Genomic DNA, 57,671 nt, shown 5'->3' with positions numbered 1-57,671 from the left:
TGCGGCCTCTGCGATCAGCGCGACTTCGTCGCCGTCCAAGTCGATCGCGCTGTCATGATAACGGGCGAAGTCCTCTCGGCCCTCGGGCTTTCTCATGCCGACCGGCGTGCCGAAGGATGCTCCCTTCGGATATCCGCCCAGAAAGGCCTCGGGAAATACCATCAGGCGGGCACCGTTCTCCGCAGCTTCGCGGATAAGGCCCGCCGCCTTTTCTGCCGACGCGAGAGCATTTTCGGGAATGGACGCCGCCTGGACGACGGCTGCGCGGTAGGTGCCGGTCATTTCGATCTCCTTTCGGGAGGGCTTGGCTTAGCGGTTTGACGCTAACGGGAATATATTTTAAGTCTATAATAAATTCGGTACGGGGATCATCACCGGGAGTACGTCATGGGAACCGAGAATTTCGATCAATATCGGGAGGATACGCCCGGGCGTGCGAACGTTGCCGACACGCCCGACCGCGTGGCCTATTACCGCCAGTTGCAGGAACTTGGCACCGGGGCGCTCTGGAACGTCGCCAACAAGATCGAACCGTGGGAGCCTGTGTCCTCCTCCGTTCCCATGCTCTGGCGCTACGAGGATTTGCGCGGCCATGTGCTGAAATCGCTCGATCTCGTTACGCCCGAGGAAGCGGGGCGGCGCGTCGTCTATCTCGAGAATAAGGGCCGCGCCGATGTCGTCGCGGCCGTCGGCTGGCTTTATTCGGGCCTTCAGACCATGGCCCCCGGCGAATGCGCATCCAGCCATCGTCACAGTGCCTCGGCGCTCCGGTTCATTATGGAGGGCTCAGGTGCCTTCACCAATGTGGACGGCCAGAAGATGACGCTGGGTGCCAATGATTTCGTGCTGACGCCGAACGGCACCTGGCACGAGCATGGCGTCTCGGAGGATGGCACCATCTGCATCTGGCAGGACGGCCTCGACATCCCGCTGATGAACGCGCTGGAGGCCAATTTCTACGAGGTGCATCCCGATCTTCAGCAGGCCGTGTCCTATCCCGTCGATGCCGCCACCGGGACCTGGGCGGGGGCCGGGCTTCGTCCGGCGGGCGAGCAGTGGACGAAACGCTATTCGCCGCTCCTCAAATATGAGTGGGCACCGACTTACGAGGCGCTGCAGAACTACGCCCGCGTCACCGACGGGTCCCCCTATGACGGGATCATGATGGACTATGTCGACCCCAATACGGGCGGGCCGGTCATGCAGACCATCGGTGCCAGCATGCAGATGCTGCGCCCCGGCGAGAAGACGAAGGCGCACCGCCAGACGGGCAGCTTCGTTTACCAATGCGCCAAGGGCTGCGGTTACTCTGTCATCAACGGACAGCGCTTCGACTGGAAGGAGCGCGATATCTTCGTCGTTCCGGCCTGGATGTATCACGAGCATGCCAATGCGTCCGACACCGAGGACGCCTGCCTGTTCAACTTCAACGACCTGCCCGTCATGCGGGCGCTCGGCCTCTACCGCGAGGAAGCGCTCGGCGAAAATGACGGGCATCAGCCGACCCTTTCCAACTGACTCTTTTTCCCAAGGAACTCTTATGCGTCTTGTCACCTATCGTGCCGATCTTACGGCCAGCGCCCGTCTCGGCGTCGTTGTCGGCGATCTCGTTGTCGACATGGAGGCTCTGGGCCTCGCCAGCGGCCTCGACCTTCCGTCCGACATGCTCGATTTCATCGACATGGGCCCGGCGGTGGTCACCGCCGTCAGCGCCCTCGTTGAGGACTGCGAGGGAGACTTTCCGGTCGGTTGCGCGCTTCCGCTTGCCAATGTGAAGCTGCTGGCACCGATCCCGCGTCCGCGGAAGAACCTCTTCGGTATCGGCCTCAACTATACCGAGCATGTCGCGGAATCGGCGAAGACGCTCGACACCTCTCCCGACCTGCCGCGCGAGCCCGTCATCTTTACGAAGCCCCCGACCTGCGTCATCGGGCCGGGCGACGCTATCGAGCACAATGCCGCGATCACGCAGCAACTCGACTGGGAAGTCGAACTCGGCGCCGTCATAGGTCGCCGTGCGAAGGGCGTTTCGCGTGAGGACGCGCTTTCCTACGTCTTCGGTTACACGCTCGTTCTCGACATGAGCGCCCGCGATTGCCGCCGTGCCGGCCAGTGGGTCTATTCGAAGGGGCAGGACAGCTACGCGCCCATGGGGCCCTGCATCGTCACGGCGGACGAGATCCCCGATCCGCAGACGCTCGACCTGAAGCTGTGGGTGAACGGCGTTGAGAAGCAGAACGGCAATACCGCCTATATGCTGTTCAAGGTCGATGAACTCGTCGCCGACATCAGCAAGGGCATGACCCTCGATCCCGGCGATGTCATCGCCACCGGTACGCCGGCAGGCGTTGGTGCGGGCCGCGATCCGCAGGAATTTCTCTGGCCGGGCGACGTCGTCGAGGCAGAGCTCGAGAAGATCGGCCGCATCCGCCATCCGGTCGTCGCCGTCTGAAACCCGGCATCATCTAGTTTTGATTGAAAGATTCGTGGCGGCCCGTTCCCGCTTGGGCTGCCGGGCGGCTCCCTCCCCTTAAGTCAGCCGCCCCTTTGGCGAAGGGACTGTTCGTCCGCCTCTCCTCAGCAGGCGGCGGACAGTCCCGGCCGGATGTCCTCGGGCCAGGGGATCGGCCGGTGGGTCGTCAGGTCCATGCAGACCAGCGTGCCCGTAGCCGACAGGCGCGCTTCCTCGCCGCAGCTGACATCGTAGCGCACCTGGCAGCTTGTGCGGCCCAGCTTTTCCACCTCGATGGCGATATCCAGCTCGTCGCCCAGGCGGCTGGGCGCGGTAAAGGTAGAGGCGATGGCGACTGTCGGGACGCCCAGCTTCCGGTCCAGATGCAGACTGGCAAAGGTCGCACCCAGCCCGTCGGCGAACCAGGCTTCCACCGCGCGGTTCAGCATTTCGAAGTAACGCGGGTAAAAGACGATACCCGCCGGGTCCACATCACCGAACCCGACCAGGGCCCGCGCTACGAAATTCATTTTTCCAGTCTTTCCCCTATGGACGATTTCAGGTCCGCCAGCAGGTGGAACAGCTCCTCCTGCCGCTCCGGCGCGAAGCCGCTGAACACGGACCCGATCCAGTCATGATGCGCCTTGGCCAGTGTCGCGAAGCGTTTGCGGCCCTCTTCCGTCAGCGCCACGATCGTGGTGCGCCGGTCGTTCTCCGCCGGGCGGGTCGATACCAGGCCCTTGTCGGACAACTGCCTTACGACGGCGGTCACATTGCCGTTCGACACCAGCAGCGCCTTCGACAGCTGCCCCATCGTCTGGCCGTCGGGATGCCGTTCCAGCGATGCCATCACGTCGAAGCGCGGAAGGGTCGTGCCAAACTCCTCCGTGAACATCCGGCGGAGTTCCTTCTCCACCGTCATGGTGCAGCTCAGCATGCGAAGCCAGACGCGGACTTCCATCGGCCCGCGTCCCCGGCCGCCATATTTTTCCTGCATAATCCGTCTCCTCCGGGGAGGAGTTCTACCCGCAGGTGTCACGCGCGGTCAGCCTCTATCTGTTTTTGCGCCAGCCGCGTCTGCTGCTGCTGGCCCAGCCGATAGGCGGGCGGGACATATTGATCGCTGTAGCCCGCCTCTGCTGCGGCGTGCAGCGTCCAGGAGGGAGAAACCAGATGCGGCCGGCCCAGCGCCACCATATCGGCGCGTCCCGCCATCAGGATCGAATTTACCTGATCCGAATCGGTAATATTTCCAACCGCCATGGTCGGAACGTCGGCTTCATTCCTGACCCGGTCCGAAAACGGCGTCTGGAACATGCGGCCGAAGACCGGGCGCGCCTCGGCCGAGGTTTCGCCCGCGGATACGTCGATCAGGTCGGCGCCCGCCGCCTTCATCGCCTTTGCGATCTCGACGGCGTCGGCCGCCTCGATGCCGTCACTGCCCGCCCAGTCGGTGGCGGAGATGCGCGCCGCCAGCGGCATGTCCGATGGAATCGCCTCGCGCACCGCCTCGACGACGCGCAGCGGAAAGCGCAGCCGGTTTCCCAGGCTTCCGCCATACTCGTCGGTCCGCTCATTCATCAGCGGCGTGATGAAGCTCGACAGCAGGAACCCGTGACCCACCTGCAGCTCGATCATGTCGAAGCCGGCGTCCACGGCGCGCTTTGCCGCCGCGACGAAGGCCTCCGTCACCCTGTCCATTCCGGCTTCGTCCAGTTCCTCCGGGACCGTGCCGCCTTCGCGCCATGGCCGGGCGGACGCCGACGTCAGCTGCCAGGGGTCGGCAAGCGGCTCGTCATAGCCTCCGGGTACCGCGCAGGCGCCGCGCGCGCCGGCATGGCCGATCTGCGCGCAGATCTTTGCGGCCGAATTTTCATGCGCGAACTCGTTGATCGTGCGCCATGCCTCGACCTGGTCGTCCGCCCACAGGCCGGGGCAGGCAGGCGTGATGCGGCCTTCCGGTGTGCAGGCGAGCATCTCGGTCAGGACCAGCCCCGCGCCGCCGAGCGCGCGTGCGCCGTAATGGACCTTGTGAAATTCGCCGGCGTGACCGTCGGCGTCCGCGGCATAGGTCAGGACGGGCGACACCGCGATGCGGTTGGGAACGGTCAGCCCGCGCAGGGATAGCGGCGCGAACATGGGCTGCGCGGGCGCACTCTCGTCGCCGGCAGGGCTCGTCTCCCAGAACCAGCGTTCGGCGGTCTTCAGCCAGGCTTCGTCGCGCAGGCGCAGATTCTCGTGGCTCACCCGCTGGCTGCGCGTCAGCAGCGAATAGGTGAACTGCGGCAGGTCGAAGCCGATATAGCGCTCCACGCTTTCGAACCACTCGGTCGAGTTGCGTGCGCTGTTCTGGATTTTCAGCACCTCGACATGCCGCTCTTCCTGATAGTCGGCGAGCGCCTGCTGCATCCGGCCCGTTTCGGCAATGCCCGGTCGGTTCAGCACCTCGGCCAGCTTGATCGCATCCTCCAGCGCCAGCTTCGTGCCCGAGCCGATCGAGAAATGCGCCGTATGCGCGGCGTCGCCCAGCAGCACGACATTGTCGAAATGCCAGGTGCCGCAGAGCACGCGGTTGAAATTGATCCACGCCGCTGAACCGCGCTTGTGCGCCGCGTTGGTCAGCAGCGCTTCGCCGTCCAGGTGCCGCGCGAAGATTCGCTCGCAGGCGGCGATGGCGTCGTTCTGGCTCATCTCGTCGAAGCCGAGGCCGCGCCAGGTCTCCTCCGAACATTCGACGATGAAGGTCGAGTGGGTCTCGTCGAACCGGTAGGCATGCGCCCAGATCCAGCCCGCATCGGTTTCCTCGAAAATGAAGGCAAAGGCGTCGAACAGCTTCTTCGTGCCCAGCCAGATGAACTTGTTCGCGCGGGTTTCGATATCGACGTCGAGCCTTGCCTCGTTGGCGCTGCGAACGCGGCTGTTCACGCCGTCCGCCGCCACGATCAGGTCGAAGTCGGCATAGGCCGAGAGATCCTCGTCGAATTCGGTCTCGAAGTGCATCTCGACGCCCAGCTCGCCCGCGCGCGCCTGCAGGATCTGCAGCAGCTTCTTGCGGCCGATGCCGATGAAGCCGTGCCCGGTCGAGACGATCGAGCGCCCTTCGACGTTCACTTCGATGTCGTCCCAATGGGCGAAGCTCTCGGTGATCGCCGCGGCGCTTTCGGGGTCGTTGGCGGTCAGGTTGCCGAGCGTCTGGTCGGAGAAGACCACGCCCCAGCCGAACGTGTCGCCGGCGCGGTTTCGCTCGAACACGTGCACCTCATGCTCCGGATTGCGGAGCTTCATCGAGATGGCGAAGTAAAATCCGGCGGGGCCGCCCCCCAGACAGGCAATACGCATGCAGGCCTCCTTTTGTTTTATACTTAAAATAATATGGTACGGTCGGCAAGGGGGGGGGCACTGCGCGCTGCCGGACATGTCAGTCCAGATTGTCGTACAGGCGGTTCAGCAGCTTCAGGAGGTTGGTGAAGTCGCGCTTCGAAAAGCCGCGAATGACCTTCTCGTAAAAGGGGGCCGTCAGCCCGCGCGCCTCGCTCAGCTTGCTTTCGCCGAGACGCGTCAGCGCCAAGTCGGTGACGCGCCGGTCGTCGCGGCTCGGCACCGTCGTGATCAGGCCGGCCTTCTTCATGCGCTCGGCGAGGCGGCTGAGCGTCGAGATGTTGATGACCGCCGCGCGCGACACCTCCGCCGTCGGCCGCGGCGACTGCTCGCCCAGCACCATCAGCACGCGCCAGGTGGGGATATCGATGCCGATGCCGCGCAGTTCCGAATCGATGGCCGCATTGTACCGGCCGACCGTGCGGTTCAGCAGGAAGAACGGATAGGCCTCGACCTCGAAGTCCGGCGAGCCGGGGTCCCCGCGTTTCCGCGGATCGTCAGCCATCAGGTCCCTTTCAAGGTTAAAAACAACTTGCAGATGCAAGTTTGATGCTCCACGCTCCTTCCATGTTCGAGGGAATGTGAGGAGGATGCAATGGCCGTTTCCACTACCGATGTCCTGGCGACCTGCGCGCGGCAGATCGCGTCAGGCGAGATCCGGGTCGTCGACCTGACGCAGACCCTGTCGGAGGACACGCCGACACTGGTGCTGCCGCCTGAATTCAACCAGTGCGCCGGCTTCAGCCGCGAGGAACTCTCCCGCTACGACGAGCGCGGCGCGGCCTGGTACTGGAACAACTTCACGGTCAGCGAGCATACCGGCACGCATTTCGACGCGCCCATCCACTGGTTCAGCGGCAAGGACCTCGAGGGCAATGCGGTCGACGAACTGCCGGCACGCGACTTCGTCGCCCCCGCCGTCGTCATCGATTGCTCGAAGGAAAGCGCCGAGGACGAGGATTTCCTTCTAGACCGCGCGCATCTTGAGGCCTGGGAGGCCGAACATGGCCGCATTCCGGAGGGGTGCTGGGTGCTGATGCGGACCGACTGGTCGAAGCGCGATGTCGATTCCTACACCAACCGGCGCGAGGACGGCGCGCATACGCCCGGCCCCAATGTCGCCGCCGTCGAGTTTCTCGTCAACGAGCGCAAGGTTCTCGGCTTCGGGGTCGAAACCATCGGTACCGATGCCGGGCAGGCGCATCTGCTTGATCCGCAATATCCGGCGCACACGCTGTTTCACGGCGCGGGCCGCTACGGGCTCCAGTGCCTCGAAAATCTCGACCAGCTGCCGCCGACGGGTGCGGTCATCATCGCTCCGCCGCTGAAGATCGAGGGCGGCTCGGGCAGCCCCTTGCGGGTGCTGGCGCTGGTCGCGGGCTGATTTCATGGCAGAACGCTCGTTCAAGAAAGAGGTCGAGAAGCTGAAGCTCGGCGCTGGCGAGCGCTTCGAGGGCGAGGGCATTCTCGCCGTCACCAAGGCGCTTCTTCAGTCCGGCGTTGCCTATGTGGGCGGCTATCAGGGCTCGCCCATCAGCCACCTGATGGATGTCTTCGCCGACGCCAACGACCTGCTCGCCGGTCTCGACGTACATTTCGAGGCGAGCGCGTCCGAGGCGACCGCGGCTGCCATGCTCGCCGCCTCGGTGAATTACCCCCTGCGCGGTGCCGTGGCCTGGAAGTCTGTGGTCGGCACCAATGTCGCGTCCGATGCTCTTTCCAACATCGCATCGGGCGGGGTGCGCGGCGGCGCACTCGTCATCGTCGGCGAGGATTATGGCGAGGGTTCCTCGATCATGCAGGAACGCACCCACGCCTTCGCGATGAAGTCGCAGATGTGGCTGCTCGATCCGCGCCCGAACCTTCCCAGCATCGTCGACATGGTCGAACGCGGCTTTCAGCTGTCCGAGGCGTCGAACACGCCCGTCATGCTCGAACTGCGCGTGCGCTCCTGCCATCTGACGGGGGAATTTACCGCGAAGGACAATATCCGCCCGGAATTCACCGTGTCGGACGCCGCCGCCAACCCGCAGCGCGATACCGACCGGATCGTCCTGCCGCCCGCGAATTTCCTGCACGAGGTGGAAAAGGTGGAACGCCGCTGGCCGGCGGCGATCGAGTTCATCCGTGAAAACCGCCTCAACGAGTGGTTCGGGCCGCAAGGCGGCGATGACCGGGGGACCGAAGGCGACGGCGCGATCGGTATCATCGTCCAGGGCGGTCTCTACAATAATCTCAATCGCGCGCTCGAACTGATCGGCCTGTCCGATTCCTTCGGCAACAGCCGCATTCCGATCTACTGCCTCAATGTCACCTATCCGCTGATCCCGGACGAGGTGCGCGACTTCTGCCTGGGGAAAAAGGCCGTCCTCGTGCTCGAGGAGGGGCAGCCCGAATTCATCGAGCATGAGCTGAACACGCTGATGCGTCGCAGCGACATCCAGACTCGGATCGTCGGAAAGGATCCGATGCCGCGCGCAGGCGAATATACCGCGCAGGTCATTCGCGACGGTCTCGGCAGTTTCCTGCGCGACTGGGCACCCGACATCGCCCCGCAGCAGCCCCGCAGCGACCCGCTTCCGGCAGAGGCGGCGGCGCAGATACCCGGCCGCCCGGCCGGCTTCTGCACCGGATGTCCGGAGCGCCCGATCTTTACCGCGATGAAGCTGGTGGAGCGCGAACTCGGTCCTTCGCATGTCTCGGCCGATATCGGCTGCCACCTGTTTTCCATCCTGCCGCCGTTCAACATCGGCAACACGACGATGGGTTACGGGCTCGGGGCCGCCGGTGCGTCTGCGTTCAAGCCGAAGGACAAGCGCGCCATCGCGATCATGGGCGATGGCGGCTTCTGGCATAACGGGCTGACCTCGGGCATCGGCAACGCCGTCTTCAACAAGGACGACACCGTCACGCTGATCGTCGACAATGGCTATTCGGCGGCCACGGGCGGACAGGACATCCTGTCGTCACGCGCGGAAAACAAGGCCAGGACCACCCAGCATCCGATCGAGCGCGCCGTGCGCGGCGTCGGCGGCAAATGGGTGCGCTCGGTGAACCGCACCTATGACGTCGCGCGCATGCGCGACACGCTGCGCGAGGCGCTGACCACTCCCGAAAAGGGGCCGAAAGTGATCGTCGCCAGTTCGGAATGCATGCTGAATCGCCAGCGGCGCGAAAAGCCGCTGAAGAAGAAGGCGTTGAAAGACGGTAAGCGCGTCGTGCGCGAGCGGTTCGGCGTCGATCCCGACACCTGCACGGGCGATCATAGCTGTATCCGTCTGTCGGGCTGCCCGTCCTTGTCGATCCGGCCCAATCCCGATCCGCTGCGTCAGGACCCGGTGGCGCATGTCGACAATAGCTGCGTCGGGTGCGGCCTGTGCGGAGAGGTCAGCCATGCGGCCGTTCTCTGTCCCAGTTTCTACAAGGCGCAGTTGGTCAGCAATCCGGGCCGCTGGGAGCGGCTGGTGCACAAGGTGCGGCAGGCCGTGATTTCCATGTTGCAGGGCTGGGACGGACGTGCCCGTGCCGCGAGGGCGTTCTGATGGCGACTTCCATGACCCCACAATCGACCGCTGCGGCAGGGCCGAAACGGCTCAGCGTCGCCATCCTTGCCCTTGGCGGGCAGGGCGGCGGTGTGCTTGCCGACTGGGTGCAGACCGTGGCCCGGGCGCATGGCTGGACGGCGCAGGGGACCTCGGTCCCGGGCGTGGCCCAGCGCACGGGCTCGACCGTCTACTATGTCGAAATGGTGCAGCAGGGTGAGCGCGCGCAGGCGGGCGACCCTGACGAACCGCCGGTCATGGCGCTGATGCCCGTTCCCGGCGACGTCGATGTCGTGGTTGCATCTGAACTGATGGAGGCGGGACGCGCGGTTCTGCGCGGCTTCTCTTCCGCCGACCGGACGACACTGATCGGCTCCACGCATCGCATCTACGCGATCGGCGAGAAGTCGGGCATGGGCGATGCGCGCGGCAGCGCCGAGCGAATCCTTGAGGCGGCGGCCCAGCGCTCCCGCCGTTTCATCGGCTTCGACATGGAGGCCGTCACCGAGCGGGCGGGCAGCGTCATCAGCGCGATCATGTTCGGAGCGCTCGCAGGCAGCGGCGCCTTGCCGTTCGGCCGCGGATCGTTCGAAGATGCCATCCGAGGCAGCGGCATTGCCGTTGAAAGCAATCTTCGCGGCTTCGACGAGGGGTTTCGCGCCGCTCAGCAGGAGCTGTCGCTGCCCGAAGAGCCTCAATCCGACTTTCCGGCGCCGACCAGCGAAACCGGTCGCCGTCTGACCGCCCGCATCCAGGGGAGCTTGCCTGAACCGGCCCATGAGGCCGCGCTTCACGGCGTCCAGCGCCTGATGGACTATCAGGGCGCCGCTTATGCCGAGGCATATCTGGGGCGTCTCCTCTCGATCGCCGCTCTGGACGCGCCGCCCTACACGCTGACGGCCGAGGCCGCCCGGCACCTCGCGCTCTGGATGTCGTATGAGGATACGATCCGTGTGGCCGACCTGAAGGTTCGCGAGACCCGGATGGACCGTGTCCGCGGCGAAGTGCGCGCGGAGGACGACCAGCTTCTAAAGGTTACCGAATATATGCATCCCCGGCTCAGGGAAGTGTGCGAGACGCTGCCTGCAGGTATGGGCCGCGCCATTCTCGGCAGCCGTGCGCTGACCCGCCTGCTCGATCCGCTGTTCCGCAAGGGGCGGCATGTCGAGACGACCAGCCTGCGCTGGTATGCGATGCTCTTTATCCTGTCGCGGATGCGGCCCCTGCGCCCGCGATCGCTGCGCTATGCAGAGGAACAGGCGCGCATCGACGCCTGGCTCGACGAGGTGCGCGAAACCGCGCTTCGCGACCGCGTGCTCGCAACCGAAATCGTTCGCTGTCAGCGCCTCATCAAGGGCTATGGCGACACCTTCGAGCGCGGCCTGCGCAACTTCGCCGCCGTCATGCAGGGGCTTCGCACGCCCCCGCCGGGCCGGGCCCCCGCAGCCTGGGCGGCCGAGCTTCGCGAGGCGGCCCTTGCCGATGAAGACGGCGAGGCGCTGAAGGAACGCCTCCTCGCCGCCTGAGCGCGGGACGCCCGGCAAAGGCGTTATCCGAACGGCGCCATCAGGAAGGCGGCGAAGCGGTCATCGCCGTAGAGCCGTCCCGCCACGCGCGTGAGGATTTCGGTGCCGTTCGCGCCGTTGGTCAGGACGACCACGCCGCGCTTGTTGGTCAGGTCGTAAAAGGCGAGCGTTCTCTCGCCCACATCGCCCCCGCTATGTTCGACGATGGTCCGGTCGCCATAATCATAGACGAACCAGCCCAGGCCCCAGCCCTGCTGCGCCGGGCAGAAGTCGGCTCGTTCGGCTTCGGCTTCCGGGCAGGCGGACTTCTCGCTTCGGTAATGCTCGATCGCCGTCTGCTCCCGGCGCAGGGCCGCCGGCACGCGGTCTCCTTCCCAGACGTCGATCATGAAGCGGGCATATTCGCGCGCTGTGGTACGCAGGTCGTCGGACGCGGACATTTCGGTTCGCACGACGTTGTAGACGCTTTCGCCCGCCTTGTACGGGTATGCGATGCGGCCGAAGAACTTGCCGGTCTTGGTGAAGGAGCTCAGCGGCATGTTGGCCGGGCCGAACACCAGTTCGCGCGCGGCCTGTTCGAAGTCGCGGCCGCTATGCGCGGCCACCGCCTTCGCCATCCACTCATAGCCCTCGCCCGAATAGCCCGTCTCCGTATCGGGATCGCGCAGAAAGCGCAGCGTCCCCTCCGTCTCGTAGCGCCAGTTCGGAAAGCCGGTCCGGTGGCGCATGACCAGTTCGGGGGTCAGCGCGGCGATGCGCGGGTCGTCGGCCACGTCGGCATCCACATAGGATTCGGCCAGCGGCATATCGAGCGCGGCGTCTCCCGCGGCGATCAGGCGCAAAACGGTCTCGGCGCTCACCGGCTTCGACAGCGAGGCAACATTGTACAGCGTTTCCTCATTTGCCGGTACGCCCCATTCCTGCTCGCCATAGTGGCGTACGAGGCTGATCTCGCCGTCTTCGATCAGCGCGATCCCGGCGGACGGCACGTCGAAACGTTCGAGGAGGGCGGGAACATGCTCGTCGAGCCAGTCGGCTTCTTCGGCGGCGAAGGCCGGGGCAGCGGCCAGGCAGGTGGCGACAAGGGCGCAGAGGCCGCGAAGGGGGGCAGTCATATCAAGGTCTTCCGTTGGTTGCGTCGCGCTCCGGATGCGGTTCCGCGGCGCCTCCTGTCACTTCAAGAAACTTGAAATCGACGTTCATCGGCCTCTTGCGGCGCTGGCCGACCGCTTCCGCCATGCTAGGGTCCGGCCCTATGCGCGTGAGAAGCGGCACCCTCCTCATCGACCTGTCTACCGGGCACGTTCGCCGCGGCGACGACCTGCTCGACGTCTCCGGCCTGACCTGGGAGCTTCTTGCCGCGCTTGCTCGCGCCGCGCCCGAGCCGGTATCCCCTGCCGTGCTGGCCGAGCAGGTCTGGCACCGCAGCCATGTCACCGATCAGACCATCGCGCAGCGCGTTGCCATGCTGCGCCAGGCGCTTGGCGATTCAGGCGACCGGCAGCAGCATGTGCGGACGGTGCGAGGCCGCGGCTATGCCCTCCGCGGATCGACCGAGGCGCAGCCTGTCCGCGCCGCTTCGCCGCCCGTCGCCCCCCCGCCGCTGTGGCGGCGGCGGACCACCTGGGCGCTCATCGCGGCGTTGCTTCTCCTTGTGGCGGCGGCCGGCACCTTCTGGATCAGGCGCGCGCAGGACGTCGTTCTCTATGATGAGCGGCGCGGGTCGCTTTTCGTTGGCGCCGCGCTCGGCGAGCGCTTCGACCGGCCCGTGCGCGGCCGGATCGGCGAGGTCGACGTGATCATGCTCGGCCTGCCCTCGGCGGAGGCGCTGGCGGCTTCGGCTGGCGGGCGCGCGCTTCTCTGCGGTGGCGGGCAGGGGGAGGAGGGTCAGCCGGGACCCGACCTTGCGCCCGTCCTCTCTGGCGAGGCGCTGGCCACGCGCTGCGCGGCAGCCACGCCCGCGCCCTGACGGCGGGAATATCGGCAAAGGGGGAAATGGTGGACGCACTAGGGCTCGAACCTAGGACCCGCTGATTAAGAGTCAGCTGCTCTACCAACTGAGCTATGCGTCCACTGCCGGGCTGGCCGGGATCCGGCCGACGGCTTGCCGCGATATATGGGCGGACCGGGCGGCCCGTTCAAGCGGCGGAGGCGGGCGAATACCGGCCCCGCGCGCGCGTGTCAATCGTCTCCGTGCGGGCCGGCTGCGGCATGCGGCCGCGAAGGGCGGTCGCCGCTTCGGCTACAGCGCCTTGCCGCGCCATTCCAGCGTCGTGCGGTCCTTCTCGGCATGGATCGAAATGAGGATGCCGAGGAGGAGGAGCGCCGTCAGCATGGCCGATCCGCCATAGCTCATCAGCGGCAGCGGAATGCCGACAACGGGCGCAAAGCCCATGACCATGGCGAGGTTGATGAAGACATAGAGGAAAAGCGTCATGGTAAGGCCGAAGGCCGCCAGGCGCGCGAAGATCGACTGTGCCGTCAGCGCCGTGAAAATGCCCCGCGCGATAATGACCATATAGCAGCCGATGACGAAGAATCCGCCGATCAGGCCCCATTCCTCGGTCATGGTCGCGAAGATGAAATCGGTCTGCTGCTCGGGCAGATATTGCAGGTGGCTCTGCGTCCCCGACAGGAAGCCCTTGCCGCCGATCCCGCCCGAACCGATGGCGATCTTCGACTGGGTGATGTGATAGCCGGCGCCCAGCGGATCGGCTTCGGGGTCGAGGAAGATCAGCACGCGCTTCTGCTGATATTCCTTCAGCAGGAACTCGACCGCCAGCGGGATGCCCACGACCGCGCTGACCGCGCCGGTAATGAACAGCCAAAGCGGCGCGCCAGCCAGGAAGACGATGGTGGTGCCGCCCATGACGATGGTGAGCGCCGTGCCCAGATCGGGCTGCATCATCACCAGCGCGGCGGGCAGGCCCATCAGGATGGCGGGCAGGATCAGGGCGCGCAGCGTGCCGGTCTGCGCCCGCGGCAGGAAATGATAATAGCGCGCCAGCGCCAGCACGATGGCGATCTTCATCAGTTCTGAGGGCTGCAGGTTGATGACGCCGAGGTTCAGCCAGCGCTGCGACCCGCCGCCCATCTGGCCGACGATCTCGACCGCGATCAGGAGCACCAGGCAGATGCCGTAAAACCAGTAGGCGCTGCGCAGCCACAGCGTGATGCTGACCTGGGTCAGCACCAGCATCATGCCCAGCAAGGCGGCGAAGCGGATGCCCTGGTTGATCGCCCAAGGGCTGATGTCGCCGCCTGCTGCCGAATAGAGCACCAGGATGCTGAACCCGCCCAGCCCCAGCACTGACAGCAGCGTGGGGACCGGGATGCGGTTAAGCCGGTCGGGTAGAGACGGACCCGCCATCTTCGCTCCTTCGGCCCATCGGCTGGGGCGGTTTGAACAGGTCGGCGGCAACGGGCTCGATGCCCCACATCGTTTCCAGCCGGCGCAGCGACTCCAGCGCCTTGTCGCGGTCGTAGAGGAACGTCATCACATCCTTCGCGATGGGCGCCGCGGCAACGCTGCCGCCGCCGCCATGTTCGATGGTGACGCTGATCGCATAGCGCGGGTTCTCTACCGGGGCGAAGGCGATGAACAGGCCGTGGTCGCGATATTTCCAGGGCACCACGCCGCGGTTCTTCGACAGGGCGCGCACCTGCGCCGTCCCCGTCTTCCCGCCCATACGAACCTCCTCGAGAGGCAGACGAGAGCGGCCCGCCGTACCGGCGGGACCGTTGACGCACAGATCCATGCCGTGGCGCACATCCTCCAGATGGCGGGGGTCGATGTCGAGCAGCGCGCCTTCGCGCCCATCGCCCGCCAGCAGCGTCGGCATGACGGCTCGCCCCGATGCCAGGCGAGAGACCATCACCGCCAGCTGCAGCGGCGACAGCGCGTTATAGCCCTGACCGATCGAACTGTTCAGCGTTTCGCCGACCAGCCAGTCCTGATCGTAGCGCTCGCGCTTCCATTCCGGGTCGGGCAGCACACCGCCATTCTGGTTCGGCACCTGCAACGTGTCGAAGGTCTCGCCCAGGCCCAGCTTCTGGCCCATGTCGTGAATGGCATCGATGCCGATCTGGCGCCCACGCGTGTAGAAATAGACGTTACAGCTCTGGTAGATCGCCTTGTACAGGTCCGTGGCGCCGTGGCCGCCGCGCCGCCAGCAGGCGAAGCGGTGCCGGTCCAGCTGGTAACCGCCGCGGCAGACGACATGTTCGTCCGGGTCGATGCCATGGGCGAGGGCCGCGAGCGCAGTGACCGGCTTGAAGGTCGAGCCGGGCGGATAGAGGCCCTGGACCGACTTGTTGATCAGTGGGCGCATCTCGTCGCCCATCAGCGAATCCCACTCCTTGTGGCTGATGCCGTCGGAAAAGGTATTGGGATCGAAGGCCGGCATCGACACCATGGTCAGGACTTCGCCGGTCGTCACGTCCAGGACGACGACGCTTCCCGATTCGGGACCGATCCGCCGCGCGGAAAAGGCCTGCAGCTCCCTGTCGATCGACAAGCGGACGGTCTCGCCCGGCGTATCGGGCTGGGTCTCCAGGTCGCGAATGATGCGGCCGCGCGCATTCACTTCGACGCGCCGTGCGCCGCGTTCTCCGCGCAGGCGCTCGTCCAGTTCGCGTTCGACGCCGTCCTTGCCCACCTTGAAGGCGGGGTGGAGGAACAGCGGGTCGTCGTCGGCCTCCAGATATTGTTCGCGTGTGGGGGCGCCGACATAACCCATCAGGTGGCCGACCGCCGCCCCGTCGGGATAATAGCGGGTAAAGCCGCGCACGGGCTGCACGCCGCTCAGCTCGGGCAGGCGGACATTGACCGCGCTATACGCCTCCCAGTCGACGTTGGAGGCGACTTCCACGGGCAGGTAGGGGGGCTTTTCTTCGACCTCCTTGCGAATCCGCGCCATTTCCTCGGGCGGCAGGTCCAGGAAGGTCTCCAGCTGTTTCAGCGTGGCGGCCATATCGCGGATCTGTTCGGGCACGATTTCCAGCCTGTATTCGGGCTGGTTGATGGCCATGGGCTGTCCGTTGCGGTCGGTCAGCCAGCCGCGCCGCGGCGGGATCAGCCGGACCGCGACGCGGTTTTCCTCGGCCAAGGTGCGGTATTTTTCGCCCTCGAAGACGCTCAGATAGACCAGACGCCCGCCGATGACGGCGCCCGCAAGCGCCTGCAGCCCGCCCACGACGACGGCGCGGCGGGTGAAGGTCTGGTGTCTTTGCGCGTCTGTCTTCAACTACTTATCCGATCGACGAAGCGCCTCTGCACACTGACGAACAGGAATGCGACAAAGGGAAAGATCGCAATGCTCGTCAGCCCCTGAGTTAGGAACGGAAGTAGGGGCACACTAGGTCCCGCGACGATGCTGAGCAGCCACAGCAGCGCCTGTCCCGCCATGATAAAGGGAATGCTGATCAGCCAGTCGCCGAACCAGTGTAGCCGCCTTGTTTTCGAATCCACCCACTGCACGGCCAGCATGAACAGGGGCAGCGCGACGGCGTGTACACCGAGGGGAAAGCTGTGCAGCAGGTCGACGGCCACGCCCAGCGGTACCGCTGCCCAGACGGGTAGCTGTGACGGCCTGTAAAGGGCGAACAGGAACATCAGCACCAGGCCGACATTCGGAACGAGCGCGATGGGCGGGAATAGCGGGATCGTCCCGATCAGAAATGCCAGCAGCGCTACCAGGAAAGGAACGACGCTGAACAGGCCGCTGACCAGCAGCATGACCTGCTCGCCCGTGGACAGGGAGCGAAAGGGACGGTCGGCCTTTACCATGCGGCCCTCACGGCCTGACGATGCCGTCGCCGGGCAGCGCGGCATCGGGAAGGGCGCGGTCGTCTTCGATGGGCTCGAAGTTCGTGCCCCAGGGTTCTTCGACGATCACATATTGCGCCAGCGACGGAATCGCCGCCGGCCGCGCCAGGATCTGGCCTTCGTCGGTATCGACGATGGTCCCGACCAGGACGCCTGGCGCGAACAGCCCGCCGTCCCCGGACGTGATCAGCCGGTCGCCGATCTGCACCTCGTTCGACGTGGGGCCGGTTAGGTCGACCCGCACCAGCGGGTCGTTCGATCCCGCCACCAGGGCGGGAAGCCCGGTGCGGACGACGCGCACCGGGACCCGGCTTTCCGCATCCGTGACCAGCAGGATCCGTGTGGCGTTCCGGCCCACCTCGACCGTGCGGCCGATCAGGCCGGTCGCGGTCCGGACCGGCTGGCCGTTTCTCAGTCCGTGCTTGTAACCGCCGCCGATCAGCGCCTCGCGGGCATAGGTGCCGCTGGTAGCGCCGGAAATGGCGAAGGTTCCGACGCGGGCCCGGTTGGGATCGACGACGTTCAGCAATTGCCGCAGTTCGCGGTTTTCGCGCACGGCTTCCTCGAATTCGACGCGCCGCTCCTGGTATAGCTGTTCGCGGTTTTGCAGTACGCGCACGCGCTCGGCCGCGTCCCAATAGGCGCTTATATTGCGGCCGGCATTGCTCATTGCGGTGACGGGTACCTGCAGGACACGCCAGATCGGGGCGGTCACGTCCGCAGCGGCGGCGCGCAGGGGTTCGACCCGGTTCGGAAAATAGCGAGAGCCGATCAGCAGCAGCACCGCGATCACCAGAAACATGATGATCAGGCCGCTTGCCACCACGGCCTGGGTTCGTTCGCGGTGGGTGCGCCGCGTTGAAATTCGGCGGGGTGGCCAGGCCAAGGGACCGGCTCTCCTACTGAGTGGTCAGGACGCCGCGATAGATCGGATCCTCAAGTGCCTTTCCGGTTCCGAACGCGACGCAGGTCAGCGGATCGTCCGCCACCGTGACGGGCAGGCCGGTCGCGTCGCGGATCACCTCGTCCAGCTGGCCCAGCAGCGCGCCGCCGCCGGTCATGACAATGCCCTGGTCGACAATGTCGGCGGCCAGTTCGGGGGCGGTATTTTCCAGCGCCGCGCGCACGCCTTCGATGATCTGGCTGACGGGCTCGGACAGCGCTTCGGCTACCTGCGCCTGGTTGATGGTGATTTCTTTCGGCACGCCGTTCATCAGGTCGCGTCCCTTGATGTCTAGCGTCATCCCCACACCCTCGGCTGGCGGTTTCGCCGTGCCGATCTCCGCCTTGATCCGCTCGGCCGTGGCATCGCCGATCAACAGGTTATGATTGCGACGGACATAGTTGACGATGGCGTCGTCCATCTTGTCGCCGCCGGTACGCACGCTGGTGGTATAGGCCAGGCCGCGCAGCGACAGGACGGCCACTTCCGTCGTGCCGCCGCCGATGTCGACCACCATGGACCCAATCGGTTCAGTCACCGGCATGCCGGCTCCGATCGCGGCGGCCATCGGCTCGTCGATCAGATAGACCTGGCTGGCGCCCGCGTTGAGGGCCGCATCGCGGATGGCGCGGCGCTCGACCTTGGTGGAGCCCGACGGCACGCAGATGACGATCTCCGGATAGGAGAGGAAGCTGCGCTTGTGCACCTTGTTGATGAAATGCTCGATCATCTTTTCGGCGATGTCGATATCGGCGATGACGCCCTCCGACAGGGGCCGGATGGCCTCGATCGTACCGGGCGTCTTGCCCATCATCATCTTGGCGTCGTTGCCCACGGCTTTGACGGACCTGCGGCCCTCGACCGTTTCCAGCGCGACGACCGATGGTTCATTCAGGACGATGCCCTCCCCACGCACGTAAACGAGCGTGTTTGCCGTACCGAGGTCGATCGCCATGTCCTGGCTGAAGATTGAGAAAAGCTTGTTCAGCATGGAGGCGCGGCGGTCTTTCCTATTTGCGGGTATGACTTAGATACGCCTCATAACGCTGGAGGGTCCCTGTGCCTACATGTGTTACGGTCCGTTACTGACTTCGGGCAAGATTCCCTGATAGACTGGCTCGACCGATGACCATTCGCCGCCTTCCCGAGACGCTCGTCGATCGTATCGCCGCCGGCGAAGTGGTTGAGCGCCCTGCCTCCGCGGTTAAGGAGCTTGTTGAAAACGCTCTCGATGCAGGCGCGAAACGCATCGAAATCCTTCTCGAGGACGGCGGCGCCTCGCTTATCGAGGTGTCCGACGATGGTTGCGGCATGGGCACGGGCGAACTGCGCCTTGCGGTCCAGCGCCATTGCACGTCGAAGCTCGGGGATGGCGATCTCGAGCGCATCGCGACGCTGGGATTTCGCGGCGAGGCACTTCCCTCCATCGCCAGCGTCAGCCGTTTCACGCTGGCCAGCCGTCCGGCGGAGGGTGAGGGTTGGCAGGTCGAGATCGACCATGGGACACCCGTGTCCGAGGGGCCGGCGGCGCGCCGTCAGGGAACGATGGTCAGGGTGGCGGACTTGTTCGGTAAGGTGCCCGCCCGGCGCAAATTCCTGAAATCCACCCGGTCGGAGCTTGGGGCGATCTCCGACACGGTGCGCCGGCTGGCCATGGCCCGTTCGGACGTGGCCTTTCAGCTGGTGCATGAGGGGCGGCGGCTTCTCGATGCGCCGTCCGCCGGCTCTCTGCTCGAAACGGCGCGCGTCGAGCGGCTCGGTACGATCCTTGGCCATGATTTCGCCGACAACGCCGTCGCGGTCGACCTGGAGCGCGAGGGGCTGCGGATTGGCGGTCTCGCCGGCATCCCGACATTCAATCGCGGCGCGGCGGACCATCAGTATCTCTTCGTAAACGGCCGCCCGGTGAAGGACCGGCTTCTGCTGGGCGCCGTTCGCGGCGCCTATCGCGATCTCCTCGCACGCGACCGCCATCCCGTCCTCGCCCTGTTCCTCGAGGTGCCGCACGAGTTCGTCGACGTGAACGTGCACCCGGCGAAGACGGAAGTGCGCTTCCGCGATCCGGCGAAGGTGCGCGGCCTCGTCGTATCGGGTCTTCGCCGCGCGCTCGACGCCGGCAGCCACCACGCGGCGACCACGGTCTCGGACGCGGCGCTGTCGTCCTTCCGGGCCGAAGAGCCGCGCGCGCCGCTCGCGCCCGAGCAGCGCATGTTCGGCGAAACCCGCCTCGGCTTTTCCGCGCCGCCGTCGGCGCGCACCGGAACGCTGCCGGAACAACCCGGCCCGATCTCTTCCGGGGCAATGGCTCCCGGTCCCGGGTCCGGCGACTCCTTCGACGTGCCGTCCGCGGAGGAGGATCTCCGCCGGTATCCGCTCGGCGCGGCGCGCGGCCAGGTGCACGAAAGCTGGATCGTTGCGGAAACCTCGGATCATCTCATCCTCGTCGACCAGCACGCCGCGCACGAGCGTCTGACGCTCGAGAAGATGAAGGCGGCGGCGTCGAGCGGCGGCGTGAAGGTCCAGCAGCTTCTCATGCCCGAGGTCGTCGAACTCAGCGAGGAAGAGGCCGAGGCGGTCGAGGGCCATGCCGAGGCGCTTGCAGGCTTCGGGCTCGAGGTCGAACGGTTCGGGCCTGCCGCCATCCTCGTGCGCGGCGTGCCGTCCATTCTGGGCCAGCGGCTCGACGTGAAGGGGCTTGTGCGCGACCTTGCCGACGATATCCGCTCGCTCGGCGCAGCGCACAGCCTCAAGGAGCGCATCGACGAGGTGTTCGCCACCATGGCCTGTCATGGCTCGGTCCGCGCCGGTCGCCGGCTCGGTGTTGCAGAGATGAACGCACTGCTCAGGGAGATGGAAATTACTCCCCACAGTGGACAGTGCAATCATGGCCGCCCGACCTATGTGAAGCTGGCCCGCGCCGACATCGAAAAGCTGTTCGGCCGCCGCTGATCCTCAGGCGACTTCGTTGCCCTCGAAGTCGATCAGCCTGGCGCCCAGGCGCTTCGCCTCGCTGCGGTCGTGGGTGACGTAAAGGACCGGCAGCTCATAGTCTTCATGTACCCGCCGGATCAGCGCCGCGATCTCTTCGGCGCGCGGCGGGTCCAGCGAGACCAGCGGCTCGTCGAAGAGCAGGAAGTCGGAATTGGCGAGCAGCGCACGCGCGATCGCGACCCTGCGTGTTTCGCCGCCCGAGAGCGTACGCGGCCAGCGGGCAAGGAGATGCGCGATCCCGAGGCTTTCGGCGATCTCGTTGCGGTCGAACCGCGGCCGCCGGGCGAAGTCGAGATTTTCGCGTACGCGCATGTGGGGGAAGAGGCGGGCGTCCTGAAAGACATAGCCGCAATGGCGCTTTTCGGGGGGGAGGTCGATCCCCGGGGCGAACAGGGTGCGACTTCGAACGACGATATGCCCCCGGCGAGGGCGTGCAAGCCCGGCCACGGCGCTGAGGATCGTCGTCTTGCCTGCGCCGGAGGGGCCGACCAGACATGTGATGCCATCACCAGTCCGGAAGGCGCAGGATATGACGCGCTCCCCGCGAGCCACCTCGATGTCGATGTCAAAGGACATGGACGCCCCTCCCGCTGCGGCGCGCCAGGACTTCGGACGCTACGAGCGCCAGCAGGGCGATACCGACCGAGATGGCCGCCAGCCGGATCACCGCCGCTTCTCCGCCCGGGGTCTGAAGCTGCGTGTAGATCGCCAGGGGCAGGGTGCGGGTTTCGCCGGGGATGTTCGAAACGAAGGTGATGGTCGCCCCGAACTCTCCAAGCGCGCGGGCGAAGCCGAGCATCATGCCGGCAAGGATCCCGGGCAGAGCGAGCGGCAGGGTAATGCGGACAAAGGTTCGCGTCCGTCCCGCCCCCAATGTGCGGGCCGCCTCCTCAAGACGTTTGTCGACTGCCTCCAGACTGAGGCGGATCGCCCGGACCATGAGCGGAAGCGCCATCACGCCGGCCGCGATCGCGGCGCCGGACCAGCGAAACAGAACACTGGCGCCGAACAGATCGTCGACGAGCATACCGACGGGCCCCTCCGGGGCAAAGAGAAGCAGGAGGAGCCAGCCAGTCACGACGGGCGGAAGAACGAGAGGCAGATGGACGAACCCGTCGAGGACAACCTTGCCCGGAAAGCTGGACCTTGCGAGCAGCCAGGCGAGTCCGAATGCGAGGGGAAGGGTAAAGAGTACCGCAATGCCGCCGACTTTCAGCGACAGGACGACGATCGCCCACTCCGTGGCCGTCATCCGGTGACTGCGGGGCCGAAGCCGAACTTCGCGAGCGTGCCTCGACCCGCATTGCTGGTGAGAAAGTCGAGGAATGCGGTCGTTTCGGGATGGGTCGACGCGATGAGTATCGCAGCGGGATAAACGATCGGGGGATGCGCCGTTTCTGCAAACCTGCCGACGACCGCGACATGAGAAGTCGCACGCGCATCGGTCTGGTAGACCACTCCGAGAGGAGCCGCGCCGCGCTCCACGAGCGCGAGTGCCGCGCGCACATTTTCTACTGGGGCCAGCCGGTTCGCAACCGCACCCCAAGCGCCCAGGCGGGATAGCGCCGCATGGGCATAGCGGCCGGCGGGTACGCTTTCCGGTTCCGCCACCGCCAGCCGTCCCTTTCCGAGCGCCTGCAACAGGCCTGCCCGGCTGTCGATCCATTCTCGCTGTTTAGCACTGACGAGGACGAGGCGGTTGCGCGCAATATCGGTTCGGCTGCGCGGGTGCACGAGATCGCGCTGCACGAGCCAGTCCATCCAGGCTTCGTCCGCCGAAATGAACAGATCGGCCCGGGCTCCCGACGCGACCTGGCGGGCGAGGGCAGACGTCGCCGCGGCGGATATGACCGGCCGCTCGTGCCGCGTCGTTCTGACATATTCGTCGGCGGCAGCTTCCGCCGCATCGGTCATGCTTGCCGCCACAAGGACAAGCGGGCCTTTCGCGGCTGCCGGATCGCACAGCGCCAGAAAACTCAGGAGGAAGAGCAGGCAGGATACGGCGGACTTCATACCCGTCTGCCTACCGGTTGCGCCGCGCCTCCGCTACAGCCTGCTTCAGCGCATCGTAGCCTGCTGCACCGTCCACACGCTTGTCGCCGACGATATAGGCCGGTGTTCCGGAGATGCCGAGCTCGCGTGCCAGGGCGAGGTTGGACTCGATCTCTTCGCGGATGTCGGGCTGATTGCCAGCCTGGCGAAGCACTGTGAGGGCAAGGCCGGACTCCGACGCGATGTCCGCGATCTTCCCTTCCGTCAGCCGGCGGCGATCTTCGAACATGCTGTCGTGATATTCCTTGTAGCGGCCGGCCTTCGCCGCGAGCAGCCCGGCCTCGGCCGCCTTTCTGCTTTCTGCGCTGAGGATCGGCATCGACCGCCATACCACCTTCAGCTCGTCGTCTTCAGCCAGCAGCCGCTGGAGGTCGCCATGGGCACGGCGACAATAGGGGCATGCAAAATCAAAGAATTCGACGAGGACGACATCGCCGTTCCGGGCGCCGGCCCAGGCGCCGGCGAAGGGCGTTTCGAGCCGCGTCCTGTTGGCGTCGATCGTTTCGGTGGTCTCCCGCCGCCTGAGTTCGGTCATCCCTTCGGGAATGATGTCCGGATTGGCGAGGATATAGTCGCGGACGATCTGTTCGATCTCCGCGCGGCTTCGCGGGTCTTCGGCCGGCGTCTGGGCGGCAGCGCCTTCGATGCCGAGCGCGCTCAGCAGGAGGATGGCCAGGAAGGCGGCAAGCGGCCCCCTTGCCGGGAAAGTTGCGGCAGTCGTGGTCATCCGAAGTCTATCTCCGCCGCTCATCTTCCATCTGCGCCTGCGCCACGAGCAGGATGTCCTGCGCCCGTAGCCAATCGGGCGTTCCCTTCTCAATGCCGTCCATCGCCATACGCGCACTACGCACGGCGAGTCCGGGCTGGCGCGAAAGCGCCTGCTGTTCGGCAGTCGCAAGCGAGGCACGAGCCTCGTCTCCCTGCCGCGAATAGGCGATGCCGAGCTGATACCAGGCGAAGGGATTGTTTCGATCCTGCCGCACCGCTTCGCGCAGCACGGCAACCGCCCGGTCGACCCGCTCCGGCTCTTCGGTGGACAGCAGCGCATGACCCAGGAGCGTGGCGATCAGAGGCTGGTTCGGGTCGGCGGCAAGCGACCGCTCGAGCGGCTCGATAGCCTCCGCCGGACTTCCGGATTCAAGCAGTACCTGTCCCTTCAACTCCAGCACGAACGGATCGTCGGGGTTCTCCGCCAGCAGCGCGTCGGCTTCGGCCGCGGCCTCCTCCGGATAAGCGCTCTTGTGATAGGCATAAGCGCGGGCGAGATGCGCCTCGGTGCTCCGGTCGCTTGGGGGATAGGTGCGCAGCGTTCGTTCCGGATTTTCGACATATCCGAACAGCTTCGCCTGAACCCGGCGGAAACGGCGCTCGAGCTCGGGGTCGGTGGGCGTATCCCAATAGGGAGATGTCTCGCTGAGTTCCCTCAAGGTGGCGATCCGGTTCGCCGGACTGGGGTGGGTGCGCAGATATTCGGTCTGCTCGTCCTGCGGGACCGCGTAGCGAAACTCCTGATTCTCCAGCTTCTCGTAGAATTGCAGGTAGCCCTTCGCCGAAATCCCCGCCGTTTCGAGGAACTTCGATCCGGCAAGATCGGTCCGCGCTTCCTGTTGACGGCTGAAGGCAAGCACCTTGCCCGTTGCCGCGCGCTGGCCAAGTCCCATCAGCGCCATGCCCGCATCGGGCGCGCCTCCGGCGATCGCCCCAACAGCCGCCACCAGCGACAGGATGCTGATCCCTGTCGCGGTTCCGCCTGCCTCGTCGCCGAAGCGAATGGCATGGCCGCCCGCGACATGCCCGATTTCGTGGGCGAGAATGCCCTGAATCTGGTTCGCGTTGTCCGCCTGCAGAATGGTGCCGGAGTGGATGTAGACGCGCTGGCCGCCGACGACGAACGCGTTGAGGCTATTGTCGTTGACGAGGACGACATCGAAATTTGCCGGGTCGAGCCCGGCGGCCTCCACAAGCGGGGCCGCCAGGTCGTCGAGCCAGGCTTCGGTTTCGGCGTCCCTCAGGATGCTTTGCGCCGCCGCAGGTCTTGCGGGCAGAGCGCAAAGGGCAAGAACGAGAAGGAAGACGCGCGAGAGTTTCATAGCGGGCGACATAGATAGGATACGTGAACCGCCGGTGAAATCCCGTGAGTGTCCTCCCGGGGCGCCGAGTGCCGGTCAGCCGCCGAATGTCCGCTGCCACCAGCCTTTCCGCTTGGGGGGTTCATCCTCGCTATCCGCCTGCGAATCATTGGCAGCAGGCGCGGCGTCATCGGCGGCGTCGCTAGCGGGTGCCGCTGGTGCCGGGGCGGGAACAGGCCGAGGAGCGGCATCCTTCGGCTTCGACCGCGGTTTCGGCGTGTCTTCTTCCGCGGTCGGCGACTGTCCGTCGATCTTATCGGCCTCTGCCTCAGATGCAGCGTCGGCCTTTGGCTTGCGGCGACGTGTCCGTTTCGGCTTGGCCGCAGCCGGTTCGTCGGAATCCGCTTCCTCTACCGGAGCCTTGCTACCCGATGCGGCATCCTCGGCCGTACCATCTTCGGTATCCTCGCTTTTCTTCTTGCGGCGAGCAGGCCTCTTCTTCTTCGGTGCTTCGGAAGCCTGTACGGCGTCCGCGTCCTTCACGGCTTCGGAAACGTCGAGGCTTGCAGCTGCTTCGACCTCGGGAGCGGCCTGGGTGTCCGCAGACGCATCATCGGTCGCATCGGTGACGGCGTCGCCGTCCTGGGACTCCGGCCGGTCATCCTGCCGTTTGCGGCGATTGCGACCGCCGCGCCGGCCACGCCGACGCCGACCCCTCTTGTCGCCGCCTGTATCTTCTGACTTCTGATCGTCTTCGGACTTGTCGCGGCCGCCATCCTGAGCGTTCGCCTCCTCGTCCGGTTCGCGATCGTCGGACTCGCTGTCACCGGAATCCTCGTCCCGGTGGTCGCGGCCCTTGCGCCCCCGACCGCCGCGGCGGCGTCGGCCACGCCCGCGTTCGCGGCGCTCGTCCTCGTCCTCCTCGTCGAAATTGTCGGTGACGTCCTCGGAATCGTCCGGTTCGCTGTCATGACCCTCGGGCATCGAGATATCGACGGTCGGACGGGGCGGGCCGCCGCGCGCGACGACTTCCCGCTCGTTGATATGCATCTCGTCTTCGGGATTGATGCGCACGGCGATGCCGTAGCGTTCCTCCAGATTCGCGAGGCTGCGCCGTTTCTCGTTGACCAGATAGACGGCCACGTCGCTGGGCAGATGGACTGAGAAGTCGTTGTTCTTGCCCTTGAGCGCGAGGGCCTCCACCTCACGCAGCGCACCGAGACCAGCAGATTCCACCGTTCGTACGATGCCGGCACCGTCGCAGACCGGACAGGTGCTGGTCGATGCCTCGAGAACGCCGGTACGAAGACGCTGGCGGCTCATTTCCAGGAGCCCGAACTGGGAGATCCGGCCCACCTGAATGCGCGCGCGGTCGTCCTTCAGGGCATCCTTCAGCGCCCGTTCGACCTTCCGGACATTGCCGCCATGATCCATGTCGATGAAATCGATGACGATCAGGCCAGCCATATCGCGAAGCTTCAGCTGGCGCGCGACTTCACGCGCCGCTTCCACATTGGTCTTGTAGGCGGTTTCCTCGATATTGTGTTCGCGAGTCGACTTGCCCGAGTTGATGTCGATCGCCACCAGCGCTTCGGTCGGGTTGATGACGATGTAGCCGCCCGATTTCAGACGCACGGTCGGCAAATACATCTCAGACAATTGCTCTTCGACGCGGTAGCGCTGGTAGATCGGTACCGGGTCGTCGTAGAGCTTCACCTTGCGCGCATGGCTGGGCATCAACAGCTTCATGAAGCCCTTGGCCGCCTTGTGGCCTTCGGCGCCATCGACGAGCACTTCCTCGATCTCACGCGTGTAGAGGTCGCGGATCGCGCGTTTGATGAGATCGGAATCCTCATGGATGAGCGCAGGCGCGGTCGAGGCAAGCGTCTTCTGCCGGATTTCGTCCCACAGTCGGCTGAGATAGTCGAAGTCGCGCTTGATCTCGGTCTTCGTTCGGCTGGCCCCGGCGGTCCGCACGATCACGCCCATGCCCGACGGAAGGTTCAGCTCGTTGACGATGCTCTTCAGCCGCTTGCGGTCGGAGCCATTGGCGATCTTGCGACTGATGCCTCCGCCATGGCTGGTGTTCGGCATCAGCACCGAATAGCGGCCCGCAAGGCTGAGATAGGTCGACAGCGCGGCGCCCTTATTGCCGCGTTCTTCCTTCACAACCTGCACGAGCAGGACCTGACGGCGCTTGATGACTTCCTGAATCTTGTAGCGCCGACGCAGGTTCTGGCGCTTCTTCCTCAGCGCCTCATTGGCGGCATTGTCGACATGGTCGTCACCTTCCGTGTCGTGGTCGTCATCATCCTCATCGTCGTTCGCGTCGTCTTCTTCGTCGTCGTCCCGGCGCGCCTTCGAGCGCTTGGCCTTCTCGGCTTCCAGTTCGGCGGCGTGCGCTTCGGCAATTTCCCGCTCTTCGGCGAGCAGAGCTTCGCGGTCGGACTTCGGAATCTGGTAGTAGTCGGGATGAATTTCCGAAAAGGCGAGGAAGCCGTGGCGATTGCCGCCATAGTCGACGAACGCAGCCTGAAGGGACGGTTCGACCCTCGTAATCTTCGCTAGGTAGATGTTTCCTTTGATCTGTGCCCGGCGAGCGGACTCAAAATCAAACTCCTCGATCCGGTTTCCCTTGACGACCGCGACCCGGGTTTCCTCCCGGTGGCGCGCATCGATAAGCATGCGGGTTGCCATTTGATGGTCTCCTTGACCCGCGAAGGGTGCCGGGCGGAGCCGGCCTTCTGCGGGCGTGCGTTAACAGACCGACACCGGATGGTAGCGGTCGGAATAGTGAAAATGAGAAGCAGTCGCGGATGTCGGCGCAGGCATACTCACGACCTTGGTCGGAGTAGGAATGCATGCTTGCCGTTATCATACCGCGTGCCAAAACCTTGTTAATCGGTGCCCTTGGGCACGCCGGAATCGCGCAGGAACGCGGCGATCCTGGAAGATCGGGGCCGTTCAAAACGAACGACTCCGCCACCTTCGCTAGCACCAATAGTTCGTGTGAACAACAGATGAAGCAAGCCGGATACTGCCTCGGCGCTTGCCGCAAGGGCCCGGGACTCCTAAGATTCTCGTAAAGTCGGCCGGGTGCGCGCGCAGCGTGCGGACGCGCAGCGGCCGGTTTGTGGTGGGGAGGTACGCAGGAGCCGTGTTGAAGAGGCGAAGCCCATGCCGATGACCGCTGTTCGGGGAAGTCTCGCCGCGCTGCTGGCGGCGTTGTTCCTGCTTGTCGGCGGGCCGGCGCGCGCAGAAACCCTGCTGTCCGCGAAAATCGTTGCCGAGGGCGACGGCGCGGCGGTCCTCCTTACCTTCGATGGCGGTATTCCCGACGCGCGCCGGTTCGCTCTTGATGGGCCTCGCCGTCTTGTTATCGATCTTGCGGATACGGTGAACGAGGCCGCGCCAGCTGACGGAGCAGGGCCGATCGACGGACTGCGTGCCGCTCAGTTCGATCCGCAAACGGCCCGTGTCGTCCTGGACCTGAAGTCACCGGCGCGGATTTCCGATGCGCGGGCGGATGGAGGCATATTGCGGATTGCGGCGACGCCGATTTCCGCTGCTTCCTTCGCGGAAAGTGTGAAGTCCGGTCCGCAGGCGTTGCGGACGGGCGGTACGCGGCTTGCCGCGAAGGCGGATGCTCCTGCCGCGCAGAAAGAACCCGCCAAATCCGCGCGGCGTGCCGGGGCGGCCAGGTCATCCACGGTGGCCGAACTCGCTTCGGTCAACCTGCCGGCGAAGCCGCGCCGCGTTCCCAAACCGCATACCTATACCGGTCGGCCGGTGATCGTCATCGACGCCGGCCATGGCGGTCATGATCCGGGATCACCGAGCGTGACGGGTACCCCGGAAAAGGACGTGGTGCTGGGTGTGGCCAAGGCCATTGCGGCGGAACTGAATGCCACGGGCCGGGTGCGGGCGGTCCTGACGCGCGACGACGATACCTATCTTCTGCATAGGGCGCGGACGGACGTGGCGCGCCGGAGCCGAGCGCAGCTGTTCATTTCCGTTCACGCCGACAGCTTTCCCAAGGACCCCAGCGTCAGCGGCGCGACGATTTACACGCTGTCGGAGACGGCATCGGACAAGGAGGCCGCGCGTCTGGCAGCAAGGGAGAACCGAACCGATATCCTAAGCGGCATCGATCTGGGGGGCGAGGACGAGGAGGTCACCTCTATCCTGATCGACCTTGCCCAGCGCGAGACGATGAACGCTTCCGCGGAATTCGCGGCCGTCCTGCAGCGCGAGATGGTCGGGGCGGGTGTACCCTTTCGCAGTCATTTCCACCGCTTTGCGGGATTTCTCGTGCTGAAGGCCCCCGACGTACCGGCCGTCCTTCTGGAAACCGGCTACATGTCGAACGAGAAGGATGCGCGTTATCTGATGTCGGCGGAAGGGAGGCAGGAGATTGCCGAAGGCGTCAGCCGCGCCGTCGATGCCTACTTGCTTCGCCGTCTGGCGCAGCGCTGATCCACAGAAAGGTGCCGGCATGCGCATCTGCTTCCTAGCCGTCGCGGCGTTGCCGCTTCTTTCCGGCTGTATCGTCGAGCGCGCGGTGGACGTCGTCACCCTGCCGGTAAAGGCGGGCTCAAAGGCCGTGGACCTTGCGACGACGAGCGAGGAAGAGCGCGACGCGAAGTTCATCCGCCAGCTGAGAAAAGCGTGCGAGCAGTGGGAAGATGCTGTCCGCGATGCGCGGCGTGACGACAGGGATCCGCCGCCTCCGCCAAATGGAGCCTGTACCTGACGCGCCGAACGTCTAGGTCAGTTCGCCGAGCATGATCGCGCAGGCAAAACCGACCGTCGTGGCCAGCGCGGTGAGGCTCCCGCCATTCTCAAACGCCTCCGGAAACATCGTGTCGGCAAGCATGGCGAGAATGCCCCCCGCTGCCAGCGCGAGAAGAAAGCTCTTCGCATAGTCGGGTATGCCGGCAAGCAGGGCGTAGCCCCCAACGCAGGAGGCCGTGCACAGGATGGCCACGAGCAGCCACGCGACTGCGATATAGGTGCCCGACCGGCCCGCCTGCTTCATGCCGACCGTGCTCGCAATTGCCCCCGGCAGGTTCGACAGGAAAACGGCGCCGAGCAGGACAAGGCCGAGGCCCACGCTATCCTCTGAAGCGAGGCCCATGCCGATCGCCGCATTTTCGGGAATGCCGTCGAGCACCGTTCCTACCAGCACCGCCATGCCGCTGACGGTTGCCTGTGACTTGGTTTCGGGAATTTCCCGCGCCTCGTCCTTGACGTCCTGGGGGTCGTCTCCTTCCATCCGGGGGCTGGCCTTCGCCAATCGGTCGAGCCCTGCATCGAGGAGGATGTAGATCAGCGATCCGGTGAGGAGGCCGCCCATGGCGGGGAGGACCGAGGCTTCCGCGATCGCCTCCGACATGAGTTCGAAGGTCAGCGCGACAACGAGCGTGCCTGCGCCGAACGCGATAATGCTGGCGAGCAGCTTCTTCGGGAGTTTTACGAACAGACCGACCAGCACGCCAATCGGAAAGGCGGAACTGGCGAGTAGCCCGTACAGAAGAGCGCCGGTCATGGCACAAGGCTTAGGACCGTGCTACTTCACGTGCAATTCGTCTCTAAGTACGGAAATCCGGGCCGCAATGAACAAGATGCCCGAAAGATTGGGAGAGGAAACCTTGGGAGAATCGCTACCGGCCGTGGGTCCGGAATTTCCGGCCTGCTCGCTCGCCGAAGTTCGCAGCGTCCTTTGCGCTTCCGGCGCAAAATTCGAAATGGAGACCGTCGAAATCCGCGGCGTCCCGACGCGCGTCTGGAAGAATGCACCCGCGAACTTCGCCGAGCTGGTTCGGGCGGCGCGTGCGCATGGCGACACCGAATTCATGGTGCTGAACGACGAGCGGGTAACCTACGAAGCCTGGTTTCGCGCCGTTGCGGCGCTGGCGCATGCCCTGCGGGATATGGGGATAGAGAAGGGCGACCGCGTAGCGCTGGTTATGCGCAACCTGCCCGAATGGCCGGTCGTCTACTTTGCGGTCACCAGCATCGGCGCAATCATCGTTCCGCTGAACGCCTGGTGGACGGGCGCCGAACTGTCCTATGGCCTGACCGATTCCGGGGCGAAGCTCCTGGTCGCGGACTGCGAGCGCATGGAGCGGTTCGAGGGATATGACGACGCACTCGCCGACGTGCCGTACCGTTTGTGTTCACGCGGCCAGAGCTCGCTGGCCACGGGCTCGCTCGAAGACCTGATCGGCACCAGCGCAGATTGGGCCGACCTGCCCGACTGGGACCTTCCCGACGTCGACGTCGCTCCGGATGATAGAGCGACGATCCTTTATACCAGCGGGACGACGGGCGCGCCGAAAGGGGCGCTGGGAACGCAGCGGTCGAGCCTCTCCAACATCCTTTCCTCCGGCTATGCTGCCGCCCGCGCAGCGCTTCGGCGCGGCGAGCCGGTCCCCGAACCGCAGAAGCGCACATCGCTGCTGGTCATTCCGCTGTTTCATGCCACGGGCTGCAATGCGTCGATGCTGGGCACCGTCGCGGGCGGCTCCCGGCTGATCTTCATGGACAAATGGGATCCGCTGCAGGCGATGGAGATCATCGAGCGCGAGGGTGTGCATGCCACCGGCGGCGTTCCCACCATTGCGTGGCAATTGCTGGAACATCCCGAACGCGGCCGCTTCGACCTCTCGTCGCTCGAAGCGATCGGCTATGGCGGTGCGCCCTCCGCGCCGGAACTCGTGCAGAAAATCTACGCCGAGTTCGGCGCCCTGCCCGGCAATGGTTGGGGTATGACCGAAACCTGCGCGACGGTGACCACGCATTCGGGCGAGGACTATCTGAACCGTCCGACCAGTTGCGGGCCGCCGGTGGCAACCGCCGACCTGAAGATCATGGATCCGGATGGCAGAGAGGAATTGCCGACGGGCTCGGTTGGCGAGCTTTACGCCAAGGGGCCGATGGTCGTCGAAGGATATTGGAACAAGCCGGAAGCTTCGGCGGAAACATTCATCGATGGATGGGTTCGTACCGGCGACCTTGCCTATCTCGACGAGGAAGGATTCTGCTTCATCGTGGACCGGGCGAAGGACATCGTCATTCGCGGCGGCGAGAATATCTACTCGCTGGAAGTCGAAAACGCGCTTTACGAGCATCCGGCGGTGACCGATGCGGCCGTAGTCGGCATTCCCCATCACACGCTGGGCGAGGAACCCGCCGCCGTCGTTCATCTCGCGCCCGGTATGATGGCGGGAGAAGACGAGCTGCGGGCCTTTGTCCGCGAGCGTCTTGCGGGCTTTAAAGTGCCTGTCCGCATTCTGTTTTCCGAGGATACGCTGCCCCGGAACGCGAATGGCAAGATTCTGAAAAAAGAACTGAAAACAATGTTTGGGGAGTTGGAAGATGCTTGAGACATTGGCCGTTGCGATGCTGATGCAGGGGTCCGCTGCCGCTGCGGCGCCTGCAGACTATACGCTGGAGCAGAACTGGCTGTGCCTGCCGGGGCGGCGCGATCTTTGCAGCAGCGAAGCTTCCGATACCACCATCCTGTCGACGGGCGCCCCGCCGCGCCAGGTCGAGGTGACGCCGCGCGCGGAGAATCCCGCGGTCGACTGCTTTTATGTCTATCCGACCGTGTCCCTCGACGAAGATGCCAACAGCGACCTGGTCGCCAATGAGGAGGAGCGCTACGTCGTTGCCGCCCAGTTCGCGCGCTTTGGCGAGGCCTGCCGGCAGTTCGCGCCGATCTACCGCCAGCGGTCGATCCCAGCGATGCGCAGGATGATCGCGGGGGAAACGTTCGCGCCCGACCCGCACGATCTGGCCTATGCCGACGTGAAGGCCGCTTTTCGCCACTATCTGGCGACCGAGAATGCGGGCCGGCCCTTCGTGCTCTACGGCCATAGCCAGGGCACGCGCATGCTGACCCAGCTGATCCAGGAAGAGATCGACGGTCGGCCCGCCCAGGACCTGATGCTGTCGGCATTGCTTCTCGGTATGAACGTGGAAGTCCCGCAGGGCGCGAAGGTCGGCGGCACGTTCAATGAAGTGTCCCTGTGCGAAAGCAGCGCGGATCGCGGCTGCGCCGTGGCCTTTGTGACCTTCCAGCAATCCTCGCCGCCGCCGGACGGCGCCTTCTTCGGACGCGCCGAAGACGAGGGCATGACGGTCGCGTGCACCAATCCCGCTCGCCTCGCGGCCGGTGACGGCACGACCAGCGCGGTGATCCCGACCGACCGCCGTCCCGACCTGCCGGTGAAGAGCCGCTATATTGTTCTCAGCGACATGATCTCCGCGAACTGCGTGCAGGAGGGCCGGGACGGATACCTCGCCGTCGGACCGGCCGAGGACGTCCCGCCCATGATCGGCGCGATGACGACCAGCCTGATGACCGCCGCGCAGGAGTCCTCGGGGCCGGTGTGGGGGCTGCACCTCCTCGACGGCTCCATCGCGCAGGACGATCTGATCGCCTTCGTCAAAGCACAGGCCGACGCCTACGCAGAGGCTGAGGGCGAGCGGTAGCGCGGCTCCCTCACGGCGAAGAGGAGGACACCGAGCGCTGCGACCAGGCAGGCGATGGTGAGGTAGAACACCGGTTGGTACCCGGCATAAGCGACGATTGCGCCGCCCAGCAGGGGGCCGATCGTCGCCATGCTCGTTTCCACCGTCGTCGAGAGCGCAAGGCGCATCGGCACATCGTCGCGGCTGCCGAATTCCAGCACCATGGTCTGCTGGCTCATCAGATATCCGGACAGCGCCATTCCCAGCCCGGCGAACGCGGTAAAGAAGCCAAGGCTCGATTCCGCGGCAAGCAGCAAAAGCACCGACAGCGCCCACAGCGCGACCGAGATGAGGTAGACGAGCCGGAAGCCAAATCTGTCGCCAAGCGGACCCCAGATGATGTTGGAGACGGTGTCCGCGCCCAGGAAAGCGAGCGAGAGAAGTCCGACTGTGCTGCCGGACAGTCCCAGCGTCTCGCCCGCATATAGGATGCAGAAGGGGATCGAGATGCGCCCCGACATCGTAAGAAGCTGCGCGATCAGGAAATTTCTGTAGTCCCGGTCCTTCATCAGTGCCGGGAATTCGGACAGACGCTCGCGCAGGGACATGTGGGTGCGCACCGTCGGGCTCTCCGGCTCGCGCATGAAGCGGGCGATGACGGCCAGCCCGATCGAGGTGAGCACGAAGGCCAGCGCGAAGGTGGTCGCATAGCCGTTGCCGAGCCAGTCCTCCTCGATCAGCGTCTTGCCGGCCCAGTAGCTGAGGCCCGCCGCCAGCCCGCCGCCGAACAGGTTGCGCCAGGCCTGCAGGCGCCCGCGCCGCCGTATCGGAATGACCTTCGCCAGCACGACCTGAAACGCCACGCGCTGCGAGCCCATGAAGAAGCCGAGAAGGAACAGGAAAATCAGCGTCGCGACGACGAGCGACCTGTCCGCGAGAAACCAGCCCGCGATGGCAAGCCCGAGCAGCTGGATCCGCATGAGGCCGCCAAGCAGGATGGAAATCGGCAGGATGCGCCGGCGATGCTCGATCTGCTGTGCGCCGAGCACGGGCGACAGGATCGCGCCCGCCTGCTGCAGCGACTGGCCGAGGCCGACCATGAAGGGCGAACCCGTCAGCAGGCTGAGATAGGCTGGGACGAAAGTGGGGGCGTACACCAGGCGAAACCCCGTCATGCCCAGCATGCCGTGCGTGAAATGGGCGAGGAAGTTTCGCTTCAGGTTGCGGTCGACGAATTGCTGGAACTCGGCCTCCGGGTCATCCGGGGGGGAGGGCAGGGGTGGCTGTACGGTCACAGTGTCAGTCCGTAACGCCCCCGCGCCGAACGGCAAGGAAGCTGAGCGCCGGCTTGCCGTGCCTCTGAACATGGGAGCTTATGGCCGCCCCGTCTTTATGCTGGTCCCCCTGCCTAGGAGTCCGCTAGACTGGGGACATGATCGTCTATGATGAAACCGGCGCTCTGCGTCCGGCCTCTTTCGGCATGTGGGCCGCCTCTTGAGTAACGCAGCCGATACCCGTCGCCGTCCGAAGTGGCTGCGCTATACGCTGGTGACGTTTGCCGGCCTGGTTGCGCTCGGCCTCGTCACCTTGGTGGGCGGCTATATCTATCTGTCGCAGGATCTGCCCGACGCTGCGCAGCTTGCCGACTATGAGCCGCCGCTTCCCAGTCATCTTCGCGACGTGAACGGAGAGCCTTTCGCGACCTTCGCGCGCGAACGGCGCATCTATACGACCTATGAGGACCTGCCGCCCGAGCTTGTGGAGGCTTTCATTTCGGCAGAGGACAAGACGTTCTTCGAGCATGGCGGCGTCGACGTCACGGGCTTCACCAATGCGGTCTTCGACTATGTGTCGAAACTCGGCAGCGGCGAGCGTGCGGTCGGCGGTTCGACGATCACCCAGCAGGTCGCCAAGAACCTGCTGATCGGCGACGAATATTCTGTGACGCGCAAGCTGAAGGAGATCATCCTCGCCACGCGGATCGAGGATGCGTTCACCAAGCAGCAGATCCTCGAACTTTACCTCAACCAGATTTTCCTCGGCCGGAATGCCTATGGCGTACAGGCAGCGAGCTTTGCCTATTTCGGCAAGCCAGTCACCGAGCTGACCCTGCCCGAAGCCGCCTATCTTGCCGTCCTGCCGAAGGCGCCGGCGAACTATAACCCGGCGAGCGAGGCCGGCCTGCGCCGCGCCACGGTCCGGCGGAACTACGTCCTCAGCGAGATGGAGGACAATGGATATATCACCTCCGGCGAGGCGGCTGCCGCGAAACGGACGCCTATCGAAGCGATCGAGCGCCGCGTGCAGCTCGCGCAGCCGCGCCTCGGCGAATATTATACCGAAGCCGTCCGGCGCGACCTGATCGAGCGCTACGGCGAGGAGGGCGAGCACGGCATCTATACCGGCGGCTTGTGGATCCGCGGGACCATCGACCCGGTCATGCAGGCATCGGCGGAAATGGCCCTGCGCGATGCGCTGGTGCGCTATGACCGCGGGCGCGGCTGGCGGGGTGCGAGCGAAACCATCCAGCTGGGCGGCGGCTGGCCCGAACGCCTGCGCGAGCTCAACCTGCCCGTGGGATATGACGACTGGCGCGCCGCGGTGGCACTGTCCAAGAGCGGCGGCGCGGTCGAGCTGGGCTTTGCCGACGGGTCCACCGGCAGCATGCCGAGCGGACAGGCAAATCTGCCGGTCCGCGGCGGCGGCGGAACCGCCTATGCCGAGATCACGCCCGGCGACGTTTTTCCGGTGAAGGAAACGAGCGAGGGCAGCAATGTCTGGAAGTTGAGGCAGATTCCGGAGGTCGGCGGCGGCATGGTGGTGCAGGAGGTCTCCTCCGGCCGTGTTCTTGCCATGGTCGGCGGCTTCGACGCACGCCGCTCGCAATATAACCGCGCCACTCAGGCGATGCGCCAGCCGGGATCGGCCATCAAGCCATTCGTCTACGCCGCCGCGCTGGAGAACGGCTTCACTCCCGCCTCGATCGTCGTCGACGGTCCCTATTGCGTCTACCAGGGTGCGGCCCTTGGCCAGAAGTGCTTCCGCAACTTCTCCGGCCGTTCAGCCGGTCCGCGCACGATGCGCTGGGGTCTCGAACAGTCGCGCAACCTGATGACGGTGCGTCTCGCCTTTCAGACCGGCATGGAAAACGTCGTCGAGCTGATCGACGACATGGGCATCGGCGACTACCAGCCCTATCTCGCCATGTCTCTCGGCGCGGGCGAGACGACGGTTCTCGATCTCGTCAACGCCTATGCCATGATGGCGAATGGCGGAAAGCGGCAGCGTCCCGTCCTCTACGACCTTATTCAGGATCGTAACGGCAACGCGATCTACCGGTCCGACGACCGCGAATGCTCAGGCTGCAACAAGCCCTCCTATGACGGCCGCGGGATGCCGCTGCCTGCCGACAACCGGCCGCAGGCGATGGATGCGCGCACGGCCTATCAGGTCGTGCACATGCTCGAGGGGGTCGTTCAGCGCGGCACTGCCACGGCGCTTCGCCGCCTCGAACGACCGATGTTCGGCAAGACCGGCACGACGAACGGCCCGACCAACGTCTGGTTCGTCGGCGGAACGCCGGACATCGTCGCGGGCATCTATCTGGGTTTCGACCAGCCGCAGAATATGGGCGGTTACGCCCAGGGAGGCACCTTGGCGGCGCCGGCGGTACGGCAGTTTTTCGAAGAGACCATCCCCGAGGATGCGGAGAAGAAGGAATTCCGTATCCCGGAGGGCATCCGCATGGTCCGTATCGACCGGCGATCGGGCAAGAAGGTGTTCGGCTCCTGGCCGTCAGGCGGGTATACGCCTGCGGTGATCTGGGAAGCGTTCAAGCCCGAGAACCAGCCGCGCCAGCAGGTGGCCGAGGCGCGCGACCCCTTTGCCGAGGCCAATCCGACACAGGAAGTGCGCTCAGACAGCGACTTCTTGCAGCAGCAGGGCGGCATTTACTAACTGCCACCCCATATTCGACGTGATTGTATAACGAGGAGCCGCAGCCATGCGCGCCGAAGCCCAGGCCTATGTCGACCGTATCGAAGAAGCCCTGTCCCTGATCCGGAGGTTTCTTTGACTGGGATGCCGCGACCAAGCGCCTCGACGAACTGAACGCAAAGGCGGAGGACCCTTCGCTCTGGGATGATCCGGGTGAAGCGCAGAAGCTGATGCAGGAGCGCGGCCGGCTGGAAGACGCGGTCAAATCGGTGCGCGAAATCCGCTCCGAAAAGGACGATGCCGTCGAGATGATCGAGCTGGCCGAGGCCGAAGGCGATGATGATCTGGTTGCCGATGCCGAAAAGGCGCTCGAGCGTCTGGCCGTGCGCGCCGACCGCGACAAGGTCTCCGCGCTTCTCTCGGGCGAAGCCGATGGCAACGACACCTATATCGAGATCAATGCCGGCGCCGGCGGCACCGAAAGCCAGGACTGGGCTGAGATGCTGCAGCGTATGTATATGCGCTGGGGCGAGCGGCGCGGCATGAAGGTCGAGCTGCTCGATCATCATGCCGGTGAGCAAGCCGGGATCAAGTCGGCGACGGTCATTCTGAAGGGGCAGAACGCCTATGGCTATGCCAAGGTGGAATCCGGCGTACACCGCCTGGTGCGCATCAGCCCCTACGACAGCGCCGCACGCCGCCATACGTCCTTTGCCAGCGTCTGGGTCTATCCGGTCGTCGACGAGAATATCGACATCGAGATCAACGAAAGCGACCTGAAGATCGACACCTTCCGCGCCTCGGGAGCGGGCGGCCAGCACGTCAACACGACCGATTCCGCCGTGCGCATCACTCATGTGCCGTCGGGGATCATTGTATCCTGTCAAAACCAGCGCTCGCAGCACAAGAACAAGGCGCAGGCGATGCAGCAGCTGAAGGCGCGCCTTTACGAGGAGGAACTGCGCCGTCGCGAGGAGGAGGCGAACGCCGCGAACGCCTCGAAGACCGACATCGGCTGGGGTCACCAGATCCGCTCTTATGTGATGCAGCCATATCAGATGGTGAAGGACCTTCGCACCGGCGTCACCAAGGGGAATCCGCAAGCGGTCCTCGATGGCGACCTGGACGAGTTCATGGCGGCCGCGCTTGCCCAGCGGGTCACCGGCGAAACCGTGGATGTGGAAGACGTCGATTGAGTAAATTGAACGAATTCAGATTCCTGCGCCGAGCATATCCGGCTGATCGGTTTTCTGTGTTGCACTGATCGAAAAAGGTTCACGCAACCTCTGCGGCCTCCTGCTGTTGGAGACTGGAATTCTCTCGGCAGCACAGGAGGTTAACATGGGTAAACTCGACTTATCGAAGGGCGGTGCCAATCATCAGAAGGCGACCGGCGAAGACGATCGGATGACCACGGCCCAGGGCCATCCTGTTGCCGACGACCAGAACTGGCTTACGGCCGGCCCGCGCGGGCCGCAGCTTCTCGAAGACCACATCGCCCGGGAGAAGATTTTTCACTTCGACCATGAGCGTATTCCCGAGCGCGTCGTGCATGCCCGCGGCTACGGCGTGCACGGCCATTTCGAGTTGAAGGAAGCCATTCCCGAACTCAGCCGTGCGGCGATCTTCAACGAGGTCGGTGTGAAGACGCCGACCTTCACGCGCTTTTCCACCGTTGCCGGGAACAAGGGGTCGCCCGACCTCGCCCGCGACGTGCGCGGCTTTGCCACGAAATTCTACACGTCCGAAGGCAATTGGGACCTGGTCGGCAACAACATCCCCGTCTTCTTCATTCAGGACGCGATCAAGTTCCCCGACCTGATCCATGCCGCGAAGCCGGCCCCCGACCGAGGCTTTCCCCAGGCACAGACTGCGCACGACAATTTCTGGGACTTCATCAGCCTTAGCCCGGAAGCGATGAACATGGTCATGTGGATCATGTCGGACCGGACCATTCCGCGCTCGTTCCGCTTCATGGAAGGGTTCGGCGTCCACACGTTCCGCCTCGTCAATGCCGAGGGCAAGTCGCACTTCGTGAAATTCCACTGGAAACCGAAGCTTGGCCTGCAGTCGGTCATCTGGAACGAGGCGCTGAAGGTGAACGGCATGGACCCGGATTTCCATCGCCGGGACATGTGGGATGCCATCGATGCGGGCGATTATCCGCAATGGGACCTCGGCATTCAGGTGTTCGACGAGGAGTTCGCCGAGCAGTTCCCGTTCGATGTGCTCGACGCCACCAAGATCATTCCGGAAGAGGATGTGCCCGTCCGCATCATCGGGACGCTCACACTCGATGCGAATGTCGACAATTTCTTCGCCGAGACCGAGCAGGTCGCCTTTTGCACGCAGAACATCGTACCCGGCATCGACCATTCGAACGATCCGCTACTGCAGGGGCGGAACTTCTCCTACCTCGACACGCAGTTGAAGCGGCTCGGCAGCCCGAACTTCACGCACATTCCGATCAACGCTCCGAAATGCCCGGTCCGGCACTATCAGCAGGACGGCCATATGGCGATGACGAACCCCAAGGGGCGGGTGAACTATGAGCCGAACAGCTGGGATCAGGGCGAGGGGCCGCGCGAAACGCCCGGCGGCTTCGAAAGCTATCCGGAGCAGGTCGAAGGGCCGAAACTGCGTGCGCGTTCAGAGACCTTTGCCGATCATTATAGCCAGGCGCGCCAGTTCTACATCTCGCAGACGCCTGTCGAGCAAACCCACATGGCGAACGCACTGACCTTCGAACTGTCGAAATGTCAGGAGATGCGCGTGCGCACGCGCATGGTGGGTCATCTGCGGCACATCGACGAGGGTCTGGCCAAGGAAGTGGCCGACGGTCTCGGTTTTACGGAACTGCCGGAGAAGCCGAAGGCCGCGAAGGACCCGATTACGGATCTGAAGGAATCGCCGGCCCTGTCGATCGTCAAAAACGGTCCGGGCAGCTTCAAGGGCCGCAAGCTTGGCATCTACATCGCCGAAGGCGGCGATGCGAAGGTGGTCTCGGCACTCAAGAAGGCTGCCGAAGGTGCCGGCGGCATGGTCGAGATCGTCGCCCCTCACGTAGGCGGCGCGAAGCTGTCGGATGGCAAAGTCATGGAAGCCGACGAGAAAATCGATGGCGGCCCGTCGGTCACCTATGATGCGGTCGCCGTCGTCATGAGCGAAGACTCGGCGAGCCGCTACAATGCGGACAAGCCGTCGATCGATTTCGTGAACGATGCCTTCGCTCATGCGAAATTCGTCGCTTACGTTCCGGCGGTTAAGCCGCTGTTCGAGGCGGCGGGCGTCTGGAATTACATGGATGAGGGATTCTTCGACCTCAGCGACGCCGATAGGTCGGAAGCCTTTATCGAGGCGTGCGGAAATGTTCGCTTCTGGGACCGGGAGTCCGTCAAGCAGGACTGACGTTCATAGGCTCGCAGGGAAGGGCGGGGCGGTGGAAACCGCGCCGCCCTTTCTTTCGTTTGGGCGCTTGATGACTTGTGTGCCCCGCCCTTTCAAAGTCTGGCTCGAATTGATTTCGTGCCGGCCGGAATAATATGTGATAATATAACATGTCTTCAGAAGAGAGGGAGGAAGACATGCACACCTATGTGGAGACTTCGGGCCGCCCGAGTGGCCGGGCCATCGCGATCACGGTGGCGGCTCATATGGTTCTCGGCTGGCTCGCCTTGAATGTGGCCGGCGTGGCACCCGGTCCGATCCGACCGGGTTCGATCACAGTGGCGGACATACCCCGGCCTGCCGAACCGCCGCCGGACGAACCTGAGGTCGAATTTCGCGACGAGGTGAGGCTGAACAACGAGGTGCCGACGGTCGTGATTGAACCCGATGCACCTGTTGTGGCGTCTGATCCTCCGGTCGAGGCGGGTGAGTGGAGTTCGCCCTATGCAGGGCTCGACGACTATAGTTTCGACGACCGGGATATTTCGGGTGACCGGTTCATCGAAACGCCGCCGGCCGAACCGCCGATCGTCGAAGCCCGGCTGGACCGCCGGTATCTCGACAGGTTCCAGCCGGAATATCCCTACGGCGCGAAACGGCGCGGCGAAGAGGGAACCGTCGTGGTCGAGGTGCGGATCGGACCCGACGGCCGGGTGCGGGACGCCAGTGTGGCCGAAAGCAGCGGCTCTAGACGCCTCGACCAGGCTGCGGTCGAACAGGCGGAGCGCCGCTGGCGCTTCGTCCCCGCGACCCGCGGAGACGAGGCCGTCGAATCGGTCATGCGTATCAGCGTGGTATTCGATCTGCAGTCTCTGTGAGGGAATAGCTGGCGAGGGCGGGTATGCGCGCCTATCTTCGGCGCCATGCTGACTGCACTGCGTACCCGCCTCTCCGCTATCGAACCGCGTCAATGGGTCGGCGCTCTCGTCTCCGTCGGAGCCGTTCTCGGGATCGCGTCCCTGTTTTTCGCGGAATGGCTGTACGGCTATTGGAAGCCCGAACCCGAGCTCTACTATTTCGAAAGCTGGAGTGACGATCGCGGTTATGAGGAGGCGCTGGCTGTGCAGGAAGAGGAGCGCCGCCTTTCCGAACAGGCCGACGCCGTCGCCGATCAGCTCGCTGCCGAAGCGCTCGCGGATTTCGAGGATGAGCCGCAAGAGAGCGCAGCCGAAACGGCGCCGGTCGAGTGACCCCCGCGCGGCGCGACCATTCCAGCTGGATGGCCGCCGCGCTTTCGCTCGCTGCGCGCAGTACGGGCCGGACTGCTCCCAACCCGGGCGTCGGATGCCTGATCGTCAAGGACGGAAAGGTGCTGGCGCGCGGCTGGACCCAGCCTGGCGGCAGGCCTCATGCCGAGGCCGACGCGCTCGCCCATGCGGGTAACGCGGTGCGCGGAGCGGACGTTTACGTAACCCTCGAACCTTGCGCCCATGACAGTTCGCGCGGCCCGGCCTGTGCCGCCCTGCTCTCCGCCGCCGCACCGCGCCGCGTCATTATCGCCGCCGGAGATCCTGACCCGCGAACGAGCGGACGGGGAATGGACCGCCTGCGCGCCGCCGGCATCGAGGTTGTGGAAGATGTTTGCCGCGGGGCCGCCGAACGCCAGCAGGCGGGATTTCGCGTGCGCATGGCGCTGGGCCGACCGCGACTCAGTCTGAAACTGGCTGTATCCATCGACGGGCGGGTCGCTTTGCCGAGCGGGGAAAGCCAGTGGATTACGGGAGAGGAGGCGCGTGCGCATGCGCATATGGTGCGCGCGCACAGCGATGCGATCCTGACCGGCCGCGGCACATGGGAACAGGACGATCCGGCCCTCACCGTACGACTTCCCGGACTGGAAGAGCGCAGCCCGGTACCTCTTCTGATGTCTGCAACCTTACCGGACCTGCCTGCCCGCCTCGGCGACCGGGAGGGGCTGCTGCTGCGCACCGCTGAGGAGCTCCAAGGGCTGCCTTTCAACGATATTCTGGTCGAGGGAGGCGCGGGACTTGCCGGTACGCTCTTGTCGGCAGACCGGGTCGACAGACTGCTGATCTACCGCGCGCCCATCCTGATCGGCGATGATGCTCCGGGCGCGGGCCGGATCGAGCTGCCCAACCTCTCTGCAGCTCATGGCCGCTGGACCCTTGCTCAAACGCGCACCCTGGGCACGGATCGTCTCGAAATCTACGACAGGACGCGCTAGGCGCCGAGCATGTTTACCGGAATCATCACCGATATCGGCACCGTCCGCCGCCGCGAGGACAGGGGCGACCTGAGGCTCTGGATCGAAACGGCCTATGACCTCTCGGACGTCGACATGGGCGCCTCGATTGCCTGTTCCGGCGCCTGCTTGACGGTCGTCGCCAAGGAGGACGGGGCCTTCGCCGTCGATGTTTCGGCGGAGACGGTTTCGAAGACAGTCGGCGCGCATTGGCACGACGGCGCACGGCTCAACCTGGAGCGCGCCCTGAAGATCGGCGACGAGCTAGGCGGGCATATCGTGACCGGGCATGTGGACGCGGTCGGGAAACTGGTATCGAAAGAGCGGATCGGCGACAGCCACGAGGTCTGGATCGAAGTGCCGCGTGATCTGGCACCGTTTCTCGCACCCAAAGGATCGGTCACGCTGGACGGAGCGTCTCTCACCGTGAACAGGGTCGAAGACGACCAGGACAGGGTCCGCTTCAGTTACAATCTCATTCCCCATACGGCGGACCTGACCACGCATGGGGCGAAGCAAGTCGGCGACGAGGTGAATGTCGAGATCGACACGCTGGCTCGCTACCTCCACCGCATGTCGGCCCTGAAAGAAGGCAAATAATGGCAAAACTGCTGCTGGTCGAAGCCCGGTTCTACGACGAATTTGCCGACGCGCTGCTTGAGGGCGCGCAGCAGGCGCTCGAAGCGCAGGGTCACACGCACGACACCATCACCGTACCGGGTGCGCTGGAAATTCCGGCCGCCATCGCGCTTGCCGATCAGAGCGGCAAGTATGACGCCTATGTGGCTCTGGGAACGGTCATCCGCGGCGAGACCTATCATTTCGAGATCGTCGCCGGTGAAAGCGCACGGGCCATCATGGCGCTGACGCTCGACGGGCTGGCGATCGGGAACGGCATTCTGACCGTCGAAAACGAGGAGCAGGCGCGCGTTCGCGCGCGGCGCGACGAGAAGGACAAGGGCGGCGAAGCGGCGAAGGCCGCACTGGCCCTGATGTCTCTTCGCGACCTTTATAGCTAGGCGGCCGGACACGTCACCGGCGGAAAGCGGCTAGAGTTTCGGTGCGGTCATCCCTACATGCCCGCCGATGACTTCTCCCCCCCTTCCAAGACCAGCCCGTCCTTCTCGGCCCGCCGCGCGGCTCGCGGCCGTGCAGGCTCTTTATCAGCGCGCGATGTCTGATGCGCCCGTTCCCACCTTGCTGCGTGAATTTCACGAGCACCGCCTCGGCCGCGAAATCGAAGGCGACGAGTTCGCCGATGCGGATGCCGATTTCTTCGACGACATCGTCTCTGGCGTGGCCCTGCGTGAGGAGGAATTCGACGGCTTCATCGGCGGTGCCCTCGCCGAGGGCTGGTCGCTCGACCGCCTCGACCGGCCTATGCTCCAGATCCTGCGCTGCGGCGTCTATGAGCTGACCGCGCGCCCCGACGTTCCCACAGGGGCGGTGATCAGCGAATATGTGGATATCGCGAAGGCCTTCTACGAGGCGCCCGAGCCCGCATTCGTAAACGGGGTTCTCGATACCGTCGCCAAGCGGGTGCGCAGCGGCAAGTAGGCGCGGCCTGCATCCCCCGCTAAGGCATCGCCGATGCGCGAAGCCGATATCATCGACCTGCTGAGACCGCTGGCGGCCAACGAGACGGCGGCGGGCCTCGCCGACGATACGGCTCTTTGGTCACCGCCCATCGGGCGCAACCTCGTTCTGACCCACGACATTATAGCCGAGGGCGTGCACTATCTTCCGGACGACAGCCCGTCCGATATCGCGTGGAAGCTGGTCGCGGTGAACCTGTCCGATCTCGCGGCGAAGGGCGCTACCCCGAGGGGCGTTCTTCTTGGCCTCTCGCTTTCGGGGGAAGACGAACCCTGGCTCCAGGGGTTCGCCGACGGCCTCGGCAGAGTGCTTGCCGAGTTCGGCGTCGAACTGTGGGGCGGCGACACGGTTCGGGCTCCTACGACGAGTCTGGGCTGCACCGCCATTGGCGATGTGGTGGGCCGGGCCGTCGCCCGGGTCGGCGGCGCCGCCGGAGACCGGCTCTACGTCACGGGGACGATCGGGGATGCGGGTCTCGGCCTTGCCGCCCGCCGCGGCGAGATCGAGCCGAACCGGTTTCTAGAGCGGCGCTACCGGCTTCCCATGCCGAGGGTCAGCTTCGGCGAGAAACTCTCTTCCATCGGCGCGACCGCCGCGATGGACGTCAGCGACGGCCTGCTAATCGATGCAAGGCGATTGTCGCGCGCCAGCGGTTGCGGCGTGGAGATCTTCCTGAAATCGCTTCCGCTTTCCGACGCGGCGCGCCCCCTCGTTTCCGGCACCGACGACCTACTCGCCGCGGCGCGGGCCGGCGACGACTATGAACTGCTCTTCTCGCTGCCGCCGGGTCGAGAACAGGAACTGAAAGAGGCCGCCGAAGCAGCGCGGCTGCAGGTAAGCTGCGTCGGGCATCTCTTGGCAGATCCGGATTTCCGCGTCTTCGACGAGGACGGAACGGTCATAGAAGCCGACGTTCTTGGCTACGAACATTAGCGGGGGCGTGGCCGTCGCGGCTTGACCGCATCTTCAATCAAGCTAGCAGTTAGGGAAACCCGGCGGGGAGAGCCGAGATGCGCCTTCCCGACCGATAAGAATAAACGCATCTGGTCTTTTGGGGGAATTGCTTAGCATGGACATAGTGCTTGCCGCCATCTTGTGCGGATTGGCAGCCGTTCTTTACGGCATCGTTACGTCACGTTCGGTACTCGGCGCGTCCGCCGGCAGCGAACGTATGGTAGAGATTGCCGGCGCAATCCAGGAAGGGGCGAAGGCCTATCTGGGGCGCCAATATACCACCATCGCCATCGTCGGCGTCGTCGTCGCCGTTCTGGTCTTTATCTTTCTGGGGCTGATTCCCGCCGTCGGATTTGTCGTCGGTGCGGTTCTGTCGGGTGTGACCGGCTTTATCGGAATGAATATTTCCGTACGCGCCAACGTCCGGACCGCGCAGGCTGCGAACAGCTCGCTGCAGGAGGGGCTCAGTCTTGCATTCAAGTCGGGCGCCGTTACCGGGCTTCTGGTCGCCGGCCTGGCTCTGCTCGCCATTGCGGGGCTGTTCTATACCCTCGTGAATGTTAGCGGCCTTGCGCCGAACGACCGGACGGTCATCGACGGGCTTGTCGCTCTGGCATTCGGGGCGTCGCTGATTTCGATCTTCGCGCGTCTCGGCGGCGGGATCTTCACGAAGGCTGCGGATGTGGGCGCCGATCTCGTTGGCAAGGTCGAAGCCGGAATTCCGGAAGACGACCCCCGCAATCCGGCGGTCATTGCGGACAATGTCGGCGACAATGTCGGTGACTGCGCCGGCATGGCGGCCGACCTTTTCGAAACCTATGTCGTGACTGTCGGGGCCACGATGGTTCTGACCGCTCTGCTTCTGGGCGTCGGGCTGACGGGCGGGGCACTTTATGCGCTGATGGCCTTGCCGCTCATCATCGGCGGCGTCTGCATCCTGACCTCGATCGTCGGCACCTTCTTCGTCCGGCTGGGCAAGTCGCAGAACATCATGGGCGCCCTTTACAAGGGCTTCATCGTGACGGCGGTCCTGTCGATCCCCGCCCTTTACTTCGCTACCAGCTGGGCGCTTGGCGGCGAGATGAGCGCACCTATCGGTGCGGCGCAGCAGGCGCTCGAGCCGGCGCTGGGGACGAGCGCGGCCGACCTGGAACAGAATTTCCTCGCGGCGACGCCGTTTACGGGCATGGACCTGTTCTGGTGCATGCTCGTCGGGCTTGTCGTGACCGGCCTCATCGTCTGGATCACCGAATATTACACCTCGACCGAGTTCAGGCCGGTGAAGTCCATCGCGGCGGCATCGGTTACCGGACATGGCACGAACGTGATCCAGGGACTCGCCATCAGCCTTGAGGCGACGGCGCTTCCCACTCTGGTCATCTGTGCCGGCATTATCGTGTCCTACATGCTGGCGGGGTTGATCGGCATCGCCTTCGCCGCGACCGCCATGCTGGCGCTTGCAGGCATGATCGTGGCGCTCGATGCCTATGGTCCCGTCACCGACAATGCCGGTGGCATTGCTGAAATGGCCGAGCTCGATGAGAGCGTTCGTACGAAGACCGATGCCCTCGACGCCGTCGGCAACACCACCAAGGCGGTGACGAAGGGCTACGCCATCGGGTCCGCCGGCCTGGCGGCGCTCGTGCTGTTCGGCGCCTATACCGAGGATCTGAAGTTCTTCACCGATCAACTGGGGCTCGAGGGGCCGGTGAACTTCTCCCTCTCCAACCCCTATGTCATCGTGGGCCTGCTGCTGGGCGCGCTGCTGCCCTATGTGTTCGGCGCCTTCGGCATGACGGCGGTCGGCAGGGCCGGCGGAGAGGTCGTCAAGGAAGTGCGCGAGCAGTTCCGCAACGATCCGGGCATCATGGCCGGGACTTCGCGTCCGAACTACGGCCGCACCGTGGACCTGGTGACGAAGGCGGCGATCAAGGAGATGATCTTGCCCTCGCTGCTTCCGGTGCTGGCGCCCATCGTCGTCTACTTCGTGATCAGCTGGATAGCTGGTCCGCAGGAGGGCTTTGCTGCGCTCGGAGCCCTGCTTTTGGGTGTGATCGTCTCGGGTCTCTTCGTGGCGCTGTCGATGACGTCGGGCGGCGGAGCCTGGGACAATGCCAAGAAGTATATCGAAGATGGCAATCATGGCGGCAAGGGCTCGGAAGCTCACAAGGCTGCCGTGACCGGCGATACCGTCGGCGATCCCTACAAGGACACGGCCGGTCCGGCGGTGAACCCGATGATCAAGATCACCAATATCGTTGCGATCTTGCTTCTGGCTGCGCTCGCGCACTAGCCAAACCGTATCCGGGGAGGGGGCTTCGAGCCTTCTCCCCGTTCACCTTCTGACAGCAAGATGGTCCGCTGAAGCTAGCCGAGCGCACCGAAGCTGTGAGCGATGGCGCGGGTGACCTTCAGAGTCAGGGCGTAGGCCGTTTCGATGGCATCGATATAGCGCTCCTGGATATCCTCATAGGCAGGGCCGCCATTGTCGGGATAGCCGGTCGGCTCCTCCATATCGAAATCGGAAATATTCGCCGCGTCCACCGGATAGGCCTGCCTGAGAAGGCCGAGCACATCCTCGATTCGCATGGCGAAGACCATTTCCAGAATGTCGTCGCGAGAAATGTCGTTTCGACGCGAGAAGGGCGGAATGGCCGCCGCCCGCAGGAAAATATGCTGCATCAGTGCGAGGCGAAGCGCGTGAAGCACGCCGAGCGTGCGCCGGCGCTCCTCGTTTCGGCCCGGCAGCTTCTCGTCCGGCAGCAGGTCGATGAGCTGGCGCAGCTTCAGCCCGTCGACTCGGAGCATGGTTGCAAGTTCGCGGAAGGCCGCCGTTCGGTCGTCGCTGGTCAGCCGTTCCGCAAGGTCGAGACAGGCATTCTCCAGTTCCGGTTCGGCACCCCGATAGGGGCGCGTTGCCCAATAGGCGCCGTTGAACGCTTCGCCATAGGCCACCAGCGTCTTGATGCTGGCGAGACGGTCCGAGGCTTCGACCAGACCGATCAGGTCCTGCGCCCGCTTGGACTGGGTAAACAGGGAGGCGAACTGGTCGCGCTCTGCCTCCGTGGCGCTTCCCACGCCCGCGATGACGTTCGCCGGATAGCCCAGCTGCTGCAACACGGCGTTGTTGGGAATGGCGCGAATCTGTCTCAACGTCATGTCGCGCTCGCCCGACTCCGACTGCCGGCGCGAGCGGCGCGATCCGGTCGTGGGTAACAGGCCTAGCCCGAATGCGGTGAGCGCCCGGTTGTAACTGGGGGCCCGGAACAGCGATGCCTGGGCGCGCCGCACGTCGCGGTAGAAATCCAGGCTGACGTCGACTTCCTCGTAGAATGGGTCGTGCGCGTCGTCGGCCGAGAGAGCCAGAGACGATTCCGCGATTCTGACAAGCGTGGCATAGGCGAGGTCTTCGGTTCCGAAGAAGAGATAGCCATCTCCGCCCTGAAAGCTCGCTTCGGGACGCAATTCGATGTCCTGCTGCGCAAAGCGGCTTCTCGCCCAGCGGCTGAGCGCGTGAGCAAGGCGCGCCTCCACTGACAGGGGATGGGCACCGCGTCCCATCGATTCGCCGTGGGTGTTGAAGATCAGCGCAGCAACGTCGGTCAGACCGTGCCGCCCCATCAACTCGGCCATCCGGCCCTGCAACCGTTCTATGGCGAGCGCGGCAGGGATCTGGCCCATGAAGCGCCCAGCGTCCGAAAAGCCGGTCTGGATCGCAGAAACGCCGCGGCGGCGGACATAGTTCTGGTAGGCAGGCTCTGCGAATAACGCGTCGAGAAAGCGGCCGCCATGTTCCAGCGCCTCGTTCGTCTCGAACAGCGGGGAGATGTCGATCCGGTCCTCGATGCCGAACAGGCGGGCGAAATAGAGCGCGGACAAGACGGTGGCGGGCTGCTCGCACTCTGCAATGAGCAGGCGGATCGGCGAGTCCGCGTCGATGTGTTTCAGCATCTGCGCCATCGCGATGAACTGGCGCAGGGCCGTGGTGGTCTCGATGGCGAGCGCCGCGAAGTTGACGGGTACGGGCTCCGCCTCGTCGATCAGGCTGCGTAGCCGCGCAATCGCCGTGCGGCTGGACATGGCAAGGCCGGTATCGCCGCCCATGCGCCGCCTGATCGCATTGTGAAGCTGGCTCGCATTCATGCGGAAATGCACGGTGCCGATGCCCAGCCGGTCGGTCCTCATCGCCGCCGCAACGGGAACGAGGCGGGTAGCCAGATCCTCGTCCGCTTCGGCGATGACCGCGTCCAGATCGCCCAGCATTTCGTCCATGGCGATCAGACGGTCGGGGTGCGGCGTCGTCATCAGATTAGCCGCGTCCGACAGCGCGTCGGCGTCATCGCCCGCTCCGGCGAATGCCGCGATGACCTTGCGCGTGTGATTCTGCGCTCTGTCCAGACGCTCGCGAATGGCGTCGAGCCGGCTCTCTCCCTCGCCAAGCTCGGCCAAGGCTTCGGAATAGCGCTCGAGCTGTTTGCTTTTCTCGATCAGCCGGAACCGGATCGGCATCGACCAGCCGATATCCGTCCGGCCGTCCATGTCGTAGCCGACCCAGGTCGCGAAGCTGAACGGTTGCGGCCGGAAGCTGCGCCACTTGTCGGGGAAGGCCTGCCGCGCTTCGTCGACCAGAACTGAGGTCATGCGCGCGCGCGCGTCCGCAGCCCGTTTGCTCGTGGCCATGACTGCTGCATGTTCGCTTTCCAGCGTCGGGTCCGCGCCCTCCAGTTCGGGGTCGGCCTCCTCGCCGCTGGCGAGCTTTGCCAGCGCGTCATAACCGCCGTCGGACAGCATGAAGGTCGGATGCGCGGTGAAGACGCTTCCCAGAAAGGGGCGTTCCCACCTGCTGCGGAACTGGGAAAAGTCAGCGTCGCTGCGAACGAGGGCGCGCAGACGCTCGTCATTCTCGCCGAGGTTTACAGGCGAGAGCAGATCGTTCAGCCGCGCCGCCCTGTCGCGAAACGCATGGCGTTCATAATCCTCGATGATCTCGGAGAGCTCTTGCAGCCTGAGCTTGCCGCCCTCGATCAGGCGCGAGAGCTCGAAGGCAAGCTGACTGACCGGGTTGAAGAGCGGGGTCTCGCGCGTGCGGTCGTATAGCTCTGCAAGGCGTCCCTTCAGGTCCGACAGGATCGATGTCTCGCTCATGTGGCTCTCCCGGCTGCGTCCTACCTGCCAAATCGGTTGGGGCGCCGTCATGCAAGAGCGGCGGGCGATTTTCTTCGCAGGTGCAGCGTGAACGGACGGGGCAACAGCTTGTGCCGTGCCCCGTTCATTCTCCGTCGCCAGATGCTCAGTCGAGCGAGAGCGCCGCCTTGATGTCGGCCCAGCTGGCGAACTTGAAATTCTGCTGACCGGTCCCGGTGATGCCGTCCTGCGCGACGAACAGTCCATCCGGATAGTCAGGTCCGAAGCCGCCGAGGACAAGATCGATACCGTCGGTTTCCTCGGTGCTGTCGAGCGCGCCGCCACCAATGCCGAACCGGCCGGCGAACGCGCCGGAAGGCAACTCGTAGACGGCATAGCGATTGTCGCCCTGGCTCGAGGCGATCAGATAGCCGCCGGTGTCGCCCTGCGGTGCAAGGGCAAGCCCCTCGACGTCGGCGACGAGTTCGGCCGGCGCCACCGACGCCAGCAGCGACCCAGGCGCCGGCGCTCCCTTCAGGTCGAAGCTCCAGATGCCGCGGATTTCCTCGCCGACGTAGAGCGTGTCCGTTCGCGGGTCGACGACGCAGCCTTCGGGCTGCGTTTCGACGCTGTAGCTGCGTCCCGTCGGCTCGAACGCATCCGCCCTGAGCGCGATCTCGTAGAAGCTGCCTTCCTTCGTACCCAGATATGCGAAGGCGCCGCCGCCGCGCAGGGCCATGCAGAAGCCGTAGGCCTCGCCTGTTCCGACCGCCGCCGCGCCCAGCGGGGTCAACTGCCCGGTCTGCGGGTCGAGGCGATAGAATTGCGCCTGCGGCCGCTGCGGCTGTTCTCGGTCGCTCGCGCCCACGAGGATCGTGCCGTCGGCAAGTTCCACCAGCGCCGTATTGTTGAGCGCCGGAGCGGGACTGAAGCTCAGCTCCTCGCCGTCCAGATTATAGACGTAGAGGCCGAGATTCTTGTCGGTCCCGACGATCAGGCTTTCGGTGGGCTTCTCGTCGTTGCGCCAGATCGCCGGGTCGTCCGCCGCGTCGTCGTTGCGGGTGGCGACGGGCTGCGTCTCGGCCACGGCGGGAACCAGTGCGCCCGGGGCGTCCGGCACGGTCGCGCAGGCCATCAGGGAAAGCGGAAGAAGAAGAGAAAAACGCATTAGAATGTGGCCCTTACGCCGAAGTTTGCGGTGTAGCTATATTCTTCATATTGAAGAAGGCGGCGTCCGCCTTCAAAATTCTGGTAGGCGAAATAGGGCTCGTCGGTGATGTTCACCCATTCGCCGAAGATCTGGATGTTGTCGGTGACGAACAGCTTCACGCTCCCGTCCAGCTGCAGGTGGTCGGCCACATAACGGTCCTCGTCGGCACCGCCGCCCACTTCATCGAGATAGAGGTCGCGGTAGGTGGCGGCGACGCGGATCGAGAGCGGGCCTTTTTCATAGCCGATGACGGCATTGGCCGTGTGCTCTGACGTGGCGGGTAGCCGGATTTCGCGGCCGTCCGCCAACGTGCCCGAGGCATCGGTATAGGTGTAGTTCACATTGAGGAGCAGCCCGTCGAACGGCGCGGGGAGCATGGTGAAGGCCTGCGCATATCCGAACTCTGCGCCGAAGACCTCGGCGCTGTCGCCATTTTCCGGAATGACCGCTTCGTCGAACGTGACGCCGTTATAGCTGCCGAAGAATGGCGCGTCGTCGGCATCATATTCTCGGAAGACGAGGTAGTTGCTGATGTCCTTGTAGAAGGCGTTTGCCGTCAGCGCACTGGACGTCGCGAAATACCATTCGGCGGAAATGTCGGCGTTCCAGGCCTCGTTCGGAAGGAGGTCGGGGTTGCCGAATTCGCCTTCCCGCTCTTCGTCGGAACTTTCTTCGATGGCGAAGCGCGGCGCCAGATAGGCCAGATTCGGCCGAACCAGGCTCTTGTAGCCCGCTGCGCGCAGGACGAGCCTGTCGACCGGGGTGTAGCGGACGTTCAGGCTGGGCAGCCAGTCGGTATAGCTTCGCTCAAGTTCGTTCGGCGTGACGACGACAAGGTCTTCGCCATCGGGGGTGCCTTCCTCGATCAGTTCGACCGTGTTTCCGGAGATTTCGTTCTCCGTGTGCTCGACCCGGACGCCGCCGATGACGCGCAGGCTGGTGCTTTCCCAGCGGCCGAGCGCATAGCCGGCCTGAATGTCCTCGTCGTTGGTATAATCCTCGACCGCGCTGTCGAACTGGCTGTCCACGTCGGCAAGTTCGAACCGGTCGCGGTTGGCGAAGAAAAAGTCCGCAGCGCCGCTGAAGCTCGGCACCGGGGAGAGTCCGGCCAGGCGGTAGCTGGGATCGCCGACCACATTGGCGAGCGTGTAGGTGCCGTCGAAACCGTCGTAGAGGCGAATTTCGCCATCGAACCGTTTCTGGCGCCAGCGACCCTTATAACCCGCCTGGACGGTGAAGTCGCCGCCGCCCGTGGCAAAGGTTCGGCCGACGTCGAGTTGCAACGCGAATTCCTCGTCCTGTGCGTCGGAACGGTCGGTCAGCTCGACTTCGTCCAATTCGTAGCGAGCCGGATCGAAGAACAGCCCTGCGCCCGAATCCACGGAGAACGCTGGTACGCGGTCGCTGAAGTCGAAGGTCGCAGCGAAGCCGTTGTTATCGAAGTCTTGCGCGAAGGTCGTGGGATCGACCGATCCGTCCTCATTTTCCGATGAGAGCGCCCAGCTTGCCTGATACTCGAGGGTCCAGGGACCCTCGATGGTTTCGCCCCCAACGCTCAGCGTGCGGACGCGCTGGGACTCGAAGCGGTCCTTCACGTCTCTTTCGACCCCGATTTCGCCATCGGCATCGCTGAACGTGACTGTCGTTCCCGTACCGCTGGGCTCTTCGTCGAAGCCGAAGATCAGGCGCCGGCGATATTCCTGATCATCGAACTGGCTGTAGAGACCGCGGACGTAGAGCTCCGTCCCGGGCGTGAGACGCATGTCGACATTCAGCGTCGCCGTGAACCGCTCACGCTCCACGTCATAGTCGCGGAACTCGATGGCTTCTGGATACAGCGCCCCGTCATCGGTCACCGCCCAGTCCTCCGCCTCGACATTGTCGGTGGAGAATTTCCGCTGGTCGTAGCTGACGCCGCCGGCGATGCCGAGATCGTCGGTCAGGCGCATGGCGAATTCGGCGCCGACCCGCGGCGTCCACTCGTCGCGCAGGTCGTTGTAGCTCCCTTCCGCCTTGACCGCGAACAGGTCGTCGGTGCGGTCGAAAGCGCTCGTCGTGTTGATTTCGATGGCAGCGCCGATCGTGTCGGCATCCATGTCCGGCGTGAGCGACTTCTTCACTTCGATGCTCTCGATCAGTTCCGACGAGATGACATCGAGCGCAACGGCACGGATGTCCGACTCGGGCGAAGGGACGCGGACGCCGTTGACCGAGGTCGAGTTCAGGTTCGGGTCGAGGCCGCGCACGGCGACGAAGCGGCCTTCACCCTGGTCGTTCAAGACATTGATGCCGGGCAGGCGGCGGATCGATTCGGCTACATTCTGGTCGGGAAACTGACCGATGGCGTCGCGGGTCAGGACCGACGACACGCCGTCGGCGGCGCGCTTTCGGGCGAGGGCGCTGGTCTGCGTGGCGAGCTGACCGACGATGATGATCACATCGTCTTCTAGTGTCGTGCCGAGGCGGAAGTCGGCGGTGACCACGCCGGTCGCGGGTACCGTCACGCTCGCCGTCTCATTGGCATCGGATCCCAGATAGGTGGCTTCCAGGGTGTAGGTGCCTGGCGCTAGGTCGGAAAACTGGAAGCTGCCGTCGCGCTCGGCAAAGGCGCTGCGACCGAGTTCGGGAATTGTGACTTCCGCACCCTGAAGGGGCCGAACGCCGCTTTCATCGAGAACGGTGCCGCGGATTTCCGAGGCAGAGGCGGCGGACACGGCAAAGATGGACAGGGCGATCAGGCTGGCTGACCGGGCGAGTTGACGGCGCATGATTTCGATCCCTTTTGTGGTTCGGCGCGCCGGTAGGAGATCGATATGACGGTTTTTGTGCAGCTGCGCACAGCTTGAAGAAATCAACCTCGGTTGTGGTTATAGGGCCACAGTCTGTTTTCGGTCAGGCAGCGACCGGGCCGGCTGGTGCGTCCAACCTGCTGCGCAGCCGTCTGCGCAGGGGGGCGCTGAGTCCGCCGGCGGCAACAACCGTCGCCGCGACCGCAAGGTAGACGAACAGGACATGCCGCCCAGAGCCCATGGGAAAGGGGCTCGCCGCCGCGGCAAGAATTCCGACCGGCAGGTGCAGCAGATAAAGTTCGAACGTGTGGTCCGCGACAGTCCTCGTCCAGCGAATGAAGCGGCGAGGCGGATCGAAGCGCGCTACGACGACCTGCGCGCCGCCGATCAGCAGGACCGTGGCCACGCCGGCGGTATAGCGCTCGGTCAACCGCGGGAATGGCAGTGCCTCGTCGAACATGCGGATTGCCTCGATCTCGCGAAAGAACTGGACCCACAATGCCAGTCCCACCGCGATCATGAGCGTCGCTGCCGCGTTGCCGATGCGATCTCGCCAATACCAGAGTGCTGCGCCTGCGAACCAGAGAGGGGCGAGGATCAGAATATATGGCCCGGCAAGCAGCAGGATGACTGCCGTCAGTGCCAGCCTGCGCCAGCCTTTCAGGAACAGAAGTATGCCGAACAGTGCATAATAGGCCGCCTCGTAGGAGAGGGACCAGAAGGGGCCGTTCGTCCCGGGAAAGTGCGGCAGGCTGTGAAACGGCCAACTGCCCTGCAGATGAAGCAGACTGAGAATATGGGGCCGCAGGTCGTCCAGTTTCGTGCTTGGCACGTGATCCGACAGATAGACCTCTGGAAACAGGCGAAGCCCGATCATGTCGCAGGCGAATGTGACGACGAGGGCGGGAATCACGACCGACCACAGACGGCTGACACGAGCCGCCGAATAGGGTCTCGGACCCGCCTGACTGTTGGTCGTTGCCGCGATGACGAAACCCGACAGGACGAAGAAGACCATCACCGCGGCCTGCAGTCCGAAGCCTGCCGGCCACAGATAACCGCCGGTCAGCCATGCGCCGGACAAATGCCCCACGCATACCGTCAGAGCGGCCGCGAACCGAACGGCATCCAGTAGCAGCGACAGGCCCGGCTGAATCGTAACTGGCGCGGCAACGCGGGCAGCGGCGGCCCGGGCGTCCGGTGTGCTTGCCATGAAAGTCCCCCGCGCGGTCTGCTCGCCGGCTATCGCTAATACAGATTAAGCAGCTTCAGGAAATATCCTTCCTGCCTCCCTCCGCATCGAACAGGGCCCCCGGGACGGTTTTCAGATGAACGTCGCGCTGCGGGAAGGGAATCTCGATCCCATGTTCCTTGAACAAGTCCCAAAGCCGGTTGAGGATCGCCGAGCGGACGTTGCCGACCCCTTCCTCGGCGTCGTTGATCCAGCAGAGAATGTCGTGGTCGACGGAACTGTCGCCATAGCCTTTCAGCCATACATTCGGCGGCGGGTCCGCAAGCACGCGCTTGGTTTCCTTCGCCGCCTGAAGCATCAGCTCCTGTGCCTTGTGGATGTCGCAATTATAAGACACGCCGACGGGCACGTGGATGCGGACATTGCGGCTGGAATAGCTCCAGTTCTCCACCTGCTCAGTCATCAGGATTTCGTTCGGAATCAGATATTCGATGCCGTCGCGGGTGATGATGGAAACGGCGCGGACGCCGATCTTGTTGACCCAGCCGAAGGTGTCGTCGACGACGATGACGTCGCCGGGCTTGATCGACCGGTCGACCAACAGGATCAGGCCGGACAGAAGATTGCCGAACGTCTTCTGCATGCCGAAGCCGATGGCGAGACCGAAGGCACCGGAGAAGACCGCGAGTGCGGTCAGATCTATGCCGAGAAGCTCGATGCCCAGGAAGAACGCGACGGCGACAACCGCAATGCCGCTGATCTTCTGGAACAGAACGCGCTGCGACAGGTCCAGGCGGGATGACGAGCCGATCTGCCGGCTGAGAAGCTGCGCCGCGAACCGCGAGAGCGTATAGAGCACCACGACGACGACGACCGCGTTCAGCACGTCGAGGATCGAGACGCGCCGTGTCCCGATGCGCAGCGCGGCGTCGTCCAGTGCGGTAATCAGCGGCTCCAGCCCGCCCAGTGAGGAGGCGATCGAGGCGAGACCGGCCAGCAGGCCGAACAAGAGGGCAAGGATCGTGTTGATCCGCAGCAGCCGCGAAATCACGTAGGCAAGACGGCCGACCGCCAGCCCTAGGGCGATTGCGATCAGGACCGCGCCGTAAAAGCCGAACGCCTGCACGGCCTTTGCCGCCACGAGGATCGTGACGACCGTACCGACACCCAGAAGGCGCGGGGCGTGGGTCGCGATGTGGTGAAATGCCGTCGCGTCGCGCTGATTTAGAAACGCGCGTAGGCGCGGGCCGACATAGCGCTGGACGGCCCACCCGGCGACCCAGGCCACGAAAATCGCAATGGCCGCGAAGATCAGCGTGTCCTGCTGGACCACCGTGTCCACGGGAACGCCCAGCCGAACGGCGACCTGCTGCCAGTCGCCGAACAGCTCCGTCATGTGGCCAGGCCCGCTTGCCGGGCGAAGCGGTCGAGGCCCGCTATAAGGTCCTCCAGAAGGTCCCCGGGATCTTCCATGCCGATATGAATGCGTAGGATCGGCCCGGCGGCGCGAAATTCGGTCGCCGTCCTCAGTTCGCCCGGATCCACAGGCAGGACCAGGCTCTCATATCCGCCGAACGAGAAGCCCATGGAAAACAGCTCCAGCCGGTCCACCATGGCGGCGAGATCCGACCTCGATCCGCCGGCCAGTTCGATGGAGAAGAGGCTCGAATAGCCCGCGAAGTCGCGTTGCCACAGCTCATGCCCCGGGTCGCCGTCGAGCCCAGGGCACAGCACCCGCGCGACTGCGGAATGGCGGGCGAGTTCGCGGGCGATGTGGAGCGCGCTCTCTCCATGACGTTTCAGCCTGGAATCGAGCGTCCTCAGACCGCGCAGGGTCAGATAGGCATCGTCGGGGCCGACGGTCTGACCGAGGCGAAGCGCCATCGCCTTTACGCGAGGCCAGTGACTTTTCCGCGCTGTCAGACTGCCCATCAGGACGTCGGAATGGCCGACGACGAACTT

General features: G+C 64.7%; 47 protein-coding genes and 1 tRNA gene (2 of these 48 only partly in view). 22 read left to right on the top strand and 26 right to left on the bottom strand.

All coding sequences use genetic code 11. The features are described 5' to 3' along the window. Positions 1–282: the start of a carbon-nitrogen hydrolase family protein gene (locus KCN53_RS11125; protein WP_088712372.1), read on the bottom strand. It extends 678 nt beyond the left edge of the window; 282 of the gene's 960 nt are visible here — the first part of the coding sequence; it begins with the start codon at positions 280–282; its stop codon lies off the left edge, out of view. Positions 283–387: 105 nt separating this feature from the next. On the opposite strand from KCN53_RS11125, the gene KCN53_RS11120 reads away from it, so the two are divergent. Together KCN53_RS11120 and KCN53_RS11115 are read left to right on the top strand one after the other, a co-directional pair. Next, entirely contained in the window at positions 388–1,518 is a 1,131-nt protein-coding gene (locus KCN53_RS11120) for a cupin domain-containing protein (protein WP_088712373.1), read from the top strand. Between the two features lie 22 nt (positions 1,519–1,540). Further along, positions 1,541–2,452 carry a fumarylacetoacetate hydrolase family protein gene (locus KCN53_RS11115; RefSeq protein WP_088712374.1) on the top strand — a complete coding sequence of 304 codons (912 nt, stop codon included), beginning with the start codon at positions 1,541–1,543 and terminating at the stop codon, positions 2,450–2,452. Between the two features lie 125 nt (positions 2,453–2,577). Here the strand turns inward: KCN53_RS11115 and KCN53_RS11110 are convergent, their stop codons facing one another. From KCN53_RS11110 to KCN53_RS11095, 4 genes are all read right to left on the bottom strand, one after another. Then, a complete protein-coding gene (locus tag KCN53_RS11110; protein WP_088712375.1) occupies positions 2,578–2,982 on the bottom strand; it encodes an acyl-CoA thioesterase in 405 nt (134 codons plus the stop codon). Further along, complete coding sequence (locus tag KCN53_RS11105) at positions 2,979–3,449, bottom strand: MarR family winged helix-turn-helix transcriptional regulator (protein ID WP_088712376.1); 471 nt, start codon at positions 3,447–3,449, stop codon at positions 2,979–2,981. The genes KCN53_RS11110 and KCN53_RS11105 overlap by 4 nt, the downstream gene beginning before the upstream one ends. 38 nt (positions 3,450–3,487) lie before the next feature. After that, the gene (locus KCN53_RS11100; protein WP_088712377.1) at positions 3,488–5,791 is read right to left on the bottom strand and encodes a bifunctional salicylyl-CoA 5-hydroxylase/oxidoreductase; all 2,304 of its coding nucleotides are present in this window, start codon (positions 5,789–5,791) and stop codon (positions 3,488–3,490) included. A gap of 79 nt (positions 5,792–5,870) precedes the next feature. Further along, a complete protein-coding gene (locus KCN53_RS11095; protein ID WP_088712378.1) occupies positions 5,871–6,335 on the bottom strand; it encodes a MarR family winged helix-turn-helix transcriptional regulator in 465 nt (154 codons plus the stop codon). 90 nt (positions 6,336–6,425) lie between these two features. Between KCN53_RS11095 and KCN53_RS11090 the strand changes: the two genes are divergently transcribed. From KCN53_RS11090 to KCN53_RS11080, 3 genes are read left to right on the top strand one after another with little or no spacing between them, the layout of a single operon-like run. Beyond that, entirely contained in the window at positions 6,426–7,214 is a 789-nt protein-coding gene (locus tag KCN53_RS11090; protein WP_088712379.1) for a cyclase family protein, read from the top strand. A 4-nt stretch (positions 7,215–7,218) separates the two neighbouring features. Next, positions 7,219–9,372, top strand: a complete 2,154-nt coding sequence (locus KCN53_RS11085; protein ID WP_088712380.1) for an indolepyruvate ferredoxin oxidoreductase subunit alpha — start codon at positions 7,219–7,221, stop codon at positions 9,370–9,372. Then, positions 9,372–10,898, top strand: a complete 1,527-nt coding sequence (locus KCN53_RS11080; protein ID WP_224199617.1) for an indolepyruvate oxidoreductase subunit beta family protein — start codon at positions 9,372–9,374, stop codon at positions 10,896–10,898. Before KCN53_RS11085 ends, KCN53_RS11080 begins: the two co-directional genes overlap by 1 nt. A 23-nt stretch (positions 10,899–10,921) precedes the next feature. Here KCN53_RS11080 and KCN53_RS11075 read toward each other — a convergent pair whose 3' ends face one another. Next, positions 10,922–12,013, bottom strand: coding sequence for a serine hydrolase domain-containing protein (locus KCN53_RS11075; RefSeq protein WP_088712381.1), 1,092 nt, complete (start codon positions 12,011–12,013; stop codon positions 10,922–10,924). A 140-nt stretch (positions 12,014–12,153) separates the two neighbouring features. Here KCN53_RS11075 and KCN53_RS11070 point away from each other — a divergent pair, with 140 nt between their 5' ends. Continuing rightward, the gene (locus KCN53_RS11070; protein ID WP_172406218.1) at positions 12,154–12,867 is read left to right on the top strand and encodes a winged helix-turn-helix domain-containing protein; all 714 of its coding nucleotides are present in this window, start codon (positions 12,154–12,156) and stop codon (positions 12,865–12,867) included. 27 nt (positions 12,868–12,894) lie between these two features. Here KCN53_RS11070 and KCN53_RS11065 read toward each other — a convergent pair. The 6 genes from KCN53_RS11065 to KCN53_RS11040 all read right to left on the bottom strand — a co-directional run bounded on the left by KCN53_RS11065 (position 12,895) and on the right by KCN53_RS11040 (position 18,659). Beyond that, positions 12,895–12,970, bottom strand: a tRNA-Lys gene (locus tag KCN53_RS11065). 170 nt (positions 12,971–13,140) lie between these two features. Beyond that, positions 13,141–14,268 carry a rod shape-determining protein RodA gene (gene rodA, locus KCN53_RS11060; RefSeq protein ID WP_088712383.1) on the bottom strand — a complete coding sequence of 376 codons (1,128 nt, stop codon included), beginning with the start codon at positions 14,266–14,268 and terminating at the stop codon, positions 13,141–13,143. Next, a complete protein-coding gene (gene mrdA / locus KCN53_RS11055) occupies positions 14,237–16,144 on the bottom strand; it encodes a penicillin-binding protein 2 (protein WP_088712384.1) in 1,908 nt (635 codons plus the stop codon). The genes rodA and mrdA overlap by 32 nt, the downstream gene beginning before the upstream one ends. Further along, positions 16,141–16,686 carry a rod shape-determining protein MreD gene (gene mreD, locus KCN53_RS11050; RefSeq protein WP_172406219.1) on the bottom strand — a complete coding sequence of 182 codons (546 nt, stop codon included), beginning with the start codon at positions 16,684–16,686 and terminating at the stop codon, positions 16,141–16,143. The genes mrdA and mreD overlap by 4 nt, the downstream gene beginning before the upstream one ends. A gap of 7 nt (positions 16,687–16,693) precedes the next feature. After that, entirely contained in the window at positions 16,694–17,611 is a 918-nt protein-coding gene (gene mreC, locus KCN53_RS11045) for a rod shape-determining protein MreC (RefSeq protein WP_143712220.1), read from the bottom strand. A gap of 13 nt (positions 17,612–17,624) precedes the next feature. Beyond that, a complete protein-coding gene (locus tag KCN53_RS11040) occupies positions 17,625–18,659 on the bottom strand; it encodes a rod shape-determining protein (protein ID WP_088712387.1) in 1,035 nt (344 codons plus the stop codon). 134 nt (positions 18,660–18,793) lie between these two features. On the opposite strand from KCN53_RS11040, the gene mutL reads away from it, so the two are divergent. Continuing rightward, positions 18,794–20,617 (top strand): DNA mismatch repair endonuclease MutL, encoded by a 1,824-nt coding sequence (gene mutL / locus KCN53_RS11035; RefSeq protein WP_088712388.1) that lies wholly within the window; start codon positions 18,794–18,796, stop codon positions 20,615–20,617. Positions 20,618–20,620: 3 nt separating this feature from the next. On the opposite strand, the gene KCN53_RS11030 is transcribed toward mutL, so the two are convergent. The 6 genes from KCN53_RS11030 to KCN53_RS11005 all read right to left on the bottom strand — a co-directional run bounded on the left by KCN53_RS11030 (position 20,621) and on the right by KCN53_RS11005 (position 27,477). Then, positions 20,621–21,235: an ATP-binding cassette domain-containing protein gene (locus KCN53_RS11030; protein WP_088712389.1), complete on the bottom strand. Its 615-nt coding sequence runs from the start codon at positions 21,233–21,235 to the stop codon at positions 20,621–20,623. Next, positions 21,225–21,911, bottom strand: a complete 687-nt coding sequence (modB, locus tag KCN53_RS11025; RefSeq protein WP_088712390.1) for a molybdate ABC transporter permease subunit — start codon at positions 21,909–21,911, stop codon at positions 21,225–21,227. Before modB ends, KCN53_RS11030 begins: the two co-directional genes overlap by 11 nt. Continuing rightward, on the bottom strand, positions 21,908–22,672 hold the full coding sequence (modA, locus tag KCN53_RS11020) for a molybdate ABC transporter substrate-binding protein (RefSeq protein ID WP_088712391.1): 765 nt from the start codon (positions 22,670–22,672) through the stop codon (positions 21,908–21,910). The genes modB and modA overlap by 4 nt, the downstream gene beginning before the upstream one ends. Positions 22,673–22,682: 10 nt before the next feature. Continuing rightward, entirely contained in the window at positions 22,683–23,438 is a 756-nt protein-coding gene (locus tag KCN53_RS11015) for a DsbA family protein (protein ID WP_172406220.1), read from the bottom strand. A 7-nt stretch (positions 23,439–23,445) separates the two neighbouring features. Next, positions 23,446–24,801, bottom strand: a complete 1,356-nt coding sequence (locus tag KCN53_RS11010) for a M48 family metalloprotease (protein ID WP_088712393.1) — start codon at positions 24,799–24,801, stop codon at positions 23,446–23,448. 75 nt (positions 24,802–24,876) lie between these two features. Continuing rightward, the gene (locus KCN53_RS11005; RefSeq protein WP_224199615.1) at positions 24,877–27,477 is read right to left on the bottom strand and encodes an Rne/Rng family ribonuclease; all 2,601 of its coding nucleotides are present in this window, start codon (positions 27,475–27,477) and stop codon (positions 24,877–24,879) included. A 480-nt stretch (positions 27,478–27,957) separates the two neighbouring features. Between KCN53_RS11005 and KCN53_RS11000 the strand changes: the two genes are divergently transcribed. Together KCN53_RS11000 and KCN53_RS10995 are read left to right on the top strand one after the other, a co-directional pair. Continuing rightward, complete coding sequence (locus KCN53_RS11000; protein ID WP_088712394.1) at positions 27,958–29,256, top strand: N-acetylmuramoyl-L-alanine amidase; 1,299 nt, start codon at positions 27,958–27,960, stop codon at positions 29,254–29,256. Positions 29,257–29,275: 19 nt separating this feature from the next. Then, positions 29,276–29,533, top strand: coding sequence for a hypothetical protein (locus tag KCN53_RS10995; protein ID WP_088712395.1), 258 nt, complete (start codon positions 29,276–29,278; stop codon positions 29,531–29,533). A 12-nt stretch (positions 29,534–29,545) separates the two neighbouring features. Here the strand turns inward: KCN53_RS10995 and KCN53_RS10990 are convergent, their stop codons facing one another. Then, a complete protein-coding gene (locus tag KCN53_RS10990; RefSeq protein WP_088712396.1) occupies positions 29,546–30,328 on the bottom strand; it encodes a ZIP family metal transporter in 783 nt (260 codons plus the stop codon). A 76-nt stretch (positions 30,329–30,404) separates the two neighbouring features. On the opposite strand from KCN53_RS10990, the gene KCN53_RS10985 reads away from it, so the two are divergent. Both KCN53_RS10985 and KCN53_RS10980 read left to right on the top strand, forming a co-directional pair. Further along, positions 30,405–32,168, top strand: coding sequence for a class I adenylate-forming enzyme family protein (locus tag KCN53_RS10985; protein ID WP_207790606.1), 1,764 nt, complete (start codon positions 30,405–30,407; stop codon positions 32,166–32,168). Further along, on the top strand, positions 32,161–33,279 hold the full coding sequence (locus tag KCN53_RS10980; RefSeq protein ID WP_088712398.1) for a DUF3089 domain-containing protein: 1,119 nt from the start codon (positions 32,161–32,163) through the stop codon (positions 33,277–33,279). The genes KCN53_RS10985 and KCN53_RS10980 overlap by 8 nt, the downstream gene beginning before the upstream one ends. Here the strand turns inward: KCN53_RS10980 and KCN53_RS10975 are convergent. After that, positions 33,252–34,553, bottom strand: coding sequence for an MFS transporter (locus KCN53_RS10975; protein WP_224199613.1), 1,302 nt, complete (start codon positions 34,551–34,553; stop codon positions 33,252–33,254). The genes KCN53_RS10980 and KCN53_RS10975 overlap by 28 nt on opposite strands. 199 nt (positions 34,554–34,752) lie before the next feature. On the opposite strand from KCN53_RS10975, the gene KCN53_RS10970 reads away from it, so the two are divergent. The 11 genes from KCN53_RS10970 (at position 34,753) to KCN53_RS10920 (ending at position 47,687) form a co-directional block, all read left to right on the top strand. Continuing rightward, entirely contained in the window at positions 34,753–37,215 is a 2,463-nt protein-coding gene (locus KCN53_RS10970) for a penicillin-binding protein 1A (protein ID WP_224199611.1), read from the top strand. Between the two features lie 46 nt (positions 37,216–37,261). Then, a protein-coding gene (prfB, locus tag KCN53_RS10965) for a peptide chain release factor 2 (protein WP_143712221.1) occupies positions 37,262–38,390 on the top strand; the annotation gives its coding sequence in 2 pieces (ribosomal slippage) (positions 37,262–37,330 and positions 37,332–38,390; 1,128 coding nt in all). Positions 38,391–38,535: 145 nt separating this feature from the next. Further along, entirely contained in the window at positions 38,536–40,602 is a 2,067-nt protein-coding gene (locus KCN53_RS10960) for a catalase (RefSeq protein WP_088712401.1), read from the top strand. Between the two features lie 176 nt (positions 40,603–40,778). Beyond that, on the top strand, positions 40,779–41,459 hold the full coding sequence (locus KCN53_RS10955) for an energy transducer TonB (protein WP_172406221.1): 681 nt from the start codon (positions 40,779–40,781) through the stop codon (positions 41,457–41,459). 45 nt (positions 41,460–41,504) lie between these two features. Next, on the top strand, positions 41,505–41,831 hold the full coding sequence (locus KCN53_RS10950; protein ID WP_088712403.1) for a hypothetical protein: 327 nt from the start codon (positions 41,505–41,507) through the stop codon (positions 41,829–41,831). After that, complete coding sequence (ribD, locus tag KCN53_RS10945) at positions 41,828–42,826, top strand: bifunctional diaminohydroxyphosphoribosylaminopyrimidine deaminase/5-amino-6-(5-phosphoribosylamino)uracil reductase RibD (RefSeq protein ID WP_088712404.1); 999 nt, start codon at positions 41,828–41,830, stop codon at positions 42,824–42,826. The genes KCN53_RS10950 and ribD overlap by 4 nt, the downstream gene beginning before the upstream one ends. Before the next feature lie 9 nt (positions 42,827–42,835). Next, positions 42,836–43,444, top strand: a complete 609-nt coding sequence (locus KCN53_RS10940) for a riboflavin synthase (protein WP_088712405.1) — start codon at positions 42,836–42,838, stop codon at positions 43,442–43,444. Then, complete coding sequence (gene ribH / locus KCN53_RS10935) at positions 43,444–43,863, top strand: 6,7-dimethyl-8-ribityllumazine synthase (protein ID WP_088712406.1); 420 nt, start codon at positions 43,444–43,446, stop codon at positions 43,861–43,863. The genes KCN53_RS10940 and ribH overlap by 1 nt, the downstream gene beginning before the upstream one ends. Positions 43,864–43,930: 67 nt before the next feature. Beyond that, on the top strand, positions 43,931–44,401 hold the full coding sequence (gene nusB / locus KCN53_RS10930; protein ID WP_088712407.1) for a transcription antitermination factor NusB: 471 nt from the start codon (positions 43,931–43,933) through the stop codon (positions 44,399–44,401). Positions 44,402–44,434: 33 nt separating this feature from the next. Further along, positions 44,435–45,373, top strand: coding sequence for a thiamine-phosphate kinase (gene thiL, locus KCN53_RS10925; protein WP_088712408.1), 939 nt, complete (start codon positions 44,435–44,437; stop codon positions 45,371–45,373). Positions 45,374–45,509: 136 nt separating this feature from the next. Continuing rightward, positions 45,510–47,687 carry a sodium-translocating pyrophosphatase gene (locus KCN53_RS10920; RefSeq protein WP_088712409.1) on the top strand — a complete coding sequence of 726 codons (2,178 nt, stop codon included), beginning with the start codon at positions 45,510–45,512 and terminating at the stop codon, positions 47,685–47,687. Positions 47,688–47,761: 74 nt separating this feature from the next. Here KCN53_RS10920 and KCN53_RS10915 read toward each other — a convergent pair whose 3' ends face one another. The 6 genes from KCN53_RS10915 to metC all read right to left on the bottom strand — a co-directional run. Next, positions 47,762–50,539 (bottom strand): phosphoenolpyruvate carboxylase, encoded by a 2,778-nt coding sequence (locus KCN53_RS10915; RefSeq protein WP_088712410.1) that lies wholly within the window; start codon positions 50,537–50,539, stop codon positions 47,762–47,764. 145 nt (positions 50,540–50,684) lie between these two features. Further along, positions 50,685–51,686 (bottom strand): phytase, encoded by a 1,002-nt coding sequence (locus KCN53_RS10910; RefSeq protein WP_088712411.1) that lies wholly within the window; start codon positions 51,684–51,686, stop codon positions 50,685–50,687. Then, complete coding sequence (locus tag KCN53_RS10905) at positions 51,686–54,496, bottom strand: TonB-dependent receptor (protein ID WP_088713426.1); 2,811 nt, start codon at positions 54,494–54,496, stop codon at positions 51,686–51,688. The genes KCN53_RS10910 and KCN53_RS10905 overlap by 1 nt, the downstream gene beginning before the upstream one ends. Before the next feature lie 124 nt (positions 54,497–54,620). Next, positions 54,621–55,730 (bottom strand): acyltransferase family protein, encoded by a 1,110-nt coding sequence (locus tag KCN53_RS10900; RefSeq protein ID WP_088712412.1) that lies wholly within the window; start codon positions 55,728–55,730, stop codon positions 54,621–54,623. A gap of 55 nt (positions 55,731–55,785) precedes the next feature. Continuing rightward, a complete protein-coding gene (locus KCN53_RS10895; protein ID WP_088712413.1) occupies positions 55,786–57,105 on the bottom strand; it encodes a mechanosensitive ion channel family protein in 1,320 nt (439 codons plus the stop codon). After that, positions 57,102–57,671, bottom strand: the final stretch of a protein-coding gene (metC, locus tag KCN53_RS10890) for a cystathionine beta-lyase (RefSeq protein WP_224199609.1). The gene runs 639 nt beyond the window's last position; the window shows 570 of its 1,209 coding nt (coding positions 640–1,209); its start codon lies off the right edge, out of view; its stop codon occupies positions 57,102–57,104. The genes KCN53_RS10895 and metC overlap by 4 nt, the downstream gene beginning before the upstream one ends.

This window comes from Pacificimonas aurantium (assembly GCF_020092905.1).
GTDB lineage: Bacteria > Pseudomonadota > Alphaproteobacteria > Sphingomonadales > Sphingomonadaceae > Pacificimonas > Pacificimonas aurantium.
Note: the sequence above shows the minus strand (reverse complement) of the source record. Positions and strands in the feature narration are given on the sequence as shown.

Excerpts from the sequence above, each read along its gene's own strand:
- KCN53_RS10900 (WP_088712412.1), bottom strand. The coding sequence starts at position 55,730 with ATGGCAAGCACACCGGACGCCCGGGCCGCCGCTGCCCGCGTTGCCGCG.
- KCN53_RS10955 (WP_172406221.1), top strand. The coding sequence starts at position 40,779 with ATGCACACCTATGTGGAGACTTCGGGCCGCCCGAGTGGCCGGGCCATC.
- KCN53_RS11095 (WP_088712378.1), bottom strand. The coding sequence starts at position 6,335 with ATGGCTGACGATCCGCGGAAACGCGGGGACCCCGGCTCGCCGGACTTC.
- KCN53_RS10910 (WP_088712411.1), bottom strand. The coding sequence starts at position 51,686 with ATGCGTTTTTCTCTTCTTCTTCCGCTTTCCCTGATGGCCTGCGCGACC.
- KCN53_RS11000 (WP_088712394.1), top strand. The coding sequence starts at position 27,958 with ATGCCGATGACCGCTGTTCGGGGAAGTCTCGCCGCGCTGCTGGCGGCG.
- KCN53_RS11110 (WP_088712375.1), bottom strand. The coding sequence starts at position 2,982 with ATGAATTTCGTAGCGCGGGCCCTGGTCGGGTTCGGTGATGTGGACCCG.
- KCN53_RS11120 (WP_088712373.1), top strand. The coding sequence starts at position 388 with ATGGGAACCGAGAATTTCGATCAATATCGGGAGGATACGCCCGGGCGT.
- KCN53_RS10940 (WP_088712405.1), top strand. The coding sequence starts at position 42,836 with ATGTTTACCGGAATCATCACCGATATCGGCACCGTCCGCCGCCGCGAG.
- KCN53_RS10960 (WP_088712401.1), top strand. The coding sequence starts at position 38,536 with ATGGGTAAACTCGACTTATCGAAGGGCGGTGCCAATCATCAGAAGGCG.
- KCN53_RS11010 (WP_088712393.1), bottom strand. The coding sequence starts at position 24,801 with ATGAAACTCTCGCGCGTCTTCCTTCTCGTTCTTGCCCTTTGCGCTCTG.
- KCN53_RS11030 (WP_088712389.1), bottom strand. The coding sequence starts at position 21,235 with ATGTCCTTTGACATCGACATCGAGGTGGCTCGCGGGGAGCGCGTCATA.
- KCN53_RS11075 (WP_088712381.1), bottom strand. The coding sequence starts at position 12,013 with ATGACTGCCCCCCTTCGCGGCCTCTGCGCCCTTGTCGCCACCTGCCTG.
- KCN53_RS10915 (WP_088712410.1), bottom strand. The coding sequence starts at position 50,539 with ATGAGCGAGACATCGATCCTGTCGGACCTGAAGGGACGCCTTGCAGAG.
- ribH (WP_088712406.1), top strand. The coding sequence starts at position 43,444 with ATGGCAAAACTGCTGCTGGTCGAAGCCCGGTTCTACGACGAATTTGCC.
- modA (WP_088712391.1), bottom strand. The coding sequence starts at position 22,672 with ATGAAGTCCGCCGTATCCTGCCTGCTCTTCCTCCTGAGTTTTCTGGCG.
- mreD (WP_172406219.1), bottom strand. The coding sequence starts at position 16,686 with ATGGTAAAGGCCGACCGTCCCTTTCGCTCCCTGTCCACGGGCGAGCAG.
- KCN53_RS11005 (WP_224199615.1), bottom strand. The coding sequence starts at position 27,477 with ATGGCAACCCGCATGCTTATCGATGCGCGCCACCGGGAGGAAACCCGG.
- KCN53_RS10905 (WP_088713426.1), bottom strand. The coding sequence starts at position 54,496 with ATGCGCCGTCAACTCGCCCGGTCAGCCAGCCTGATCGCCCTGTCCATC.
- KCN53_RS11100 (WP_088712377.1), bottom strand. The coding sequence starts at position 5,791 with ATGCGTATTGCCTGTCTGGGGGGCGGCCCCGCCGGATTTTACTTCGCC.
- KCN53_RS10990 (WP_088712396.1), bottom strand. The coding sequence starts at position 30,328 with ATGACCGGCGCTCTTCTGTACGGGCTACTCGCCAGTTCCGCCTTTCCG.
- KCN53_RS10980 (WP_088712398.1), top strand. The coding sequence starts at position 32,161 with ATGCTTGAGACATTGGCCGTTGCGATGCTGATGCAGGGGTCCGCTGCC.
- KCN53_RS10895 (WP_088712413.1), bottom strand. The coding sequence starts at position 57,105 with ATGACGGAGCTGTTCGGCGACTGGCAGCAGGTCGCCGTTCGGCTGGGC.
- KCN53_RS11085 (WP_088712380.1), top strand. The coding sequence starts at position 7,219 with ATGGCAGAACGCTCGTTCAAGAAAGAGGTCGAGAAGCTGAAGCTCGGC.
- KCN53_RS11080 (WP_224199617.1), top strand. The coding sequence starts at position 9,372 with ATGGCGACTTCCATGACCCCACAATCGACCGCTGCGGCAGGGCCGAAA.
- rodA (WP_088712383.1), bottom strand. The coding sequence starts at position 14,268 with ATGGCGGGTCCGTCTCTACCCGACCGGCTTAACCGCATCCCGGTCCCC.
- thiL (WP_088712408.1), top strand. The coding sequence starts at position 44,435 with ATGCGCGAAGCCGATATCATCGACCTGCTGAGACCGCTGGCGGCCAAC.
- KCN53_RS11115 (WP_088712374.1), top strand. The coding sequence starts at position 1,541 with ATGCGTCTTGTCACCTATCGTGCCGATCTTACGGCCAGCGCCCGTCTC.
- KCN53_RS11040 (WP_088712387.1), bottom strand. The coding sequence starts at position 18,659 with ATGCTGAACAAGCTTTTCTCAATCTTCAGCCAGGACATGGCGATCGAC.
- KCN53_RS11070 (WP_172406218.1), top strand. The coding sequence starts at position 12,154 with ATGCGCGTGAGAAGCGGCACCCTCCTCATCGACCTGTCTACCGGGCAC.
- KCN53_RS10920 (WP_088712409.1), top strand. The coding sequence starts at position 45,510 with ATGGACATAGTGCTTGCCGCCATCTTGTGCGGATTGGCAGCCGTTCTT.
- mutL (WP_088712388.1), top strand. The coding sequence starts at position 18,794 with ATGACCATTCGCCGCCTTCCCGAGACGCTCGTCGATCGTATCGCCGCC.
- KCN53_RS11105 (WP_088712376.1), bottom strand. The coding sequence starts at position 3,449 with ATGCAGGAAAAATATGGCGGCCGGGGACGCGGGCCGATGGAAGTCCGC.
- nusB (WP_088712407.1), top strand. The coding sequence starts at position 43,931 with ATGACTTCTCCCCCCCTTCCAAGACCAGCCCGTCCTTCTCGGCCCGCC.
- KCN53_RS11015 (WP_172406220.1), bottom strand. The coding sequence starts at position 23,438 with ATGACCACGACTGCCGCAACTTTCCCGGCAAGGGGGCCGCTTGCCGCC.
- KCN53_RS10985 (WP_207790606.1), top strand. The coding sequence starts at position 30,405 with ATGCCCGAAAGATTGGGAGAGGAAACCTTGGGAGAATCGCTACCGGCC.
- modB (WP_088712390.1), bottom strand. The coding sequence starts at position 21,911 with ATGACGGCCACGGAGTGGGCGATCGTCGTCCTGTCGCTGAAAGTCGGC.
- KCN53_RS10995 (WP_088712395.1), top strand. The coding sequence starts at position 29,276 with ATGCGCATCTGCTTCCTAGCCGTCGCGGCGTTGCCGCTTCTTTCCGGC.
- KCN53_RS10950 (WP_088712403.1), top strand. The coding sequence starts at position 41,505 with ATGCTGACTGCACTGCGTACCCGCCTCTCCGCTATCGAACCGCGTCAA.
- KCN53_RS11090 (WP_088712379.1), top strand. The coding sequence starts at position 6,426 with ATGGCCGTTTCCACTACCGATGTCCTGGCGACCTGCGCGCGGCAGATC.